Source organism: Polyangium sp. 15x6 (assembly GCF_029960785.1).
GTDB lineage: Bacteria > Myxococcota_A > Polyangia > Polyangiales > Polyangiaceae > Polyangium.
This window is the reverse complement of sequence record NZ_JASBQE010000020.1, coordinates 1-55,089: the sequence shown is the minus strand read 5'-3', so window position 1 is coordinate 55,089 and position 55,089 is coordinate 1. Positions and strand designations below refer to the sequence as shown.

56 protein-coding genes and 1 pseudogene (1 of these 57 only partly in view) are annotated in these 55,089 nt (G+C 69.3%); 27 read left to right on the top strand and 30 right to left on the bottom strand.

The genetic code is table 11. The features are described 5' to 3' along the window. The 3 genes in view from QHF83_RS17000 to QHF83_RS16990 are tightly spaced (at most 3 nt apart) and all read right to left on the bottom strand, a layout consistent with a single transcriptional unit that may run on beyond the window. Positions 1-2,244, bottom strand: partial view of a protein kinase gene (locus QHF83_RS17000; RefSeq protein ID WP_282418890.1) — the 5' portion only. Its footprint begins 1,236 nt before the window's first position; 2,244 of the gene's 3,480 nt are visible here — the first part of the coding sequence; its start codon is at positions 2,242-2,244; its stop codon lies off the left edge, out of view. Continuing rightward, entirely contained in the window at positions 2,241-2,609 is a 369-nt protein-coding gene (locus tag QHF83_RS16995; RefSeq protein WP_282418889.1) for a hypothetical protein, read from the bottom strand. The genes QHF83_RS17000 and QHF83_RS16995 overlap by 4 nt, the downstream gene beginning before the upstream one ends. Positions 2,610-2,612: 3 nt before the next feature. Continuing rightward, the gene (locus QHF83_RS16990; protein WP_282418888.1) at positions 2,613-3,086 is read right to left on the bottom strand and encodes a hypothetical protein; all 474 of its coding nucleotides are present in this window, start codon (positions 3,084-3,086) and stop codon (positions 2,613-2,615) included. A 229-nt stretch (positions 3,087-3,315) separates the two neighbouring features. Between QHF83_RS16990 and QHF83_RS16985 the strand changes: the two genes are divergently transcribed. The 3 genes from QHF83_RS16985 (at position 3,316) to QHF83_RS16975 (ending at position 5,518) form a co-directional block, all read left to right on the top strand. After that, complete coding sequence (locus QHF83_RS16985) at positions 3,316-3,687, top strand: hypothetical protein (protein WP_282418887.1); 372 nt, start codon at positions 3,316-3,318, stop codon at positions 3,685-3,687. Between the two features lie 19 nt (positions 3,688-3,706). Further along, complete coding sequence (locus QHF83_RS16980; RefSeq protein WP_282418886.1) at positions 3,707-4,201, top strand: MmcQ/YjbR family DNA-binding protein; 495 nt, start codon at positions 3,707-3,709, stop codon at positions 4,199-4,201. A 186-nt stretch (positions 4,202-4,387) separates the two neighbouring features. After that, positions 4,388-5,518, top strand: a complete 1,131-nt coding sequence (locus QHF83_RS16975; RefSeq protein WP_282418885.1) for an STAS domain-containing protein — start codon at positions 4,388-4,390, stop codon at positions 5,516-5,518. On the opposite strand, the gene QHF83_RS16970 is transcribed toward QHF83_RS16975, so the two are convergent. The 5 genes from QHF83_RS16970 to QHF83_RS16950 are packed head-to-tail and all read right to left on the bottom strand — an operon-like array spanning position 5,512 to position 10,687. After that, positions 5,512-6,531, bottom strand: coding sequence for a DUF1152 domain-containing protein (locus tag QHF83_RS16970; RefSeq protein ID WP_282418884.1), 1,020 nt, complete (start codon positions 6,529-6,531; stop codon positions 5,512-5,514). The two genes, QHF83_RS16975 and QHF83_RS16970, sit on opposite strands and share 7 nt — an antisense overlap. 53 nt (positions 6,532-6,584) lie before the next feature. Further along, positions 6,585-7,382, bottom strand: a complete 798-nt coding sequence (locus QHF83_RS16965) for a succinate dehydrogenase/fumarate reductase iron-sulfur subunit (RefSeq protein WP_282418970.1) — start codon at positions 7,380-7,382, stop codon at positions 6,585-6,587. After that, positions 7,382-9,292 (bottom strand): fumarate reductase/succinate dehydrogenase flavoprotein subunit, encoded by a 1,911-nt coding sequence (locus QHF83_RS16960; RefSeq protein WP_282418883.1) that lies wholly within the window; start codon positions 9,290-9,292, stop codon positions 7,382-7,384. The genes QHF83_RS16965 and QHF83_RS16960 overlap by 1 nt, the downstream gene beginning before the upstream one ends. Positions 9,293-9,304: 12 nt before the next feature. Next, positions 9,305-9,973, bottom strand: coding sequence for a succinate dehydrogenase cytochrome b subunit (locus QHF83_RS16955; RefSeq protein WP_282418882.1), 669 nt, complete (start codon positions 9,971-9,973; stop codon positions 9,305-9,307). 36 nt (positions 9,974-10,009) lie between these two features. After that, positions 10,010-10,687, bottom strand: coding sequence for a hypothetical protein (locus QHF83_RS16950; RefSeq protein WP_282418881.1), 678 nt, complete (start codon positions 10,685-10,687; stop codon positions 10,010-10,012). A gap of 319 nt (positions 10,688-11,006) precedes the next feature. Between QHF83_RS16950 and QHF83_RS53470 the strand changes: the two are divergent. The 4 genes and pseudogenes from QHF83_RS53470 to QHF83_RS16930 form a co-directional block, all read left to right on the top strand. After that, positions 11,007-11,387 (top strand): annotated as a pseudogene (locus tag QHF83_RS53470) (Hsp20/alpha crystallin family protein); the annotation flags it as partial. A gap of 288 nt (positions 11,388-11,675) precedes the next feature. Next, on the top strand, positions 11,676-12,578 hold the full coding sequence (locus tag QHF83_RS16940) for an undecaprenyl-diphosphate phosphatase (protein WP_282418879.1): 903 nt from the start codon (positions 11,676-11,678) through the stop codon (positions 12,576-12,578). Then, entirely contained in the window at positions 12,548-13,645 is a 1,098-nt protein-coding gene (locus QHF83_RS16935) for a mannose-1-phosphate guanylyltransferase (protein ID WP_282418878.1), read from the top strand. Before QHF83_RS16940 ends, QHF83_RS16935 begins: the two co-directional genes overlap by 31 nt. 86 nt (positions 13,646-13,731) lie before the next feature. After that, positions 13,732-14,136 (top strand): CBS domain-containing protein, encoded by a 405-nt coding sequence (locus QHF83_RS16930; protein ID WP_136931279.1) that lies wholly within the window; start codon positions 13,732-13,734, stop codon positions 14,134-14,136. Between the two features lie 3 nt (positions 14,137-14,139). Here the strand turns inward: QHF83_RS16930 and QHF83_RS16925 are convergent, their stop codons facing one another. Genes QHF83_RS16925 through gshB form a run of 4 tightly spaced genes read right to left on the bottom strand, consistent with a single transcriptional unit; the run spans position 14,140 to position 16,662 of the window. Then, complete coding sequence (locus QHF83_RS16925; protein ID WP_282418877.1) at positions 14,140-14,775, bottom strand: hypothetical protein; 636 nt, start codon at positions 14,773-14,775, stop codon at positions 14,140-14,142. Positions 14,776-14,831: 56 nt separating this feature from the next. Next, positions 14,832-15,320 (bottom strand): 2-amino-4-hydroxy-6-hydroxymethyldihydropteridine diphosphokinase, encoded by a 489-nt coding sequence (gene folK, locus QHF83_RS16920; protein WP_282418876.1) that lies wholly within the window; start codon positions 15,318-15,320, stop codon positions 14,832-14,834. Positions 15,321-15,342: 22 nt separating this feature from the next. After that, a complete protein-coding gene (locus QHF83_RS16915; RefSeq protein ID WP_282418875.1) occupies positions 15,343-15,657 on the bottom strand; it encodes a hypothetical protein in 315 nt (104 codons plus the stop codon). 54 nt (positions 15,658-15,711) lie between these two features. Beyond that, entirely contained in the window at positions 15,712-16,662 is a 951-nt protein-coding gene (gshB, locus tag QHF83_RS16910; RefSeq protein WP_282418874.1) for a glutathione synthase, read from the bottom strand. 113 nt (positions 16,663-16,775) lie between these two features. Between gshB and ggt the strand changes: the two genes are divergently transcribed. Next, entirely contained in the window at positions 16,776-18,560 is a 1,785-nt protein-coding gene (ggt, locus tag QHF83_RS16905; protein WP_282418873.1) for a gamma-glutamyltransferase, read from the top strand. 117 nt (positions 18,561-18,677) lie between these two features. Here ggt and QHF83_RS16900 read toward each other — a convergent pair whose 3' ends face one another. The 3 genes from QHF83_RS16900 to QHF83_RS16890 are packed head-to-tail and all read right to left on the bottom strand — an operon-like array spanning position 18,678 to position 20,983. Further along, entirely contained in the window at positions 18,678-19,544 is an 867-nt protein-coding gene (locus QHF83_RS16900) for a zf-HC2 domain-containing protein (RefSeq protein WP_282418872.1), read from the bottom strand. After that, positions 19,541-20,245 carry a sigma-70 family RNA polymerase sigma factor gene (locus QHF83_RS16895; protein ID WP_282418871.1) on the bottom strand — a complete coding sequence of 235 codons (705 nt, stop codon included), beginning with the start codon at positions 20,243-20,245 and terminating at the stop codon, positions 19,541-19,543. Before QHF83_RS16895 ends, QHF83_RS16900 begins: the two co-directional genes overlap by 4 nt. A 30-nt stretch (positions 20,246-20,275) precedes the next feature. Beyond that, complete coding sequence (locus tag QHF83_RS16890) at positions 20,276-20,983, bottom strand: polyhydroxyalkanoate synthesis regulator DNA-binding domain-containing protein (protein WP_282418870.1); 708 nt, start codon at positions 20,981-20,983, stop codon at positions 20,276-20,278. Between the two features lie 102 nt (positions 20,984-21,085). Between QHF83_RS16890 and QHF83_RS16885 the strand changes: the two genes are divergently transcribed. The 4 genes from QHF83_RS16885 (at position 21,086) to QHF83_RS16870 (ending at position 26,859) form a co-directional block, all read left to right on the top strand. Beyond that, positions 21,086-21,898 carry an ABC transporter ATP-binding protein gene (locus tag QHF83_RS16885; RefSeq protein WP_282418869.1) on the top strand — a complete coding sequence of 271 codons (813 nt, stop codon included), beginning with the start codon at positions 21,086-21,088 and terminating at the stop codon, positions 21,896-21,898. Between the two features lie 9 nt (positions 21,899-21,907). Further along, complete coding sequence (locus QHF83_RS16880; protein WP_282418868.1) at positions 21,908-23,866, top strand: NADH-quinone oxidoreductase subunit H; 1,959 nt, start codon at positions 21,908-21,910, stop codon at positions 23,864-23,866. A 90-nt stretch (positions 23,867-23,956) separates the two neighbouring features. Further along, complete coding sequence (locus tag QHF83_RS16875) at positions 23,957-25,687, top strand: hypothetical protein (RefSeq protein WP_282418867.1); 1,731 nt, start codon at positions 23,957-23,959, stop codon at positions 25,685-25,687. Then, positions 25,684-26,859 (top strand): serine protease, encoded by a 1,176-nt coding sequence (locus QHF83_RS16870; RefSeq protein ID WP_282418866.1) that lies wholly within the window; start codon positions 25,684-25,686, stop codon positions 26,857-26,859. The genes QHF83_RS16875 and QHF83_RS16870 overlap by 4 nt, the downstream gene beginning before the upstream one ends. A 79-nt stretch (positions 26,860-26,938) precedes the next feature. Here QHF83_RS16870 and QHF83_RS16865 read toward each other — a convergent pair whose 3' ends face one another. Next, positions 26,939-27,829, bottom strand: coding sequence for a hypothetical protein (locus QHF83_RS16865; protein WP_282418865.1), 891 nt, complete (start codon positions 27,827-27,829; stop codon positions 26,939-26,941). 415 nt (positions 27,830-28,244) lie between these two features. Next, entirely contained in the window at positions 28,245-28,415 is a 171-nt protein-coding gene (locus QHF83_RS16860) for a hypothetical protein (protein ID WP_272418041.1), read from the bottom strand. A 74-nt stretch (positions 28,416-28,489) separates the two neighbouring features. On the opposite strand from QHF83_RS16860, the gene QHF83_RS16855 reads away from it, so the two are divergent. Beyond that, the gene (locus QHF83_RS16855; protein ID WP_282418864.1) at positions 28,490-29,365 is read left to right on the top strand and encodes an alpha/beta hydrolase; all 876 of its coding nucleotides are present in this window, start codon (positions 28,490-28,492) and stop codon (positions 29,363-29,365) included. Here QHF83_RS16855 and QHF83_RS16850 read toward each other — a convergent pair. Beyond that, on the bottom strand, positions 29,362-30,078 hold the full coding sequence (locus QHF83_RS16850; RefSeq protein WP_282418863.1) for a hypothetical protein: 717 nt from the start codon (positions 30,076-30,078) through the stop codon (positions 29,362-29,364). The two genes, QHF83_RS16855 and QHF83_RS16850, sit on opposite strands and share 4 nt — an antisense overlap. A 139-nt stretch (positions 30,079-30,217) precedes the next feature. Between QHF83_RS16850 and QHF83_RS16845 the strand changes: the two genes are divergently transcribed. The 4 genes from QHF83_RS16845 to QHF83_RS16830 all read left to right on the top strand — a co-directional run bounded on the left by QHF83_RS16845 (position 30,218) and on the right by QHF83_RS16830 (position 33,801). After that, complete coding sequence (locus QHF83_RS16845) at positions 30,218-30,760, top strand: hypothetical protein (protein WP_282418862.1); 543 nt, start codon at positions 30,218-30,220, stop codon at positions 30,758-30,760. Then, the gene (locus QHF83_RS16840) at positions 30,757-31,170 is read left to right on the top strand and encodes a hypothetical protein (RefSeq protein ID WP_282418861.1); all 414 of its coding nucleotides are present in this window, start codon (positions 30,757-30,759) and stop codon (positions 31,168-31,170) included. The genes QHF83_RS16845 and QHF83_RS16840 overlap by 4 nt, the downstream gene beginning before the upstream one ends. Before the next feature lie 133 nt (positions 31,171-31,303). Next, positions 31,304-32,965 (top strand): signal recognition particle protein, encoded by a 1,662-nt coding sequence (gene ffh, locus QHF83_RS16835; RefSeq protein WP_282418860.1) that lies wholly within the window; start codon positions 31,304-31,306, stop codon positions 32,963-32,965. Positions 32,966-32,979: 14 nt separating this feature from the next. Further along, positions 32,980-33,801 carry a carbohydrate-binding family 9-like protein gene (locus tag QHF83_RS16830; RefSeq protein WP_282418859.1) on the top strand — a complete coding sequence of 274 codons (822 nt, stop codon included), beginning with the start codon at positions 32,980-32,982 and terminating at the stop codon, positions 33,799-33,801. Between the two features lie 4 nt (positions 33,802-33,805). Here the strand turns inward: QHF83_RS16830 and QHF83_RS16825 are convergent, their stop codons facing one another. The 4 genes from QHF83_RS16825 to QHF83_RS16810 form a co-directional block, all read right to left on the bottom strand. Next, positions 33,806-35,083, bottom strand: a complete 1,278-nt coding sequence (locus QHF83_RS16825; protein ID WP_282418858.1) for an agmatine deiminase family protein — start codon at positions 35,081-35,083, stop codon at positions 33,806-33,808. Between the two features lie 3 nt (positions 35,084-35,086). Next, the gene (locus tag QHF83_RS16820) at positions 35,087-36,691 is read right to left on the bottom strand and encodes a protein kinase (RefSeq protein ID WP_282418857.1); all 1,605 of its coding nucleotides are present in this window, start codon (positions 36,689-36,691) and stop codon (positions 35,087-35,089) included. 82 nt (positions 36,692-36,773) lie between these two features. Continuing rightward, positions 36,774-37,256 (bottom strand): hypothetical protein, encoded by a 483-nt coding sequence (locus QHF83_RS16815; RefSeq protein ID WP_282418856.1) that lies wholly within the window; start codon positions 37,254-37,256, stop codon positions 36,774-36,776. Positions 37,257-37,282: 26 nt separating this feature from the next. Next, entirely contained in the window at positions 37,283-37,609 is a 327-nt protein-coding gene (locus QHF83_RS16810; protein WP_282418855.1) for a hypothetical protein, read from the bottom strand. 207 nt (positions 37,610-37,816) lie between these two features. Here QHF83_RS16810 and argC point away from each other — a divergent pair, with 207 nt between their 5' ends. The 3 genes from argC (at position 37,817) to QHF83_RS16795 (ending at position 42,306) form a co-directional block, all read left to right on the top strand. Then, positions 37,817-38,863, top strand: a complete 1,047-nt coding sequence (gene argC / locus QHF83_RS16805) for an N-acetyl-gamma-glutamyl-phosphate reductase (protein ID WP_282418854.1) — start codon at positions 37,817-37,819, stop codon at positions 38,861-38,863. A gap of 66 nt (positions 38,864-38,929) precedes the next feature. Next, positions 38,930-41,053, top strand: a complete 2,124-nt coding sequence (gene argJ / locus QHF83_RS16800) for a bifunctional glutamate N-acetyltransferase/amino-acid acetyltransferase ArgJ (RefSeq protein ID WP_282418853.1) — start codon at positions 38,930-38,932, stop codon at positions 41,051-41,053. After that, positions 41,050-42,306 (top strand): NAD(P)/FAD-dependent oxidoreductase, encoded by a 1,257-nt coding sequence (locus tag QHF83_RS16795; protein WP_282418852.1) that lies wholly within the window; start codon positions 41,050-41,052, stop codon positions 42,304-42,306. Before argJ ends, QHF83_RS16795 begins: the two co-directional genes overlap by 4 nt. Here QHF83_RS16795 and QHF83_RS16790 read toward each other — a convergent pair. Next, positions 42,272-43,000 carry a hypothetical protein gene (locus QHF83_RS16790; protein WP_282418851.1) on the bottom strand — a complete coding sequence of 243 codons (729 nt, stop codon included), beginning with the start codon at positions 42,998-43,000 and terminating at the stop codon, positions 42,272-42,274. The two genes, QHF83_RS16795 and QHF83_RS16790, sit on opposite strands and share 35 nt — an antisense overlap. Before the next feature lie 102 nt (positions 43,001-43,102). Between QHF83_RS16790 and QHF83_RS16785 the strand changes: the two genes are divergently transcribed. The 3 genes from QHF83_RS16785 to QHF83_RS16775 all read left to right on the top strand — a co-directional run bounded on the left by QHF83_RS16785 (position 43,103) and on the right by QHF83_RS16775 (position 46,675). Further along, positions 43,103-45,100: a hypothetical protein gene (locus tag QHF83_RS16785; RefSeq protein ID WP_282418850.1), complete on the top strand. Its 1,998-nt coding sequence runs from the start codon at positions 43,103-43,105 to the stop codon at positions 45,098-45,100. A 108-nt stretch (positions 45,101-45,208) separates the two neighbouring features. Then, positions 45,209-45,688 carry a TraR/DksA family transcriptional regulator gene (locus QHF83_RS16780; RefSeq protein ID WP_282418849.1) on the top strand — a complete coding sequence of 160 codons (480 nt, stop codon included), beginning with the start codon at positions 45,209-45,211 and terminating at the stop codon, positions 45,686-45,688. A 42-nt stretch (positions 45,689-45,730) separates the two neighbouring features. Continuing rightward, a complete protein-coding gene (locus QHF83_RS16775) occupies positions 45,731-46,675 on the top strand; it encodes a DUF3105 domain-containing protein (protein ID WP_282418848.1) in 945 nt (314 codons plus the stop codon). Positions 46,676-46,774: 99 nt separating this feature from the next. On the opposite strand, the gene QHF83_RS16770 is transcribed toward QHF83_RS16775, so the two are convergent. From QHF83_RS16770 to QHF83_RS16760, 3 genes are all read right to left on the bottom strand, one after another. After that, on the bottom strand, positions 46,775-47,626 hold the full coding sequence (locus tag QHF83_RS16770; protein ID WP_282418847.1) for a hypothetical protein: 852 nt from the start codon (positions 47,624-47,626) through the stop codon (positions 46,775-46,777). A gap of 230 nt (positions 47,627-47,856) precedes the next feature. Then, positions 47,857-48,570: a hypothetical protein gene (locus QHF83_RS16765; RefSeq protein ID WP_282418846.1), complete on the bottom strand. Its 714-nt coding sequence runs from the start codon at positions 48,568-48,570 to the stop codon at positions 47,857-47,859. After that, positions 48,567-49,088 carry a hypothetical protein gene (locus QHF83_RS16760; protein ID WP_282418845.1) on the bottom strand — a complete coding sequence of 174 codons (522 nt, stop codon included), beginning with the start codon at positions 49,086-49,088 and terminating at the stop codon, positions 48,567-48,569. The genes QHF83_RS16765 and QHF83_RS16760 overlap by 4 nt, the downstream gene beginning before the upstream one ends. Positions 49,089-49,293: 205 nt before the next feature. Here QHF83_RS16760 and QHF83_RS16755 point away from each other — a divergent pair, with 205 nt between their 5' ends. Together QHF83_RS16755 and QHF83_RS16750 are read left to right on the top strand one after the other, a co-directional pair. Next, a complete protein-coding gene (locus tag QHF83_RS16755) occupies positions 49,294-49,596 on the top strand; it encodes a hypothetical protein (protein ID WP_282418844.1) in 303 nt (100 codons plus the stop codon). A gap of 50 nt (positions 49,597-49,646) precedes the next feature. Continuing rightward, a complete protein-coding gene (locus QHF83_RS16750; RefSeq protein WP_282418843.1) occupies positions 49,647-50,918 on the top strand; it encodes a vWA domain-containing protein in 1,272 nt (423 codons plus the stop codon). Between the two features lie 12 nt (positions 50,919-50,930). On the opposite strand, the gene def is transcribed toward QHF83_RS16750, so the two are convergent. Beyond that, complete coding sequence (gene def, locus QHF83_RS16745) at positions 50,931-51,506, bottom strand: peptide deformylase (protein WP_282418842.1); 576 nt, start codon at positions 51,504-51,506, stop codon at positions 50,931-50,933. Between the two features lie 76 nt (positions 51,507-51,582). Here def and QHF83_RS16740 point away from each other — a divergent pair, with 76 nt between their 5' ends. Then, the gene (locus QHF83_RS16740) at positions 51,583-52,326 is read left to right on the top strand and encodes a DUF2383 domain-containing protein (protein ID WP_282418841.1); all 744 of its coding nucleotides are present in this window, start codon (positions 51,583-51,585) and stop codon (positions 52,324-52,326) included. Positions 52,327-52,362: 36 nt separating this feature from the next. Here QHF83_RS16740 and QHF83_RS16735 read toward each other — a convergent pair whose 3' ends face one another. Next, positions 52,363-52,875: a hypothetical protein gene (locus QHF83_RS16735; RefSeq protein ID WP_282418840.1), complete on the bottom strand. Its 513-nt coding sequence runs from the start codon at positions 52,873-52,875 to the stop codon at positions 52,363-52,365. Between the two features lie 279 nt (positions 52,876-53,154). Here QHF83_RS16735 and QHF83_RS16730 point away from each other — a divergent pair, with 279 nt between their 5' ends. Continuing rightward, positions 53,155-53,385 carry a hypothetical protein gene (locus QHF83_RS16730; protein ID WP_282418839.1) on the top strand — a complete coding sequence of 77 codons (231 nt, stop codon included), beginning with the start codon at positions 53,155-53,157 and terminating at the stop codon, positions 53,383-53,385. On the opposite strand, the gene QHF83_RS16725 is transcribed toward QHF83_RS16730, so the two are convergent. Continuing rightward, positions 53,378-54,439 (bottom strand): hypothetical protein, encoded by a 1,062-nt coding sequence (locus tag QHF83_RS16725; protein WP_282418838.1) that lies wholly within the window; start codon positions 54,437-54,439, stop codon positions 53,378-53,380. The genes QHF83_RS16730 and QHF83_RS16725 overlap by 8 nt on opposite strands. A 72-nt stretch (positions 54,440-54,511) precedes the next feature. Continuing rightward, positions 54,512-54,937: a hypothetical protein gene (locus QHF83_RS16720; RefSeq protein ID WP_282418837.1), complete on the bottom strand. Its 426-nt coding sequence runs from the start codon at positions 54,935-54,937 to the stop codon at positions 54,512-54,514. Positions 54,938-55,089: the final 152 nt, after the last annotated feature.

Below are 55,089 nucleotides of genomic sequence, written 5' to 3'. Positions count from 1 at the left end.
GGAGCCGGTCAACAAATGCTTGCCGTCCGGGGACAGGGCGAGCGTGTAAATCGTCCCCTCGTGCCCCTTCAGCACGCGGGCTTCCCCCGTGCGGACGTCCCAGATGCGGACGGCGCGGTCCTTGCCCGCGGAGACGAAGCGCGAGCCGTCCGGGAGAAACACGAGCCCGCGCACCATTGCGGTGTGGCCTTCGAGCCGCTTCGACTGGCCCGTCGAGACGTCCCACAATCGAACGTCTCCTTTCCGGTCGCCCGTGGCCACGAGCGCTCCATCGGGCGAGAATGCGATGGCCTCCGTCTCCTGCGCCTCGCCCTCGAAGCGGCGCTCGGACCCGGTGTCGGCGTCGTAAAGAACGAGCGAACCTGCCCCCACGAAGGCGAGGGTGTGCCCGTCCGGCGAAATGGCGAGATGTCGCTCCGTGCCGCCTGCAGACCAGGCACGCTTGCACTCCCTCGCAGCGAGGTCCCACACGCATACGGATCCATCGCGAGCCCGGGAGGCGAGGCGCTGCCCGTCCGGGAAGAATTGAATCGCGCCGAGCGGCGCCGCGTGTCCCGCGAGGACCGTGGTTTCGCTCGTCTGCATGCTCCAGAGCCGGATCGTGGTGTCCTTGCTGCGGCTGGCGAGCCAGGAGCCATCGGGAGAGAATGCCGCGTCCCAGACCTCGTCGGTGTGTCCTTCGAGTACGCGTGCCTTTGCCGTCGCCACGTCCCAGAGCCGGAGCGTCCGGTCGTCGCTCGCCGTGGCCACGAACCGGCCATCCGGCGAAAAGGCCGCGCGATTGATGCCCGCCATGTGGCCCCGGAGGAGCAGCGGGACGCCCCTCGAAATCGCGTCCGCCGCCACGAGCCGCTCGCGCCGATGCCCCCGGAACGACGCCGAGAGGGTCTTGAGCCAGGCGAGCGCCGCGAGCGGATCCCGCGAGGCCGCCGCGCGCGCCTCGACGAGGGTGAGCGTATCGGCGCGCTCCGATTCCCGCCGCTCGGCCTCCGCGGCCCTGTCGCGCTCGCGCCGCGCCTCGTCACGCGCGTCGAGGACGCGTCCGACCGCGAGCGCGCCCGTGACCGCGAGCGCGAGGGCCGCGGCGAATGTCATGAGCAACGTCGCGCGATGGCGCCGACCGAAGCGCCGGATCCGCTCGCGAGCCGAATAATGGTGTGCCTGGACAATCTGCCCCGTCTGGAAGCAGCGCAAGTCCGCGGCGAGCTCGCCGGCCGTCCGGTATCGGTCGGCCTTGGACCGTGCCATGGCCTTTTGCACGATCGTCACGAGGTCGCGCGGCACGCCCGGCTGGAGCTCTTCGATGGGCGCCGGCGGCTCGCGCAGCACGCGCCGGACGATATCCATCGGGTATTTGCCCTCGTAGGACGGTTTGCCCGCGAGCAGGTGATACAGAATCGCGCCGATCGCATACACGTCCGCGCGCTCGTCCACGCTGCGCCCCGCGGCCTGCTCGGGCGGCATGTACCCGGGCGTGCCCATGACCACGCCGAGCACGGTGAGCGCCATCGAGCCCGACGAGGATGGCGAAGACAATCTCTTCGGCGGCAGCTTCGACGAAGGCGGCGCGGGGGATTCCTCGTCGAGGTCCTTCGCGAGCCCCCAATCGATGACCACGGTCTCGCCGAACGGACCGAGCAAGATGTTTTGCGGCTTCAGGTCGCGATGAATGATGCGCTCGTTGTGCGCATACGCCATCGCCTCGGCGACCGCGAGCACGTGGGGGAGCAGGGCGAGGCGTTGATCGAGCGTCGTCGCCTCCTCGATGAAATGGTCGAGCGAGCGGCCGGAGACGAGCTTCATCGCGAAAAACGGCTCGCCCGAGGGCCAGACGCCCGCCTCGTAGAGCGGCACGATCGAGGGGTGCTGCAAGCGCGCCGTGATCCGCGCCTCGCGGATGAACCGCTCCTCGGCCTGCGGGTCGCGCGTGATGAGCTCCTTCAGCGCGACCGGGCGATCGAGGTGCGTGTCGTGCGCCCGCAGGATCCGGCCGATGCCGCCCTTCGCGACCTCCGATTCCACCGCGTACGTCTCCCGATCGACCACGCGTATCCGCCGCGCGGCCGCGCTCTCCGGGGCATTCTCGTCCTCGCCGTCGTCCCTGCCGGTGCGGGCGATGAGCGAATCCATCGGGGGCGCGGGCAGCGTCGCCTCGCCGAGCGCGCCGGGCCGAACGCCTCTCCCCTCCGCGGGATCGAGCGTCGCGGCTTCGAGCGGGGAGGGGAGCGTGCGTCCGGCGGTCACGGCCAATCGAAGAGCGCGCGGCTCGCAAAGCCCAGGGTGACGCTCGCCATGTTCGCGGCGAACGCCCACCCGAGTGTCTTTTTCTTACCGATGAACCGGAAATACCCCGCCTCGGCGGTCACCGCGAACGTCTCGGCGATGACCACCATGATCCAGTATCGCGGGACAGCCGAGATCCACAACGAGGGATGGGGCGCGAACACGGCGAGATAGAAGCGCTCCCAGAGGTTTGGAATGACGAACCAGACGATCGGGTGCGTCAGCGCGCTCGCGCCGAATGCCTCGTACACGCGGACGCGGAGCCCGTAGACGTAGATCGGGATCTCGACGACCTGCGTGAAGACGAATGCCCAGAACCAGTCCACCCCTCACCCCGCGGGCTCTACGCGGCGTTTCACTCGGTAGAGGGCGAGCGCGGCCAGGGCGACGGTGATCGCGAGCGGCGCCCCTTCGTTCGAGCTTCCGACTGCCGACACGGAGCAGCCCTTTTTCTCGGCCACGGACACGGTCGCGGCGGACGGCGTCGGGCTCGGGGTCTTTGCGTCGGCCGGCTGCGGGGTCTGGGTCTTCGTGTCGGCCGGCTGTGTGGCCGGGGCTTTGGCGCCTGCCACGCAGCGGAGCAGCTCCCGGCCCCGGAGGTCCTTCACGCCGGTGCACGTGCCGGCCGCGCCCTGGGGATCGGCGCATGCATCGCCGGACTTCTTGTCGTAACAGCTCTCTTCGAGCGGCCCGACCTCGTCCGCGGCCGCGGAGGCGGAGCCGACGAGCGCGGCGAGCGCGAGGAGGACGCCGGAAAGTCGGCGCGGGAAGGAGGGTTTGTCCTGGGAAATGGGGGCGCGCATCCAGCACAACTCGCTCCTTCGCCCGGCGAAGTCAAGGGCGACGGGGGCGCCGAGGTGCGGCGGGGCGGGGCGCCGGCGTCCGGGGCCGGATCGAGAGCACGATTCTACCCCCTCGACATCCGGCGCGAGGGGGCGGCAGAATGGGGGGCCATGTCTCGATGGGTCGCTTGCGCCGCGCTCGTCCTCGGACGCTCTTCGGGCGCGCTCGCGCGCGGGCGGGCTGGAGAACGTGTCGAAGGCGCGCGAGATCGCGCTCGCCGAGGCCCTCGCGACCTACGAGCGCCTCGCCGCCGAGCCGCTCGGCCCGACGTCGCCGCCCGCGTTTCGCAAGGCGCGCGAGGAAGGCAGCAAGCGGGAGCGGGCCCTGCTCGCGCTCGTGCCATCGCTGCTCGTCGTCGTGACGGGCGCGGCGACCGAGGACGTGAAGGCGACGGTCGACGGCAAACCGCTCGCGCTCGGGACCGGCGTGGCCACGCGCTCCGTGCGCGGCGGGAAGGAGGACGCCCGCCGTCCCGGCCTCGGTCGCGCCCGGGCCTCTGCCCGCGACCGACGCGAAGACCGCCAAACCATTGCCTTCCGTGACGACGAAAAAGACGCGTGACCTCAGGTATTGAGAGACCATGGCGAGCACGAAAGCCAGTACGACGAAATCGACGAAGACCACCAAGAAGGCGGCCGCGAAGACGGCCAAGACGACGGCAAAGAAGGCCGCTCCCCCGGCGAAAAAGGCGGTTCGTGGGGCGAGCAAGATGGAGGGGCCGGGCGGAACGCTGGAGCGGTTCCGCGTCATTTGCATGAGTTTTCCCGAGGCGACCGAGGTCGAGGCCTGGGGGCATCCGACGTTCCGGGTGCGCGATAAAATCTTTGCTGGGATCGGCGGAGAGAATGGCGTGTGGTCGTTCGGCGTGAAGACCACGTTCGAGATGCAGGCCGGGCTCGTGGCCACCGATCCGCGATTCACGATCGCGAAATACGTGGGCAAGCACGGATGGGTCGACGTGCGGATCGACGAGCAGAACGACGGCCCGATCGACTGGAACGAGGTGCGGGCCCTCGTCGCGGGCAGCTACAAAATGATCGCCCCGAAAGCCCTCGCCGCGCGCGTGGACGACTGAGCCGCTCGCCTTTCCACGTCACATCGTTGACGTGTCCGCGGGAAATTCCTTCCGAGGTGTAATCGTTTTTGCGTATTTCCCGCTCGACGCTGCGACGAGCGACATGATAGTCCCTTCGTGGTACTGCATGGGTTCGTGGAGACTGTAATGGATTCGGCTTGGTTCCAGCATTGCCCTGGTATCCTCGTGGCCACGAGTCAGGAGGGCGCGATTTCCGGCTTCAATCCCGAGGCCGAGCGTGTCCTCGGAGCCGAGCGTGTGCGAGGCGGCTCCTTGTTCGAGTCCCTTCACCCCGATCACAGGGACGCGGTCGCGTCGGCGTGGGCGAAGATGAGCGAGGGCGAAGACTGGAATGCCCTCTGCCAAATGCGTGACGCCGACGGCCTCTATCGTTCGTTTTCATTGCATGCGCGGCGCGCGGCGGGGCGCTCCGAGATCTACGTCACCATTGTCCCGACGCCGGGCGTCTCTTCGGGTCGGCTCGCGGTGCCGCCTGCGGAAGACCTCGCATTGCTGCCCCCAATCGCGCCCGAGCGTGTCCTTCGCGCGATCCTCGATAGCCTGGATCTATCGGCGTACGTGATCGATCAGGAGGGCACGTACCTGCTGCACGACGGCAAGGGGTGCAGGACCGGCGGCAACGAGCCCGGGACGCTCATCGGACAGAACCTCTTCGAGCTTTACAAGGACGTGACCGATGGAGTGGCCGCCATCCGTCGCGCGCTCGAGGGAGAGTTCATCAATTCGACGAATGATGCACTCGACATCCTGTGGGAGAGCTGGTTCGTTCCGATACGCAACAAGGAGGGCGAGACCACGCACATGCTGGGCCTGACGCTCGCCAAGCGCGACATGCGAAAAGCAATGCTCGAGCTCCGGACGAAGATGGAGCTCATCGAGCGGCAAGAGGAGGTCATCCGGAACCTGGAGACGCCCGTGATCCAGGTCTGGGAGAAGGTGCTGACGCTCCCGATGATGGGCGTCGTCGACAGCCGGCGCGTGGCGCGCGTGATGGATGACCTGCTCTCGGCCGTGGTGCGCACGTCGGCGCGGTTCGCGATCCTCGATCTGACCGGCGTCGATATGGTCGACACGATGACGGCGAGCCATCTCTTCAGCCTCATTCGCGCGATCCGGCTGCTCGGCGCGGAGGGCATCGTCACGGGGATCCGGCCGACGGTGGCGCAGACGATGGTGACGCTCGGGCTGGATCTGTCGAGCCTGACGACGTGCGCGAACTTGCGCGAGGGGCTCCGGCTCTGCATTCGCCGGATGGTAGACGAGACGCGTGTTCGTCGGGACGAACAGCCTCAATAACCGACCATATCCTCCTGCCGCGGCAGGTTCTCCACCTCGCGCGGGCCCTCGGCGAGCAAGGCGCGGCCGCGGCGGAGCGCGAGGTGGCAATCCCGCACCGTGGTGCAATCGCGGATCCAGCCGACGATCTTCGAGCGGCGCGCCACGACCTCGACGTCGAACGCCCAGATCATGGCCATGAGCGGCCAGACGAAGAAGCGGCCGGGGCTCACCCGGCTGCAGAGGGCCGGCGGGACTCGTTCGCCGCCGAAATGGCCCTCGGCCGCGGAAAGAATGAATCCGGTGAGCGCCGAGCGGAACGTCTGGTTCGCATAGACGTGCTCGATGCAGCGCTTGTAGAAGCCATACCCGGGGCTCGTCGGTTCGAGGCTCACGGCGCCGAGGAAGCCGCCCGCCTCGGTGAGCTCGGCGATGGCGCGCAGGCTGGCGGCGTCCGAGACGCCATTGAAGCGGTCGGCGCCGAGGCCGATCGAGCAGAGCAGCTTGAGCTTCAAGCCGGAGAGCGAAGCCACCGCGCCGACGGAGACCGCGTCCTCGATCGGATCGCCGAGCCCCTCCTCGTCGCCGCGCATCAGCGAATCCGAGCCGCCGTCGACGAGGATCACGGCGTCGACGGCGTGCCGGCGGACGAGCTCGGCATAAAAATCGCGGAGAGCGGGCACGGTGAAGGCCCGCGCATAATAGGCGTAGACGAAATGCGGCGCGCCTTCGGGGCGCTCCTGGTCGAGGAAGCTCGCGAGGTGCACCTCGGGGCCGTAATCGGGCGGGGGGCTCGAATGTCCGAGGACCCGCTTGACGACGGCGCCGGTCTCGGCCGTATACACGACGGGCGCGTCGTCGATCCGCTCGGGCTCCCCGAACGAATAACTGCCGAGGATCACGCGCTTGCCGAGGCGTTCGAGCTCGGGCAGGAGCGTCGCGCCTTGCAAGAAATCGAAGCCTCCGCCGCAGCCGCAGAGCAGGACGGTCTCGATGGCGGGGTCGGCGAGGCGCGCGAGGAAGGTCGGGAGCATGGCGCGGCGCCAAGGATACCACGGCGCCGGCCGAGGCGCGTAGAACGAGCGCGTCAGCGGCGTCGTTTCGGCGTGCCGGGCTCGATGTGCCGCGTCGGCGCGCGGCCCTCGCCGCGGAGCCGGGCCGCGAGGTAGTCGCGGTTCATTTGCGTGATGACCTGGAGGGGAATGCTCTTCGGGCACGCGGTCTCGCATTCCCCCGCGAACGTGCAATGGCCGAATCCCTCGGCCGCCGCGGCCCGGACCATGCGCAGCGCGCGCCGCCCGCGCTCGGGCTGGCCCTGCGGGAGTTTTCCGAGGTGCGTGATCTTCGCGCCCGTGAAGAGCGCGGCCGAGGCATTCGGGCAAGCCGCGATGCAGGCGCCGCACGCGATGCACGCCGCGGCGTCCATGGCTTCTTCGGCAAAGTCCTTGGGGATCGTCGATGTGTTCGCCTCCGGCGCATTGCCCGTGTTGACGGAGACGTAGCCGCCCGCGGCGATGATCCGATCGAGCGCGCTGCGGTTGATGACGAGATCCTTGATGAGAGGAAATGCCTTCGCCCGGAAGGGCTCGAGGAAGAGCGTCTCACCGTCGCGGAAGTTCCGGAGATAGACCTGGCACGCGGCCGCGCCCTTTAGCGGGCCGTGCGCGAGGCCGTTGACCATGAATCCGCACGTGCCGCAGATACCCTCGCGGCAATCGCTATCGAATGCGATCGGCTCCTCGCCTTTTCGTACGAGGTCCTCGTTGACGACGTCGAGCAGCTCGAGCAGCGACATGTCGGGCGAGGCCTCCGCGGTCTCGTACCGGACGAACCGGCCCGGCTCCTCGGGGCTCCGTTGACGCCAGACCTCGAGCGCGATCCGCATCACTTGTAGCTCCTTTGCATGGGCGGGGCCGCCTCGAAGACGAGCGGCTCCTTGTGCAGGACGGGCGGTTCGCCCTCGCGCCATTCCCACGCGGCGACGTAGGCGAAATGCTCGTCGTCGCGCAGGGCCTCGCCGTCCGGCGTCTGGTACTCCTCGCGGAAATGGCCGCCGCAGGACTCCTCGCGGCGGAGGGCGTCGCGGCAGATGAGCTCGGCGAGCTCGAAATAATCGGCGACGCGGCCGGCGGTCTCGAGCTCCCGGTTCAAGGATTCGCCGTGGCCGGGGACGAGGATTTCCCGGTAAAACTTCTCGCGCAGCTCGGGGATCCGGGCGAGCGCGCTTTCGAGGCCCGCGCGGCTCCGCGACATGCCGCATTGGTCCCAGAGCAGCTTGCCGAGCTCGCGGTGGAACGAGGCGGCGGTGCGCTTGCCGTGCACCGAGAGCAGCCGCTCGATGCGGGCGGCCGTGGCCTTGCGCGCCTCCTCGAACGCGGGGTGAGAATCGTCGATCGCCGGTGGCTTCGCGCGCGCGAGGTAGCTGCCGACGGCGAGCGGCGCGATGAAATAGCCGTCGGCGAGGCCCTGCATGAGCGCGCTCGCGCCGAGCCGGTTCGCCCCGTGATCGGAGAAGTTCGCCTCGCCGATGACGAAGAGGCCGTCGATCGTGCTCATGAGATCGTAATCGACCCAGAGGCCGCCCATCGTGTAATGAATGGCCGGGTAGATGCGCATCGGGGTGCGGTAGGGGTCGTCGCCGGTGATCTCGGCGTACATGGCGAAGAGGTTTCCATACCGCTCGCCGATGACGTCCGCGCCGAGGCGGCGGATCGCGTCCGCGAAATCGAGGTAGACGCCGAGGCCGCTCTTGCCGACGCCGCGGCCCTCGTCGCAGACGGCCTTGGCCGCGCGAGAGGCGACGTCGCGCGGGGTGAGGTTTCCATAACTCGGGTAGCGGCGCTCGAGGTAATAATCGCGCTGATCCTCGGGGATCTGCTCGGGCGAGCGTTCGTCCCCGGCGCGGAGCGGGACCCAGATGCGGCCGTCGTTGCGGAGCGATTCGCTCATGAGCGTGAGCTTCGATTGGTGCTCGCCGCTGACGGGTATGCACGTGGGGTGGATCTGCGTGAAGCAGGGGTTCGCGAAGTACGCGCCGCGGCGATGGGCGCGCCAGATCGCAGTCGCGTTCGAATTGCGCGCGTACGTGGAGAGGAAATACGCATTGCCATAGCCGCCCGTGGCGAGGACGACGGCGTCGGCGACGAACGTGCGGATCTCGCCGGTCACGAGGTCACGCGCGACGATGCCGCGGGCTTTGCCGTTGGCGACGACGAGGTCGAGCATCTCCGTGCGCGGCGAGATGCGCACCGTGCCTGCCTGGACCTGGCGAAGCAAGGCCTGGTAGGCGCCGAGGAGGAGCTGCTGGCCCGTCTGGCCGCGCGCATAAAACGTGCGAGAGACCTGGGCGCCGCCGAAGGAGCGATTCGCGAGTTTTCCGCCGTATTCGCGGGCGAACGGGACGCCCTGCGCGACGCATTGATCGATGATGCGCAGGCTCACCTCGGCGAGGCGGTAGACGTTGCCCTCGCGGGCCCGGTAGTCGCCGCCCTTGATCGTGTCCTGGAAGAGGCGCTGCACGCTGTCGCCGTCGTTCTGGTAGTTCTTGGCGGCGTTGATGCCGCCCTGGGCCGCGATGCTGTGCGCGCGGCGCGGGCTGTCGTGGAAGAAGACGCATTCGACGCGGTAGCCGAGCTCGCCGAGCGTGGCCGCCGCGGAGGCGCCCGCGAGGCCCGTGCCGACGACGAGCACCCGGTATTTGCGGCGGTTCGCCGGGCTCACGAGCGCGTATTCGAGCTTGCGGCGCTCCCATTTCTGCGGAAGAGGGCCGCCGGGGATCTTGCCGTCGAGGTGCATGAAAGCCTTCCCCTACCGCCCCCTCGTGAGAGAGAGCGCGAGCGCGGTGATCGGAATGGCGGCGAGGCCCAGGGCGACGATCAGCGCGAGGATGACGGACAGTCGCTGGAGCCCGCGCAGCCGGTCACGCCGCAGGGTGAGCCCGAGCGATTGCGTCATCGCGAGCACGCCGTGCGAGACGTGCAAGCCGAGCGCGATCATGCTGACCACGTAAATCACCGTGGGCACGACCGAGGCGAACGCGACCGAGACATTCGAATACACGCGCCCCGGGACGTACGCGGGGTGCGCGAAGCCCAGGGTCAAATGGAGGACGTGATAGACGACGAACCCGAGGAGGACGAGGCCGGTCCAGATCATCGTGCGCGCGCCGAGGCTGCTCGCGGCGCGCTCGTAGCGGCCATACGAGATCGGACGCGCGACCTGCTTGCGCATGTAGAGGTCGAGCGCGACGACCACGTGAACGCAGAACGACGCGAAGAGGACGGCGCGGGCCGACCAGAGCAGGGCGGCGTTCCGGTGGAGGAGCGCGGCATACGCGTCGAGCGCCTCGGGGCCGGCGAAATATAGCAGGTTGCCCGCGAAGTGCAGGACGACGTATACCGTGAGCACGATCCCGCTCACCGCCATGAGCGCCTTTTTGGTGACGCTCGTCGCCCCGATTTCCACGCTCGTCGCCATTCCGGGCCCTCCTCCCTGCATGACGATCCGGAGTCCTCAGCGGGGATATCCGTAATAATAGACGCGCGGCTGGGCGGGGCCTTGCTGGATGACCACCGAGCGCGGATAAAAGAACGGGTCGTACCACCAGTACGGATACGCCCCGCCGCCCCAGCCATAGCCAAACCCGTACGTCACCGTGGACGGGGGAGGCTCGATGGTGCGCCGCTCGAACGGGGTCCGCTGCGTGACGACACGATCGTCGGTGTGCACCCGCCAGACGATGTCGAATTGCGGCAGGTCACGGGCGCCTCGGAGCGACTCCGGGAGCGGAAAGTAGGCGTCGATCGTCGTCGATTCGCCGCGCGGGATCACGACGACGGGCATGCCCTCGTGGGTCGCATTCACGAACGCAGGCGTGGTCTCGCCCGCCATGTCGGCGAACTGTACGCGGAGCTCTCGTGTATCGACGGTCCACGGCTCGGTGCCGTCCTCGTTCGCCACGACGAAGCGGAGGTGCAGCGCGCGGACCGGCTTCTCGTCCTCGGAGAGACGCACGTCCGTCACGCCGAACGAGCTCACCCGCACGTCCCCTTTGCCAGAGCCCGGCGGGATGTCGTACCGCGCCGCGGGATACCCCGATACCGATGCGTTGGCTTGCTCGGCGGGCTGGTAATAATACGAGCTGCCGCATCCGGTCACGGCGAGCGCGAGGGCGAGGAGCAAACGGCGCATGTCCTTCGATCCGTGCAACCTTCATGCAAAACGGGAACGAGGCCCTTCGAGGCTGCCCGTTCGCGACCCCTCGCGGCGAGCTCCTCCGTGAAGTGTGCAATCGTGACAACGCCCCGCGCACGAATCGTGCAAAGACGCGCGCATCCAACCATTGGAGGGGGTCATCATGGCCGGATTCATGCGCAGACGAGAAGGCCGGGAAGGGCAGGGGCAATCGCGCGAGATGGCGCAGGCAGGCGCCCGGGAGCCGGGTCGAGAGCAGCGGCTCGCGACCGTGGATCCGTTCCGCGCGCTCGGCTACGGGGACCCATTCCGGCGCATGCGCGAGATGCTCGCCTGGGATCCGTTCGCCGAAATGGAATCCTTCCTGCCGCAAGGCCGAGCCTTCATGCCCGACATGGAGGTGCGCGAGACGAAGGATGGATACGTGATCCGCGCGGATCTGCCGGGCCTGAAGGAGGACGACGTCTCGATCGACGTCTCCGGCCGGCGGCTCACGATCAGCGGCAGGCGCGAGGAGGAGCAGCGCGACGAGGGCGACCGATACTGGGCCTACGAGCGCTCGTACGGGAGTTTTACCCGGTCGTTCACGCTGCCCGAGGGGATCGAGCCGGAGCGGATCGAAGCAAACCTGAACAGCGGCGTGCTGGAGGTGCACATCCCGAAATCGAAGGCAGAGGAGCCGAAGCGCATCAGCGTGAAGCGGGGTGAAGGCCGCGCCGAGGAGCAAGCCGCGCAATCGGGCGTGCGTCCGCAAACCTCGGCGAGCGGCGCGTCGGGCACGGGCGCGAGCACGACCGCGGGGCCATCGCCCGCGACAGGCGCGACGAGCGCGACAGGCGGGACATCGGGCGCGACGCACGGGGCCTCGCAGGCCACGACGGGCGCGGGAAGCAGTGAACAGGGCATGACGCAGGGGGGCTCACGAGAAAAAGCTGCCTAGCAGCCCGATTTACAAGGGCGCCGCCGCGCTGCTATCACTGCCCGCGTGCTGCCGCTCGCGGAGGTCGTGCTGCTCGCCGGGATTCAGGGCCTCGCCGAGGCGCTGCCGATCTCGCGTTCGGGGCACGACGTGGTCGCCCGCCTCTGGCTCGATCCGGGGCGGAGCGCCGCGGCGCTCGAGTCGATCTTGCACGTCGCGACGGCCTCGGCGCTCCTCGTCGGCGCCCGGCGGCGCCTCGTCGCCGCGGTCTCCGAGGGCCTCAGGGCCGTCGCGCGTCCTTCGCTCGTGCGCTCGTCGCCGGGCGCGCACGACGCGGCCGTGCTCGTGGTCGCCGCGGGCACGAGCCTGCTCGCGCGTGCTGTCGCCGCGCCGTACGTCGAGCTCTGGAGCGGCGCGCCGATCGCGGTGGGCTTCGGCCTCGTCTGGACGGGGCTCGTCGTGGCCACGATGAGCCTCGCCCCGGCCGGGCGCGAGGAGGCGCCGCCGCTCTCGCTCGCCGCGCTGCTCGGCCTCGTGCACGGGACGGGCGCGCTGCCCGGCGGCTCGGACGTGGGCGCGGCGCTCGTGATCGCGATGTGGATGGGCACGAAGCCCGATCGCGCGCTCGATCTTTCGTTCGCGCTCACGGGCATCACGCTGCTCGCGTCGTTCGTTTCGGGCCTCTTCGGGACGCCGGAGGCCCTTCCGATCGGCGCGCCGGCCATCGTCTTCGGCCTTTTGACGGCTTTCCTCGGCGCGACGGTCGCGATCGGCCTCGCGCGCAGCTTGCTCGAAAAACACGCCCTCGCGCGGCTCGCGTTCTGGATCCTCCCCTTGGGCTTCGCCACGGTCTCGTACGGCCGTTCGTTCGGCGAGGCTTCGGCCCGGGAGGCGCCGGCGTCGCCCGTGATGGCCGCTATGTACATGGATGACAAACCATGCAATCCGCTCCTTCCGTCTACGCCCTGATCCTCGCCGGCGGCGCCGGCACGCGTTTCTGGCCGGCCTCGCGCGCCGCGCGGCCGAAGCAGCTCTTGCCGCTCGTCGGGAAAACCCCGCTCATCCGGCAGACGGCGGAGCGGATCACGCCGCTCGTCGACTGGGAGCGGCTCTTCGTGGCGACGGGCAAGCACCTCGTGGAGCAGACGGCCGAGGCATTGCCGGAGCTCTACGCCGAGAACACGCTCGTCGAGCCCGCCGCGCGGAACACGGCGCCTTGCATTGGTTGGGCGGCCTTCCATATTGCCCGGACGAACCCCGACGCGGTGCTGATGGTCCTGCCGAGTGATCACCACGTGCGCGACGTCCCGGGCTTCCGGCGCGCGCTCGAGCGCGCGGTGGCCTCGGCCGCGAGCGGGACGATCACGACGATCGGAATCAAGCCCACGCACGCGGAGACGGGCTACGGGTACATCGAGCTCGAAGGCGAGGCGCGGGGCGCGGACGCGCTGCCGGCGAAACGATTCGTGGAGAAGCCGGACGCGGCGCGCGCGGAAAGCTTCGTGGCCGGCGGCAAGCACCTCTGGAATGCGGGGATGTTCTTTTTCCGGGTTTGCGACATGGTGGAGGCGATCCGCGCGCACATGCCCGCCCTCGCCGAGGGGCTCGACGCGATCGACCGCGCCGCCGAGGAGGGCGAGGAGCAGGCCGCGCTCGAACGAATCTTCCCGACATTGCCGTCGATCAGCATCGATCACGGCGTGATGGACCACGTCGACCATTTCGCCGTCGTCCCCGGCGATTTCGGCTGGAGCGACGTGGGGAGTTTTCAGACGGCATTCGATCTCGCCGAGAAGGACGCGCAGCAGAATGCGGCGCCGCCGAGCGCGCTGTTCGTCGACGCGCGGCGGAACCTCGTGCTCGATCTGCGCACGGGGGCGGAGGAGGGCAAACGCGTGATTGCGCTCGTCGGCGTGGACGACCTCGTGGTGGTGGAGACCGACGACGCCTTGCTCGTGGTGCCGCGGGCGCGGGCGCAGGACGTGAAAGAGGTCGTCGCGGCGCTCAAGGCGCGCGGACGAACCCGCCTCGTTTGATACGGGAATCAGGGGCCGCTCATGCAGGGACGGACGCTCGCGAGGGGTGGACAGGCCGGTCGCGAGGCTCCATTCTTCCCCCGGCCATGAAGGGACACGCGCGCCACATCATGACGCATCACGCCGACGCCGTCTCGCTCGGGACGCCGCTCGAGGAGATCGCACGGCTGCTCGTGGACGCGCGGATCGGCGGCGTCCCGGTCGTCGACGAGCACGAGCGCGTGGTCGGGTTCGTGAGCGAGACGGATCTGATGGCGACGCTCTTGCAAGGGCAGACGCCCGGCGCCGCGGCGCGCGACGTGATGAGCCACCCGCCGATCGTCGTGGACGAGTTCGCCACGACGGACGAGGTGATGGCCATTCTCCGCACCGGCCAGATTCACCATTTGCCGGTGGTGCGGAGCGGGCGGCTCGTCGGGATCATCACCCCGCTCGACGTGCTCAGGTATTTCGTGGAAAAAGTGATGCCGCCCGAGCCCGAAGTGGGCTGACGTTCACAGATTGAAGTATTGCGCGCAGCAGCTCGTGTCGACGCCGCAGCCCTCGGCGTCGGTGTTCGTGCAGGTGCCGACGACCATGTCGCCCTGCGTGCACGTACACGTCGTCATTCCGCCGCCGGCGGGGGTATCGCAGACCGTCGAATAAGCAACGCCCTTGCAGGTGGTGTCGCAGCCGCAGCTCGACGCGCCATCCGGCCCGCCGCTGTCGAAGCATCCGCTGTCGACGCAGCCGTTCGCCTCCTGGCAGGCTTGCACGGCCTCCTTCTCGTCGTTGCACTCGGGCGGCGGGTCGTCCGGACAGTCCTTCGCGGCGGGGATGTAACACGCGAAGAGCGTGCCCACTTCGTCCTCGCACTCGGGGCCGGCGTCGGCGAAGGCCTTATCGCAGAACTCGTTGCAATCGTCGATCTGCATGCCGCAGTTGTTGACCTCGCCGATGTGGCAGAAATCCATGCACGCCTGCTTGGCGTCGCCCGGCGATGCGCCGCCGCTGCCGCCCGCGCCGCCGCTGCCGCCCGTGCCGCCCGCGCCGCCCGGTCCGTTATTCGTGACGTCGCCGCCACACGCCGCGAGGGTTTGCGCGGCACCCAAAAGAAAAAGCCCAACCAAGGAAAGTCGAAGCATTCGCATGCCGCGACGATACCCGGTCCGCGAGGCTATGTCGAGGACGCTTCCGTGCGCGTGCTTTATGCGCGCGTGATCGGGAGGTGCGCCGCAGGTAACTCATCGTAACGTTTGCCCGTGCGCGGATGCGCCGCGTCCGGGGCGACGTCGAGCAGCGGGCGGAGCGCAAAGACGCGACCTTCGAGGCGCGGATGCGGGACTTCGAGGCCGGGCTCGTCGATGCATTCACCCTCGATCCACAGGATGTCGATGTCGATCGTGCGAGGCCCCCAGCGGACGGGATCCGGCCGGACACGGCCGAGCGCGCGCTCGATGGCCTGCGTTCGGGCGAGGACGTCACGCGCGGGCAAAGCCGTGGAGACGAGGACGGCGCCATTCAAATAATCGCCCTGGGGCGGCCCGCCCGCCGGCGGCGTGACGTAGAGCGGAGAGCAGTCGACCACGACAAACCCCGGCGTGGCGCCGAGCTCGGCGATGGCGCGTTCGATCGTGGCGGTACGGTCGCCGAGGTTCGAACCGAGGGCGAAGGCAATGCGCCGGGCTTGCTGCATGCGTGTCGTGTAGGGCGCGGGCTCAGTCGTGAGGATCGGTGGCGCGGCGGCCGTTCGAAGCGCGGCGGCCCTCGGGGCGCGGCGGGAACGCGCGCCGATCCTCGCCCCAGCGGCGCGGGATGGGCGACCTGCGTTCGATGCCGTTGCCCGTGCGTACGGTGACGCCGACGAAGAGCGCGCGGAGCTCTTCGAAGGTCTCCGGGCGCGCGGCGACGACGGTGGCCGCGTGGTTGCGGCAGAGGTGGAGTGTGCGTCCCTCGACGTAAACGCGGACGAGCGAGGTCGTTGCCGAGGCCTCGGCGGCGCAGACGGCGCAGGCGTGGGCGTGCGGGGCCATGCGCGAACCCTCGTCGAGAGGGGCCGCGCGGGCCAAGTTTTCACGGGTCGAAAATCAACGCGCGCGGGCGGTCTTCTCGACCCACTCGATGACGCTGGCCGCCTGGTCCTTGCCAGTGAAGCGGCTGAGCTCCTGGATGCCGGTCGGGCTCGTGACGTTCACCTCGGTGAGGTGCTCGCCGATGACGTCGAGGCCGACGAAGTAGAGGCCGTCGGCCTTGAGGCGCGCGCCGACGGAGCGGACGAGCTCGCGCTCGCGCGGCGTGAGATCGGTCGGGACGACGCTGCCGCCGACGTGGATGTTCGAGCGGATCTCGTCGCCGCGCGGCACGCGCAGGATCGCGCCGAGGGGTTCGCCGTCGAGCAGGAGGATGCGTTTGTCGCCCTTGGACACAGCCGGGAGGAACTCCTGCACCATCGCGAGCCGTTGTCCCTCGCCCGTGAGCATGTCGGCGATGGCGCGGGCGTTCTTGTCGTCCGAGCGGAGCATCATGACGCCCCAGCCGCCGGCGCCGTCGAGCGGCTTGATGACGGCGCTGCCGCCGACGTCGCGGACGAAGTCGTGGATCATGTCGCGATCGGCCGTGACGAGGGTCTTCGGCGTCCAGTCGGAGAAGCCGAGCGCGTAGAGCTTTTCGTTCGCGTCGCGCAGGCCGCGCGGGTCGTTGACGATGAGCGTCTTGCCGCGCGCGGGCTCGAGCATGAGCGTCGCGTAGAGATAGGCCTGGTCGAAGGGCGGGTCCTTGCGGATGAAGACGGCCTCGACGTCGTGCAGCGGCAGCCGCTGCGCGCCTTCGTCCCGACGGAGCGTGATGTAAGGCGGATCGGGGAGGATCTCGACACGGTGCGCCGTGGCGAAGGGGAAACCCTGCGAGACGTAGAGGTCCTGCGGCAAGCAGTGAAAGCTCTGATGACCCCGCGCCTGCGCCGCGCGGATGAACGCGAAGGTGGTGTCCTTGTCGTGCGTCACGCGGGTCAGGGGGTCCATCACGAACACGAAGCGCATGGTTTGGCTCTCCCGTCGGGGATCGAATGCTCTCTCCGGCCACGGTTGATCCCCGCGGCACGGCCGGGGCATCCTAGCGCACGCGCGGGGCGCCCGCGCAGAGGAGCTACTTCATGCGAACTCTCCGTGCCCTCTCGACGGCATCGTTTGCCGCCGCCCTCGCGCTGCTCATCGCTCTGCCCGGTTCGGGCTGCAGCGCGCCGGCCGCACGCTCGCCGGACGAGGCCACGGCGAAGGCCCCGCCGCCCGCGCCCACGCCCGTCGCGCCTCCCGCGAACCTGATCCCGCAAGGCACCGCGCAAGCGCCCACGCCGGCCGCGCCGACGAAGCACAAGTACGCCGTGGCGACGGAGAACGCGACGGCGTCGGCGATCGCGATGGACGTGCTCGCCCGCGGCGGGAGCGCGGTCGACGCGGCGATCGCGGGGGCCTTCGCGATCGGCGTGGTGCACCCGGTGTCGAGCGGGATCGGGGGCGGCGGGTTCGCGACGGTGTACGACGCGAAGACGAAGGAGATCCGGATCCTCGATTTCCGGGAGACCGCGCCGCAGGACCTCGTGCCGACGGAGCTCGCGAAGCGGCCGGTGCCCGAGGACAAACGCGGCGTGATGACGGGCGTGCCGGGTGAAGTCGCGGGCATCGCGGAGCTGCACGCGCGCTGGGGCAAGCTCGCGATGACGGATCTCGTGCGCGGCGCGGCGGACGCGGCCGAGAAGGGTTTTCCCGTGAGCGCGCACATGGTGCGGGCGCTCAAGTGGAACGAGAAGTGGCTTCTCTCGACGCCGCGGTACGGGCTCTTCGCGAAGGCCGGCGCGATCGTGCCGGTGGGCGAGACGGTGAAGAACCCGGCGCTCGCCGCGACGCTGCGCAAGATCGCCGCCGAGGGGAAGAAGGCGTTTTACGAAGGGTCGATCGCGGCCGACATCCTGGCGACGGCGCGCGCCGGCAAGTGCCGCATGACGAAGAAGGATCTCGAGGACTACAAGGTGCTCGAGCGAGAGCCGATGCGCACGCAGTGGGAAGGCTACGAGGTCGTCACGATGCCGCCGCCCTCGGCGGGCGGGGTGATGATGCTCGAGACGCTCCACATGCACTCGAAGGCGGATCTCGCGGCGCTCGGGCACAACACGGGCGCGTACACGCACCTGCTCGCCGAGACGATGCGCGGCGCGGTCGCGGATCGCGTGCGGCTGCTCGGCGATCCCAGGTTCGTGAAGATGGACCTGGCGAAGCTCGTGAGCCCTGAGCGGATGAAGGCGCGGCGCGCGAAGATCTCGATGACGTCGACGACGAAGGCCGAGAACTTCCCCGTGAACGACGCGGGCACGACGCACATCGTGACGGTGGACGCAGAGGGGAACGTCGCGTCGCTCACGACGACGGTGAACAACATGTTCGGCGCGCAGCTCGCGACGGAAGCCGGGTTCTTGCTGAATGACGAGCTCGCCGACTTCACGGCCGAGCGCGTGGAGAAGCTGTTCGGCATGTCGAACGGGCCGAACTATCCCAAGGCCGGGGCGCGGCCGACGTCGAGCATGACGCCGACGATCGTGCTCAAGGATGGAAAGCCCGTGCTCGCGCTCGGCGGGTCGGGCGGGACGCGCATCGCGACGGGGACGACGCAGGTGCTCCTGTCGCACCTCGTGTTCGGGATGCCGGTGGACAAGGCCGTGGCCGCGCCGCGCTTCGAGACGCCGCCGACGGGCGGGCTGTTCATCGACGCGGCGATCGGGACCGAGGTGCTGCAGGACCTGGAGAAGCGCGGCGAGGTCGTGGACACGAGCAAGCCGAACTTCTCCGCGGTGCAGGCCGTGTCGATCACGGAGGGCCCGGACGGAGCGCGGGTGCTCCTGGTCGGCGCGGATCCGCGCAAGGGCGGCGCCGGGCTCGTGCAGTAGGGAAGGTTTGTCGGGGAGGGGGGTCGCCGGGTTCGTCCCCGCGAACCCCCCAAGTGTCGGTGGGGGTTTGGGGGCGTAGCTCGGTTTGTCCGAGCGTAGCCCCCAAGCGTTGAACAATTACTGCTGCGTGGCGGCGAGGACGAGCTGCGCGCTGCGTTCGTCGTCGAAGTCCGTCGCGAGCGCGTACCCGACGCCGCTCTTCTCGACCGCAGCGACCGAATAACCGCGGAGTTTGCCCACGTAGACGGGACGCTCGCGCACGACGCGCGGCTCGAGCCGCGTCACGCGCATCATCGGCACGGCGCGCGGATCGAAGACGTACACCGTGACGCGGTGTTTGCCCTCGACGGTGTATTGCAGGAGCGCCGCGCGTTGATCTCGCATCGCGTGCACGCGCGCGCCGTTGAAGCTCGCCACGAACGGCTGGAACGCAGGCCGACGAACGGGCACGCCGACGAGCGGATCAAAACGGACGAGCTCCTCGGGGTTCGTCGTCTCGGGCGGCAAGGGGTGCGCGTGGAGCGCGACGAGATCGTCGAGCAGCGAGTCCATGCCAGCCGCAGCCATCTCCGTCGTCGCGCCGCTCCGCGCGAGCTCCGGCGTGACCACCACGTCCTTCTGGTTCTTCGCAGCCGCCACCGTGAGCGCGACGCCGGCCGCAGCCGCGAGCGTCGCCGCGTATTTCCAGCTCACGAGCTTCGCGGAATGGACCTCGCGATCGGCGTCCTTCACGCGGCGCTTCTCGGCGAGCATCGCGGCGTGGATGCGCGTGCGCATCGCGTTGGGGACACGCTTCTCGGCCGTGCGCTTCATGCTCGCGCGCATCGCGCGGAGGAACGTGACGCGCTCGGAGCACGTGCCGCAATGAAGGACGTGCGCCTCCATGTCGACCGCGTGTCCTGGATCGAGCTCCCCGTCCACGTACGCCGACATGCAGCGCGAGAACAACGAGCACTCGTCGGTCATCACCTTGAGCCCATTCATACCGCAGCACTCCGCTTCCGCTTCCGGTACGCCGCGAGGTCCGTCGGAGCCTGGTCGGCCTTGTTCGAGGACCCCTCGCTCACGATGCCCATGGCGACCGCATGGTCGCGCAACGTCTTCTGCAAGAGCTTCCGGCCGCGATGCAGCCGCGACATCACCGTCCCGATCGGCGTGCCCATCGCTTCGGCGATCTCCTTGTAGGAGAGCTCCTCGATGTCGGAGAGCACGACGGCGACGCGGAACTCCGGCGGCAGATCGTCGAGCGCGCGCTGGACCTCGGCCTCGACGAGCGGCGCGAGGGCCGCCGTCTCGGGATCCCGCATGCCGCGCATCGTCGTCGCGCCGATCCATCCGTCGGTCAGCGACTCGACGTCCGGACCTTCGAGGATGTCGCGCTCGAGTCCGCCGCGGCGGTAGCGGTTGATGAAGGTGTTCGTGAGGATGCGAAGGAGCCAGGCCTTGAGGTTCGTGCCCGGCTCGAACTGGTCGCGGGCACGCATGGCCTTCACGACCGTGTCCTGGACGAGATCCTCGGCCTCGGTCGTGCTCCGTGTCATGCGGCAGCTCACCGCATAAAGCGTGTCGAGGTGGCCGAGCAGCTCCACCTCGAACGTGTCGAGCCCCGGCGCGCCGTCCCCAGCGCCGGAGATGCTCAGGTCCTGGGCGACCGAAGCTGGCTTTTTACTGAAGAAAAACGCCATCGCGGTCTCCCAACAGGAGCCCCCCTCCGACTATTCCTCGGCCGATGTTTCAGGCTGCGCGGGTGTCTCGGGCGTGTTGCCTGGATCACCGCCGAGCTTGCGAACGAGGGCTTCGAGCTCCTCGACGCGCTGCGAGAGGCGCTGGACGTCGGCCTGGAGGTCGCGGAAGAGGCCGACGCCGGGCAGGATGTGACGGATCCGATCGTCCACGGCGTGTTGCCACTGGTCGAGGGTCTGCTTCGAGCTCTCGACGATCTCGGACAAACGCGCCTTCGCGCCCTGGGCGGAGGCGGCGGGTTTGTCCGCCTCGGTCGGAGCCGCGGCCGGCGCGGGCGGCGGCTGCGTGGGCGGTTTTTCCGCGGGGGCCGGCGCCGCTTCCGCGGGGGCGTCTTCTTGTCCGCCGCCCGGGATGAGTCGACCGATCGGGCCTTCGCGGAGCGTGTTGAGCAGGCGCTCGCCGCGCTCCTGGATCAGATCACGCAGCGTCCCGAGAGGCACGCTGCGCGGCTGGGACTTGAGGTCCTCCGAGATGATGAGCGCCAGCGTGACCTCGGTTTTGTCCTCCTTGGTCGCGTTGTCGATGATCTGGACCTCTTCGCCGGCACGGACCATCTCCCCGATCTGCTGGAGGGTCACGTAGCGGCTGTCCTTCGTATCGTACAACTTACGGTTGGAGTACCGCTTGATGACGCGTCGCGGCGTCGCACTGGCCCCCGAGGTCTCCTTCACCGTATCCATGATCTCCCCTTCGCGCTGCGATCGAATTGGACCACCTGTAACGCATATGTGCAAGGTGATGACAGCGTGAATCGTCCGAGGGCCTGAAATGTCGCGGTTGCCATGAATGCCATCGAACTATCCGGGGTCTCGGTTCGCTACGCGGCAGGAGGCGTGGCGCTCGAGAACGTCGACCTTTCCGTGCGGAAAGGCGAGATTTGCGCGGTCCTCGGGCCGAACGGGGCCGGAAAGTCGACGCTCGTGAAAGTGATCTCGGGCGCGCTCCAGCCCCAGCGTGGCGAGGTACAGGTCCTCGGCGAGCCGCTCGCGCGGATGGAGCGTCGGGAGATCGCGAAGAGGATCGCGCTCGTGCCGCAGTCGTCGGAGCCTGCGGTGGGCTTTTCAGTGCGTGAGATCGTGATGATGGGGCGCGCGCCGTACCAGGGCGCGTGGATGCGCGCGTCGAAGCACGATGAAGAGGCGGTGGAGAGGGCGATCGCCGTGTGCGAGCTCGAAGCGCTCGCGGATCGGCGCGTTTCGGAGCTGTCGGGCGGCGAGCAGCAGAGGGTCGCGATCGCGCGGGCGCTCGCGCAGGAGGCGCCGGTGCTCTTGCTCGACGAGGCGACGGCGCACCTCGACGTGCGGCACTTCCTCGCGCTGTCGGAGCTCGTGTGGCGCGAGGTGCGCGATCGAGGGCTCGCATGCCTGATGGTGCTGCACGATCTGAACGCGGCGGCGCAGTACGCGGATCGGATCGCGCTCTTGAAGGCGGGGAGGCTCGTGGCGCACGGGACGATCGAGGAGGTGATGACGTACCGGCGGCTCAAGGAGGTGTTCGAGGTGGAGCTCTTCGTGGGGGTGAACGAGCTCGACAACGCCCGGTATTTCCTGCCGGTTCGCCCTCAACTTGGCCCTTTGCCGCGGCGCGATGGATAAGCCCGGGTCATGCCCGGACATCGAAGGATCACGCTCGCCCTCGCCTGCCTCCTGGCGAGCGGCTGTAACGTGAACGACAGCGCGCCCGATCTCCTGCGGGTGGTCGACGTAGCGCCGCGCGAGCTCGAGTCGGGCGATCGGCTGGAGGTGCTCGGGACGAACCTGCCGACAGGAGAGGCGCGCGAGGCGACGATCACGTTCCGCGGGACGCTGAAGCGGCCCGGAGAAGCGCCGATCGAAGGGCAGACGATCGTCGTCGACAAGGCGAGGATCTCGACCGACAAGGTGAGCGCCGCAGTGAGCGAGGCGCTCGTGGCGCGGTTCTGCGGGCAGGGCGATGAGTCGGCGCACACGACGTTCCACGGTGACGTGACGGTCACGCTGGAGACGAAGGCCGAGGGCGCGTTGCCGGTGACGGGCTCGGTCAAGGAGGTGACGATCGACGTGCGGCCGAAGGCGCCGCGGCGCGCGATCGCGCTGGCGCGGGAGCGCGACGGGCAGCGGGCGCTCGATTTCCTGGGGATCACGGTTTCTCCGGACGCACCCACGTCGAACGGGCTCGTGGTGGCGGCGGTTCGTCCGGACAGCCCCGCGGCCGCGGCGCGGATCGAGGGCGGCGACGTGATCACGAGCTTCGAGGGCGTGAAGGTGACGAGCGTGGCCGACGTGATCCCGAGCGGCGAGGAGCGCGCGCCGCTCGTCGCGGTGCGGCGCGGCGCGGCGGAGCCGCGGATCGTTCCAATCTCGATCGAGGGGTTCCACGCGAGCGCGCCTTCGGATCTGCTCGGCGCGGCGATCGTGCTGGGTTTGTCCGCGGCGACGCTGCTCGTGTTCGCGACGCCGCTCGGGGCGCTCGTGGCGTGGCTCGTGCGGCGCGTGGCGTCGCGGCTCGCAGGGCAGCGGAGCGGGAAGAAGGCGCTCGCGCGCTCGCCGGTCGCGCGGCTCGCGGCGGAGGTGCATCGCGAGGTGGCCTCGGCGATCGCGCCGCCGGACGCGGATCCGATCCTGTCGAAGCTCGCGCCGGTGCTCGCGTTCGCCGCGATCTCTGCGACGTTCGTGGTGATGCCGTTCTCGCAGAGGCTCGTGGGCGCGGACCTCGATGTCGGGATGCTGTTTCTGCTCGCGCTCGTGGCGCTGCTCGGGCTCGGGTTCGTGACGGGTGGGTCGCTCGCGGCGGAGCGCTGGTCCGTGCTGCGAGGTCTGCGCGGCGCAGGACGGGTGCTGCTGCAGGAGCTGCCCGCCGTGGTGGCGATCGTGTGCGTCGTGTCGAGCACGGGGTCGCTCCGGCTCGAGGACATCGTGGCGGCGCAGGGCGGGCAGGGTGGATCGCCGCTCGACGCGGGCGGGTGGCCCTGGCACTGGTTCGTGTTCCGGAACCCGGCGACGTTCGTGCTGTTCCTCGCGTACGTGACGTCGATGATCACGGCCGACGGGCGCGCGTCGGGCGCGCTGCGGGAGGCGGAGGCGAGCGGGGAGGAGCTCGCGCCACCCGCGAAGGTCGGCGCGCGGCAGCTTCTGTTCTACTTCGGGGAGTGGGCGCACGTGTTCGTGGCCTGCGGGATCGCGAGCGCGATCTTCCTCGGCGGCTGGCAGCTGCCGGGCGTGGCAGGCGCGACGCAGGAGAGCGCGGGCGCGCTGAAGATCGTGGGCGCGCTGCTTTTCTTGATGAAGAGCTGGGGACTCGTGCTGACGGTGGTGTGGCTGCGCTGGGCGCTGCCGCGGCTCTGCGCGGAGGAGCGGTCGCGGATCGCGCTTCGTTGGTTCTTGCCGCTCGCGATCGTGGCCTCGGCGTTCGTTCTGCTCGGCGCCCTCGCGACGACGGTGATCAGCTTCGGCCGGAACGCGGGGCTCGTGAGCGGGGTGGTCACGTTCGTGACCTGGGCCGCCTTCGCTGCGCATTTCGTGCGCCGGATTCAGGTGGACCTGCGAGAAACGCGGACCCCGCTGCACCTGAACCCCCTGATCTGATCGGGGCGAACGCGCCGGAAAAAGCGGCGCGGATCACGGCGCACGCACATTGTGCCCGCGGCGGGCCGCGTTCGCTTTATCCTCTGCGCGGTGGGAGCCGCGAGCCGAACGGCCCGGGAGTTCTGCACGGTGTGCGGATGGCCCGTCCACGGGCCACGCTGCGACGCCTGCGGGGAGTACCGCGCGCCGCTGGCGCTCGAAGACTCGATGCGAAGGTTCGTGCCGCGCGGGCACGCGTCGCTCGATCCTTTCGGGCTGGAGCGGGCGACGGAGGCGTTCCGGCGTGGTGAGTACGCGCGCGCGCTCGGCATCGTCGCCTCCGCCGAGTCGAACCTGACGGCGCGCGCGGTGAACCTGCCCGAGGGGCCAGGCTGGGCGCTCATCGGCAAGGAGTCGAGCGTGTTCCTGTCGCTCGACATGCAGTCGATGCATCTCATCGTGGAGTCGCCCGTGGCGCGTCTGCCGCGCAGCCAGCGTGTCCCCGCGATGCGGCTCTCGCTCGAGCTCTGCGACGAGGAGGCGATCACGTCACGCGTGTGCCTCAGGGACGATCTGCTCCTTCTGCGCTTCGTCACGCAGCTCGGCGCCGCGTCACCGCCGCTCGTGCGGCACGTGATCCGCGAGATGATGGCGACGTCGGAGCGGTACGCGGAGATCTTCGTGGCGTCGTTCGACGCGCGCACCGCGGCGCATGGAGATGCGCGCGGAGGCGGCGGGTGGGAGTCGCTCGGGAGGAAGCGGACGCTCTCGACGCTGCAGCCGGCGCCGCAGCGACGATCGGTCGTGCCGCCGCCGCCCTCGACGCTCCGGCCCGCGGACAACGCGACGCCGCCGGACGACGATCTGCCGCCGATCCTCGCGCCCGCCTTTGCGAACGATGGGGCGCGGGGGCCCGCCGCGGAGGAGGAGCTGCCGCCGGTGCTCGCGCCGTTCCGCCTCTCCGATACGTGGCGCGGCGAGGACGGCGTGCCGCCGGTGCTCGCGCCTCCCGAGAACGTGCCGCAGACGGCGCGGCTCGGCGTTCCGCAGACGTCCGCGTTCGCCGCGCCGTCTCCGCCCGACCGCGAGCCGCCGCCGGAGACCGCGCGCCTCGGTGCGATCCCGTCGCTCACGACGCCGATGCCGTTCGCGGCGCCCGCCGCGCGTCGGCGCACGGTGCCCGGGATGCCCGCGGTCGAAGGTCCGGCGCGCCCCGGCTCGCCGGATCTCGACGACGCTGCGGCGCGTCGCGCGCTGACGCCCGCGGACAAACTCTGCGAGCTCTTGCATCAGGCGCAGGCGCTCGCGACGGCGCTGAGCTACGAGGAGCGGCCCGCGACGATGCTCCTGCTCGTGCGCGCCGCGGTGTATCGCGCGATCTACGAGTTCGGCGAGCACGTGCCCGACGCGGTCTCGTACCTCTACCGGAACGCGTCGGGCGTGACGCGGGCGATATGGCCGAGCGCGTCGCCGGGTGGCAAGCGCCCGTCGTCGCCGATCCCGATGGCCGAGCCGGCGCTGCTCGCGATGGAGCGGATCGTCGCGGCGCGCGCGCTTCTCCCGAAGGAGCGGGCGTTCATCGTCGAGCCGCTCGCGACGGCGGCGCAGGCGCGCGAGCACCTGGCGAAGTACGTCGAGGAGATCGAGCTCGCGCCGCAGGACGCGACGCTCCGCCACTTCCTCGCGCTCGGCGCGCTGACGGAGCTGCTCACACGGACGCGCTTGCCGGCGCAGACGTCGCAACGCTTGAAGGAAATCGTGGCGCACGCGCTTCGCGACGTGCCCAAGCAGGCGGCGCTCGATCTGATGATGACGGCGCTGAAGAGGATCGCGTCCGGATGAGCTCGCGTATCGCCTCGTCGCTCCTGGATTCCATGCAGCACGGCGGCCCGGGGGAGAGCGTGCTCGGCGTCGCGCGGCGATCGGTCGTGACGGTGACGTCGGGGACGTCGAGCGGCACGGGCTGGGTCGCGCTCGGCAACGGCGTGGTCGTGACGAGCTGGCGCACCGTGGGCTTCCAGGCCGAGGTGACGCTCTCGACCGAGGAAGGCAGGCGCATGGCGGGGCGCGTCGTCGCCGTGGACGCGGAGCGGGACCTCGCGTTCGTGCTCCCGCTCGAAGCGATCGGCGCGGCGCCGCTGCCGCTGCGCGCCGATCCGTTGCCGCGGCTCGGCGAGCCCGTCACCACGCTGATCGCGGCTCCCGGCGACACGCTCGTGACGGCGATGGCCGTGGTGTGCGCCGAGGGGCGCGGCGGCGAGTTCGCGGCGCTCGATCCGGATCTCGGCGCGCGCGCCGGGCGCGGCGGCTCTCCCGTGATCGACACGGCCGGGCGCGTGATCGGCGTGATCACGACGGCGCGGCGCATCGGCAGGGATCCGCTCGATCGTGGTCGATGCATCCTCCCCGTCGGTCTCCTCTCGCGGGACCTCCGCGCGCTCGACGTGCCTGCGTCGGAGCTCGGCGAGCGCACCCTCATCCATCGCTGCCCCGCCTGCACGGAGGCGTTCTCTGCAGACAACGATCGCTGCGAGTCGTGCGGGATCCTCCTGCCGCATGCGTTCGAGAGCGAATCGGCCGGGGCCGAGCGCGTGGTGCGCGATGCGCTCACCGCGCTCGGGATCGTCGCGAACAAGGCGCGCACCGGGCCGCGGTCGTGGCGCATTCATCATCGCGCGCTCGGCGGAGACGCGACGCCTTCCGAGGTGACGATCCGCCTCGACAGCGCGGGCTTGCAGGTGATCTTGCGCGTGCCACTCGTGCGTGTGCCTTCCGCGAACCACGAGCCGTTCTACCGGCTCTTGCTCACGGCGAACGATCAGACCTCGGGCGTGTGTCGCCTCTCGCTCGCGGGGGACGTCGTCGTGCTCTCCTTCTCCGAGCCCGTCTCCGCGTTCGCGAGCGAGCACGACATCGCCGCGGTCTTCCACGACCTCGTGCGGCTCGCCGATCAGTACCGCAAGGTGCTCGCCGAGCTCTTCGGCGCCGAGCCGCTCCGCGACGGCTCGTGGTGATCACGGGTTCGAAAAGAAAAACCCGATCCCGGGTGAACCGAAACCCGGGATCGGGAGGAGGAGCCGACGACGGTGACGCTCAGTCGAACTTGCTGATGTCGCCCTTGCCGCCGCTGTACTGCGCGTCGCCCTTGCTCGGGATGTACTGACTGTCGTCGCCGCCGTACTGGACGTCGCCCTTGCTGGGGCCGTACTGGACGTCGCCCTTGCCGGGGCCGTACTGAACGTCGCCCTTGCCGGGGCCGTACTGAACGTCGCCCTTGCCCGGGCCGTACTGGACGTCGCCGCCGTACTGCGCGTCGCCCGGGCCGACGTCGAATTGATCGCCGCCGGGGCCGTACTGGCCGTCGCCCTTGCCGGGGCCGTACTGGCCGTCGTCGCCGTAGTACGCGTCGCCCTTGCCGGGCCCGTACTGGAGGTCGCCCTTGCCCGGGCCGTACCCGTACTGCGCGTCGTCGTAGCCGTAGTCGCCGCGCGCGTCGCACGTGATGCGCTCGCGCGAGTACGGCAGGTTGTTCGTCTCGTCGAGCAGGCGCACGTTCACGATCGTGACCCGCATGAGCACCGGCTGCTGGTAGCTGCCACGGCAAGCGCCCGCGCCGCGGAACCGATCTCGCGGCATGAGGAACTCACCGTAGACGTGGCCCTGCCGGGTGGCCTGGAAGCTCTTCGCGTCGTTCCAGGAGTCGCGGAGGACGATCGGCCCGCCCGCGAAGTTTCCGCGCCGATCCTGGCAACGGTACGTCGCCTGGAGGTCGGCGTCGATCGAGTACCGGGCGGACTGCCGGCGGATGTTCATCTGCTCGAACCCGAACCGCAGGTCGCCGTTGTCGAGGAAGCGCGCGTCGACCTGACCGAAGCGCGGGTTGTAGTCGTAGTAGTTGCCGTCCGCCGACGCGTCGCCGATGCTCAGGAAGGGTGCGCTCGTGGCGATCGCCGTCGCCATGAGGAGCTTGATCGACTTCTTCATCGAGATACCTCTCCTTGTTTCGCGTGATGCCCTGCGCGTGGCATGCGCCGCGCGCGGGGGACGACGCCTCGCGACCAGCAGCGAGGTGCTCGTCGTCGAGGCGCGCGCTCACCTCGCAATGCAAGGCAGCGGCCGTCGATGGCTCCGGCTCCGCGCATCCAGCCTGCGTGAACGCGCGGCGGCGCATGCGGGGAATTCGCGGACCACGCGGCGCTCGTTCTCCACGGATCGCCGCGCTTTTTCGGCCGCGTCCGCCCCAAGGCGATCGGCGCCGTCTCCGGCGGTTCGTAGCGCGTTCGTCCGGCGCGTTCGGGCGTGCGTCGATTTTGCCCCCGTCTATTCGCCCACGACCCGAGCGTGCGCACCACGCGCCGGACACGCGCGAGAGCGTCGATCGGGACGTACACGTCCGTCGTCAGTCCTTCTGCGACTTCTTCGAAACGACGGCCGCGAAGACGAGGCCAATCGGGCCGAGCACCGCGCACGTAAGGAACCAGAAGCAGCCGCCGCGGCCCTTCGTCGTCGCGATCCAGGCGCCGAGGATGCCGCAGAGGAGCCAGACCGGAATCCCGAGCTCGAGCTTCATCACCGCTGACGCTAGCACGCCGATGCGCGTCGCGCGGTTCGCCGGCTCCCGCGCGCCTCGTGTAGCCTCTCGGCATGGCTGAGACGAAGACGCTCGAGACGAAGACGCTCGACCTCGGCGATGTCGAGCTCTCGTGCACCGTGCACGGCGACGGCCCGCTCGTCCTCTGCGCGCACGGCTTCCCCGACGACGCGCGCTCGTTCCGCGCCCAGATCGATCCCCTCGTCGCGCGAGGCTTCCGCGTCGCGTGCCCGACGATGCGCGGCTACGCGCCGAGCGGCGTCCCGAAGAGCCGTCGTTACGACGCCGAAGCCCTCGGCCGCGACCTCGTCGCGCTCGCGGATCGACTCTCGCCCGGCTCGCCCGTGCGCCTCGTCGGTCACGACTGGGGCGCCATCGCGGCCTATGCGGCGACCGCGCTCGCGCCCGCGCGTTTCTCCCACCTCGTCACGATCGCCGTGCCGCACCTGCGCGCCACGCTCCCGAAGTTCGCGCTCCCCGCGCAGCTCCGCCGCTCCTGGTACACCGCGTACTTCCAGCTCCGCGGCATCGCCGAGCGTGGCCTCGCGAAGAACGACTTCGCGCTCATCGATCGCCTCTGGCGCGACTGGTCTCCTGGCTACGCCGCGTCCCGCGAGGACCTCGATCGCGTCAAGGCAGGCATCGCCCCGCGCGTGACCGAGGTCCTCGCCTACTACCGCGCGTTCTTCACGCCGAGCACGCTCTTCGGTGAGGCGCGGCGTCTGCTCCTCGAGAAGACGACCGTCCCTGCGAGCCACATCCACGGCGAGGACGACGGCTGCGTCGGCGTCGAGCTCACGCGCGACATCGAGCGACACTTCCTCGCGGGCATCCACGTGCACATCGTCCCGCGCGCGGGACACTTCGTGCACCTCGAGCGGCCCGAGATCGTGAACCCGATCTTGCTCGATTTCCTCGGCGCGCCCTAGCGCGCTTCGCCGTCTCGCACGCGCGCGAGCACGCGCACGATGCCCGCGAGGTTCCACGCAGCGAAGCCGAGGAAGAGCGCCACCAGCGCGACGGCCCATCGCGACGCGCGCGGCGAGCTCCCGTCGATGAGCACCCACGCGTCCTCGGGCACGACCTTGCTCGTCTGCGCGTGCACCGCTTCGGGCAGACGCGTGTGGCGCAGGCCTGCTTTGCGGAACGGGACGAGCCGGCCGGCGAAGCTCGTCGGCGGCACGAAGCGTGGACCCTCGAAGCCCTCGGGCACGCGGATCTCCACCCAGATCTTCTCGTTGCCCGCGACCGGCGCGAGCCGGAACGAATCTCCCTCCGCCGCGCGTCCGTACCGGATCGCCCCCGTCGTGCCGAGCAGCCCCGACGTGCGCACGTAGCGGTTCTCCATGTCCGCGCCGGGCGTGAGCGTCGCGAGGTCCGGCACCTCCACGAGCTGGCCCGGCGTGAGCGCGTAGCGCGCTTCTCCGGAGAGCACGAACGCCATCCAGGCGGCTGCGAGCGCCGTGATCCCCATCAGCACCACCGTCGCCGTGCGCTCGCGTTTCGGCGGCGCGGGCAGCGCGACGAGCTCGGGATCGGACCCCGCGGCGTCGAGGGACGGCGGACGGGGCGCGGTCAGGGTGGGCGACGGATCGCGGGACACGAGCAGGGCGGTGGGGGTGGCGTAGCGGTTTCCGGTCACGAGTATAACCGACGGACATCGCCGGGCGGGCCCGGTTCCGCAGACCTCGCGTCGGATTTCCGCCGCCTGCCCGTCCGGTTCCTCGGGGTCGGGCGGGGGATCTCTTGCCCTCGTGCCCTCGCTTTTCTAGCCTACGCGCGTGGCAACGTCCGCGAAGAAGGTTTCCTCCGTCGTCTGCCCCTCCTGCGGCGTGACGAACTCGCCCGTCCCGCCGAGCGGCCGGTGCGTCTCGTGCGGCGCGTCGATGGAGCTCGGCCGGAGCCGCGACGACGGCGAAGGGCGGCGCGGTGAGGGCGGCTTCAGCGTCGCCTGGGCCGGCATCGCGCTGCTCGTGCAGGCCGTGCTCACGGCGGCGATCGTCGTCGGCTTGCCGATGGTCGTCAGCGCCTTCGACTTCGAGGGCCGCTACGGGATGATGATCGCGGTGCCCGTGTGGTTCGTCGGGGGCATCCTGCTCGGCATGATCTCGCCTGGAAAGACGGTGGCCGAGCCCGTCGTCGCCACGATGCTCGTCGCGATCCCCACGGTCTTTCAGCTCATGAAGTCGCAGACCGTGCGGACGCTGCCGCTCTTCATGTACGTCATCCTCGCGGTGATCGGCGTGCTCTTCACGATGGTCGGCTCCTACATCGGCGAGCGCATCCAGATGGGCCCGGCGCCGAAGCGCGTGGGCGCGGATTGACCTTCCGAACCACGCTCCTCTTCGCGCTCGGCCTCGTCTCTGCCCTCGGCTGCGCGTCGGCCGAGGCCGAGGAGGAGCGCGCGCTCCTCGCGGCGATCGAGGCGCTCCGCGACGCGCCCGCGGAGGACCTCGGGGGACGGAAGAACCTCCTATCGGTGCTCGAAAAGAAGCCGGCCCGAAGCCCCGAGGCCTTGCGCGCCCGGGACGGTTGCGTCGAGGCGTACCGCCTCCTCCTCGAGGGCAAGGAGGGCACCGAGGGCGTCAAGCGCGCGCTCGGCGGCCCGGGTCCGGTGCCGACGACCCTGCTCGCCGACCTCGCCGCGGCCGAGGAGAAAATCAAGAAGAGCAGCGAGGAGGCCATGCCGGCCTGCGAGAAGGCGGCGGCCGAGCTGCGCCTTCGCCGCCGCTGACGGACCTGGGGGTTTGGGGGCGTAGCTCGGCTTGTCCGAGCGTAGCCCCAAGCATCGGACGGAAACCAGGCAAGGGAAAACGCGCCCTGGGGGGTACGGGATGCGCGCGCCTCGTGCTAAAGAGCGCCCCCGTATGTTCGACACGCTCGCCCGAGGTTTTCGTCAGGCCCGCAACCGCCTCGCGGGGCTCACGGAGCTCACCGAGTCCAATATCGAGCCCGCGCTCCGCGAGGTGAGGCTCAGCTTGCTCGAAGCCGACGTCGAGATCGGCGTCGTGAAGGCCTTCCTGAGCCGCGTGAAGGTGAAGGCCGTCGGCCGCACGCTCGACGCGAAGGTCAAGCACGAGGGCGAGACGCTGCAGGTCTCGGCGAGTGATCACTTCGTCAAGATCTGCCACGACGAGCTCGAGGCCATGATGTCGCACGAGGGCGAGCCCATCGTGTGGGCGTCGGGCCGCCCGACCGGGCTCATGATGGTCGGCCTCCAGGGCTCCGGTAAGACCACGACCTGCGCCAAGCTCGCTCGGTACATCTCGAAGCAGGGCAAGAAGCCCATGCTCGTCGCGGCCGACATGCAGCGCCCGGCGGCCGTCGAGCAGCTCAAGGTGCTCGGCAACCAGATCAAGATCCCGGTCTTCAACATCGCGGGCAAGTCGCCCGTCGAGATCTGCGCGGCCGCCGAGGCCGAGGCGAAGAAGCTCGGCCGCGACGTCATCATCTACGACACCGCGGGCCGCCTCGCGATCGACGAGAAGCTCATGCAGGAGCTCGCGGAGATCAAATCGCGCGTCGCGCCGGACAACATCTTCCTCGTGGTCGACGCGATGATCGGCCAGGACTCGGTGAAGACCGCGCGCGCCTTCCACGAGCGGCTCGGCATCAGCGGCGTCGTGCTCACGAAGCTCGACGGCGACGCGCGCGGCGGCGCGGCGATCAGCATCAAGGAGGTCACGGGCGCGCCCGTCCTCTTCAGCGGCATCGGCGAGACGACGGACAAGTTCGAGGAGTTCCGCGCCGACGGCATGGCGAGCCGCATCCTCGGCATGGGCGACGTCGTCGGCCTCATGCAGGACTTCGAGCAGGTCGTCGATCAGAAGAAGGCGGAGAAGGACGCCGAGCGCTTGCTCCAGGGCGACTTCTCGCTCGACGACTTCCTCGAGCAGGTCCGCATGATCCAGAAGATGGGGTCGCTCAAGGACCTCGTCGACAAGCTCCCGCTCGGCGGCATGTTCCCCGGCGGTTTGCCGAAGGACGTGAACCTCGACGACCGCGAGCTCGTGCGGATCGAGTCGATCATCCAGTCGATGACGAGGTTCGAGAAGCGCGATCCTTACGCGCTGATCCGCGAGCCGAGGCGGGCCGAGCGCATCGCGAAGGGCTCGGGCACGAACCCCGAGGCCGTCGCGGAGCTCGTGCAGAAGTTCCTGTTCATGAAGCAGATGATGTCGGGGCTCGGCCAGAACCTCGGCATGATGGGCAAGATCCCCGGCTTGAAGCAGATGGCCCAGATGCGGAACATGCAGAAGGCCATGGCCGGCGGCGGCATGCCGGGCGGCTTCCCGGGCATGCCGGGCATGGGCGGCATGCCGGGCTTCCCTGGGATGGGGATGCCGGGCTTCCCGGGCATGGGCATGCCGGGCTTCCCTGGGATGGGGATGCCGGGCATGGGCATGCCGGGCGGTGGCGCCGAGGGGCCGAGCATGACGAAGATGCGCACGCTCAGTCAGGCCGAGAAGAACGCGAAGAAGGCGCAACGCAAGCGCGAGCGCGACGCGCGGAAGAAGGGCCGGAAGTAGGAGGCGCGGGGCGCATGCGTCGAACTCTCTTCGTCGCGTGCGCGCTCGTGGCCGCGGCCTGCTCGCGGGATTCGATCGCCCCGCCGGAAAAACAGGTTGGCGGGGCGAACACGCAAAACGCGCCGGCCGAGGATCCGCGGCGCGTGATCAAAGAGATCGCCGTGAAGGCGCTCGCGCCCGGCGTCGTGATCACGATCGACGGCAAGCTCGACGAGCCTGCGTGGGCGAAGGCGGCGGACACGGGGCCGTTCGTCGACGTCTCGTCTGGCGCGCCAAACCCGCGGATCCCGGTGCAGGGCAGCGCGCGGCTGCTCTGGGACGACCAGTTCCTCTACGTCGGCTTCGACGTCAAAGACAGCACGATCCGCGGCGGTTTTCCCACGGACGCGCCGGATCCGCACCTCTGGGAGCGCGACACCGTCGAGGTGATGATCGATCCCGACGGCGACGGCGACAACAAGGATTATTACGAGATCCAGGTGAACCCGCAGAACCTCGTCTTCGACTCGCAGTTCGACGATTACAATCGTCCGCGAGGCGGGAACGCCGGGCCGTTCGGGCATCAGGACTGGAGCGCCGGACTCGAAAGCGCCGTCGTCCTGCGCGGCACGATCGACGCGGACGGGGACAAGGACGAGGGATATACCGTCGAGGCGAAGATCCCCTGGAAATCGTTCGCGAAAGCAAAAGCCTCGCCGCCCGCGCCCGGGGATACCTGGCGGATGAATTTTTATGCGATGCAGAACAACGGCGGCGTCGCCTGGTCCCCGATCCTCGGGATGGGGAATTTTCACAAGGCGGCGCGGTTCGGCCGGGTGAAATGGGTGCGCGAATAGCCGCTCAGAGCGGCTCTTGCTGCGTGATGCAATGAACGCCGCCGCCGCCTAGGTTCACGGCCTCGGCGTCGATCGGGACGATCTTCCTCCCGGGAAAAACCTCCCCGAGGATCCGCAGCGCGGCCTCGTCCTTTTCTTTCACGCGCGTTGGCCGCCCTTCCTTGAAATAGACCTGGGCGAGGACCACGCCGTTCGTGACCAGGAAATTCAGGTAACTCGTCGACACGATGATCCGCACCGGCGAGCCCTTCGGAAAGGGCACGCCGCTCGTGTATCGCATCTTCTTCATCGACTCGTAGACGCCGTCTCCGGGGCCGAGCGTGTCATAGAGCGGCTCGGGCATCGGGACACGCACGATCCGGAAAGGACGGCCGTCCTGATCGCCCGTCGCTTCGATCGCCGCGCGCGCCTTTTCGAGCCGCTCGCGCGTCATGGCGCGGATTGGATCCTCCCGCGCCTCGTCCTCGGTCACCTCGCCGAGCAGGATCGTGTGGGCGTCGGCGAACCGCACATACTCGTCGACGTGCCCTCCGGGCGTGAGCGGCGTGTAGATGCCGCCGGGGAGCGGCCCTTCCCAGGTCGCATCGTCCTCCGCGATTCCTTGCGGCAGCCACACGAAATGCGTCGCGCCGAGCGTCCGCCGGAACTCCGCCTCGATCTGCTCGCGCGACAGCCCCGGGTTTCGTTGCCGCTCCACCCGCTCGGTGAGCATCAACGTCCCCGCGCCGTTGAACTCCCGATCGCCCCCTTCGCTCGATAGGCTCGATCGCACGACCGAGAGGCCCCGCAACGCGGCCACGTTTCGATCGACGGCATCCTCGATCAAGCCCGTCCGGCTCGATCGATCGAAGCCGGGATAACCCCAGGCATTGAACGCGTAATCGACGACCGCGCGCCCGCCGCCGCTCGTCTTCACGAAGATCGGCCCCATGTCGCGCAGCCAGATGTCCGCATGCGGCATGGCGTGGATTCGTACGTGATCGGACGGCACGGCATCCCGGGCGAGCCGCTCCCGGATTTCGCGCGCCTCCGCGTCGTCCTGGGCGAGCAGGTCGACCGACACGTGGCCGTGGAGCGCGCGGAGGATGTTCTCCACGACGGGCTCGGTCGGGTGGCCCGCCTTGTTCTCGTACGTCGGCCAGGCGAGCCATATCGACGCGTGCGGCTCGAACTCGGCCGGGAACGAATACGTCTCCTTGCCCTCGGCCTGCGGGGCGGCGGCCTCCGGGGCCTTCGTACACGCGGCGAGGAGAAGGCCGAGGCAGGCGAGGGCAATACGCATAGGTCAGGCGTCGCTTTGCAATGCAGCCCGCGCCGCCCGCTCGATCAAATCGATCGCCGACTTCTCCAGCGGATCGACCCGCTCCGCGCCCACGCGCAGCCGCAGCGTGAGCCGCCGCGTCTCCTTGCGCTTGCCGAACTCCTCGCGGAGCTTCTCGCTGAGCGCCTTCGCGAGCGCGCGCGAGAACTTGCTGCCCGCGTCCGGCACGATGAGCACGAGGCTCGAGGGGCCATACCGGCCGAGGAAGTTCTTTCGCCCGTAGAGCGCGTGCAGCGTGGTCACGAGCTCCCGCAGATCGCCCTCGATCGTCGCCTTGTCCCGCGTCGGATCGAGGCCCCGGAGCGGCAGCTCGAAGACGACGATCGAGAACTTCGTGCCCCTCATCTTCGCCTTCGCGATCGCCTCGTCGAGCGTCAGGCGCAGGTAGCGCTCGCTGTAGGCGCCCGTCGTCGGATCCCGGAACAGCGGGACGTTGTCCTCCCACGACTCGTCGACCGGCTTCGCCTTGCTCTTCGGCGGCTTCGACGGCACCGAGACGGGAGCCTGCGCGTCGGCGTAGAGGAGAGGTTTGTCCGCATGGAGGAGCGGTTTTTCAGGGGCCGGCGCCGGACGCGCGGGCATGGGCGGCGTGAAGCGCGGGGTCGACGGCGGGGGCAGAGCGACGGCGATCGTGGCGTTCGAGGTCACGACGCCGAGGGCCTCGCAGAGCTCGGCGATCGCCTGCGTCGCGCGCTCGGGGCGCCTCTGCGGTTCGAGGTTCGTGGCGCGCGAGAACCAGGCGTCGAACGGGGGCGTGATCCGCACGCCGCGCCGCGCCGCGCGGGTCGTCGCCGGCTCGGGCGGGCCCGCCATGATCCGCTTGAAGAGCACGAACAAGGAGAGCGAACTCTTCGCCTCGCTCATCCAGTACGCCTCGCCGGAGAGCAGCGTGTAGGCGAGGTGGCCGAGCGCGTAGACGTCGGCGCGTGGGCCGATCGCGCCGTCGCCCTGCACCTGCTCGGGCGCCATGTAGAGCGGCGTGCCGACGATCGCGGTGCGCCTCTGGAACGTCGTCTCCACCATCACCTTGGCGACGCCGTAATCCAGGATCTTCACGCACGGGCTTCCGTCGTCGCGCGTCGTGATGAACAGGTTCTCGGGCTTGAGATCCCTGTGCACGATGTTCGCCGCGTGCGTCTTGTCGAGCGCGATCGCCGCCTGTCCCAGATAGAGCACGACCTCGGCCGGCGGCAGGGCGCCTCTCCGCGCGAGCATGCTGCCGAGCTCTTCGCCCGAGAGCAGGTCCATCACGAGGAACGGCATGCTCGTGCTCTCGTCGATGCCCGCGTCGGAGACCTGGACGATGTGGTCGCTCTCGATGCCGCCCGTGATCGTGGCCTCCTGCGCGAAACGCTCGCGCAGGATCGGGTCCTCGATGGTGCCCGGCAGCATCACCTTGAGCGCGCGCCTTCGCCGCGTCGCCTCGTCGAAGGCCTCGTACACGGCGCCCATGCCGCCCGCCTTGATGCAGCGGATGACGCGGTATCGGCCGTGAAAAAGCGCGTCGGGTACGAGCACGTGGGCGCGGCGCCGCCTTGCCGGGACGAAGGAGGCGAGCGCGGAGAGCATGGATGAAGATGGGGACGCAGATCAAGGCCGACGCTTCGGCCTCCGTACGCGTCTCGCGTCCCCCGGCTGTGCGTCCCTTGGATCAGGGAGCTTCTTCGTCGACGTCCTCGCTCGCGGCGACCGCGTCCACGGAGAGCACCGTCAGCATCGACGACGTCGGGAAGTCGGTGTCGACGGGCGTGGTGGTGTCCGCGATGATGCGGAACGGCAGCAGCTCGAGCGTGGTGCTCACCTCCGAGCCGTCGCGCGCGATGAGCGTCGCGTCGCCCTTGTACATCCCTTCGGGCAGCCTCACGCTCATCTGCATCTCCTCGCAGGGCTGATACGCGCGCGCCACGGTGCGGTCGGACATGTCGCGGATGACGAGCTCCATGCGATCGGCGCCGTAGGTCCGGCAGAGGCTCCGGTCGAAGCGGCCTCCGATGGACCAGCGTTGCGTCACCCTCCCCGACTCGTTGCCGAACACCACGTACACGTCGTCGCCGACCGGGCATCCCGCCGTGCTCGCCGCGAGCGTGAGCATGAAGGCCGCCGAGCCTGCCGATTTCAGGATCGAATTGCGCATGAAAAACCTCCCCTGTTTGTCATCGGTCAACGAGGCCGATACTCGCGATGGATCTCGCGCGGTTTCGTGGGACGAACCGGCGGGTAGCCGTACTCGACCGCGGGCGGCGGCACGGCGCGCGGCGCGGTCTGGACATTCGTGCGGTAATTCGCGAGCTCAGGTGGCTCTTCGAGGAACACGACCCAGCCATTGTCCGTCGGCCAGTACCAGCGTCCCTCGACGAGGTAAGCGAGCCGGTCCCGATACGGGACGGCCGGGTACGTATCCACATCGACGGGAACCGCGTTCGCATACGCTACGTCGTAGCCGCCCACGTTCGGGGGCCCGGCCGACAGCGTCGCGGTACAGCCCACGGCCAGCATCGACAATGCGATGACGGTCGCAAAGAGCCACGCGCCGCGATTCGTTCTCCTATATCGTCCGTCCCGGGCGCCAACGTTGCTTCGGATCCGCACAGGTCACCTCGCTTTCGACTCGGACGAGCAACCGAGGTGCCATCACGCGGCGAGCATGCACAACCGTTTGACAAGGGCGTCGTCGCTCAGTAGGGAAGCGCGCCCGTGAGCGCGTCCAAAGTCCCCGTCTCGATCCTCGGCGTCAGCGGCTTCGCCGGCAGCGAGCTCGCGCGGCTCGTCGCCGAACACGCGTCCCTCTCGCTCGCGGGCGTCGCCGCGGATCGATGGCAGGGATCGAAGCTCGGCGAGCGCGTCCGCGTGCCCGCGAGCGTCGGGAAGCTCCCTGTCGCGCCGATGAGCGACGCCGTCGCCGTGGCCCGGCAGAGCGAGGTCGCGCTGCTCGCGACGCCCGCCGAGGTCTCGGCCAAGCTCGCGCCGGAGCTCCTTTCGCACGGCGTGCGCGTCGTCGATCTCTCGGGCGCGTTTCGCCTCGAAGATCCGGCCGCGTATCCGCGCTGGTACGGCTTCGAGCATCCCGCGCCCGAGCTCCTCGCCGAGGCGCACTACGGTTTGCCCGAGGTCGCCTCCGCCTCGACGCGCACGGGCGGCGCGAAGGACGCGCGCCTCATCGCGAACCCCGGCTGTTACGCGACGGCCGCGATCCTCGCGCTCGCGCCGCTCGTCGAGGCGGGCGCGATCGACCCGGCTTCGATGTACGTCGACGGCAAGAGCGGCGTCTCGGGCGCGGGCCGCAAGGTCGAGGAGCGCCTCCTGTTCATGGAGGTCGACGAGAACCTCTCGGCGTACCGCGTGGGCAACCACCAGCACACGCCCGAGATCGAGCAAGCGCTCTCCCGCGCGGGCCGCGTGCGCGCCTCCGTGACGTTCGTCCCGCACCTCTTGCCCGTGCGTCGAGGCCTGCTCGTCACGGCCTTCGCGCGCCTCTCCGGCGCGATCCCGCACGACCAGATCGAGGCGCTCTTCCGCCGCGCGTACGCCCCCGCCGACCTCGTCGAGGTCCGCGCGCCGGAGGACGTCACGCTCGCCCAGGTCGCGTACACCCCGTATGCGCGCCTCGGCGTCCGTGCCGACGCCGAGCGAGGCTCGGTCGTCGTCACGTCTGCGCTCGACAATCTGCTGAAGGGTGCCGCCTCCCAGGCGCTCCAGAACCTCTGCGCCATGATCGGCGCGCCGCCGCTTTCGACGCATTGACAGACCCAAGAAGGGCTCCCCCGCGTCGCGATGCGCGCCGCGGCTCCCCCTATCCCGAGGTGGCCCGTGAAAATACCGCTTGGTTTCTCGTTCGCCGGGGCCTCTGCCGGCATCAAGGTCAAACGCCCCGATCTCGCGCTCGTGCTGTCGGAGGTCCCCGCCGTCGCGGCTGGATGCTTCACGCGCTCGAAGTCGCGCGCGGCGTGCGTCGACTGGAACGTCGCGCGGCTGCCTCGCAAGGACGCGCGCGCGATCGTGGCGAACAGCGGCAACGCGAACTGCCTCGCGGGTGAGGAAGGCGTCCAGGCGAACCAGCGCATGGCGGCGTCCGTCGCCGACGCGCTCGGCGTCCCCGTCGACGCGGTCCTCACGTGCTCGACCGGCGTCATCGGCGTGCCTCTGCCGCATGGAAAAGTCTCCGCCGCGGTCCCTGGCCTCATCGCCAAGCTCGGCCAGGATCCCACGCCCGCGGCCGAGGCGATCCTCACGACGGACACGTGCACGAAGCTCGCCTCGCGCGAGATCTTCCTCGGCGGTGATCGCGTGCGCATCGCGGGCATCGCCAAGGGCTCGGGCATGATCCACCCGAACATGGCCACGATGCTCGCGTTCCTCGTGACCGACGTGGCCATCGACGTCTCCGTGCTCGACTCGATCCTGCACGCGGCCGTCGACGAGACCTTCAACATGGTCAGCGTCGATCGCGACACGTCGACGAACGATCAGGTCCTCGTGCTCGCGAACGGCATGGCGGAGAACGACCCGATCACGCGCCGCGACTCGCCCGAAGCGCAGAGCTTCGCCGCCGCGCTCATCGACATCTGCCGCGAGCTCGCGCGCACCATCGCCGGTGACGGCGAGGGCGCGCAGCACCTCATCACGGTCACCGTGCGCGGCGCCGAGGACCTCACCTCCGCGCGCGCGCTCGCTCGCGCCGTCACCGAATCGAACCTCGCGAAGGCCGCGTTTTTCGGGACGGACCCGAACTGGGGCCGCGTCCTCGCGGCGGTCGGCTCGCGCGCGGCCGAGCAGCACATTCGCTTCGATCCGACCGTGGCGAGCGTGCGCCTGCAGAACATCCTCGTCTACGCGCAGGGCAAGCCGCAGCCCTTCGACGCCGACGCGCTCCGCGCGCTCCTCCGCGGCGAAGAGGTCTTCGTCGACATCGTGGTCGGCGAGGGGCTCGGTGAGGCCACGGCCTGGGGCTGCGACCTTTCCTACGATTACGTACGAATCAACGCCGACTACGCGGCCGTGCTCGTCGACCCCGAGGGCCCGGTGCGCCGCGATCCGAGCCTCGACCACAAGACGCCCGAGCTCAAGGCCGACACGCTCGTGCAGGCGCTCCGCTACATCGAGCGCTTCGCCGGCACGCGCGCGGTCATCAAGTACGGCGGCGCCGCGATGGTGCGCGCCGACCTCAAGGATCGCTTCGCCGAGGACGTGCGCCTGCTCCAGGCCGTGGGTCTGCGGCCGATCATCGTGCATGGCGGCGGCCCGGAGATCTCGCGCACGCTCGAGCAGATGGGGCAGGTGACCGAGTTCGTCGACGGCTTGCGCGTCACCGACGCCGCGAGCTTGCGTGTCGTCGAGATGGTCCTCACGGGCCAGATCAACAAGGAGGTCGTCGCCTCGCTCGCGCGCGCGGGCACGAAGGCCGTGGGTTTGTCCGGCAAGGACGGCGGCCTGATCGAGGCGCGCAAGATGAACATGCCGCCCGGCAAGGATCTCGGCTACGTCGGCGAAGTCGCGCGGGTCGATCCCGACGTGCTCGAGCTCTTGCTCGGCAAGGGCTACATCCCCGTCATCTCGCCGATCGGCCTCGGCAAGGACGGGAACACGTACAACATCAACGCCGACACCGTCGCCGCGGAGGTCGCGGTCGCGTGCGGCGCGCGCAAGCTCATCTACCTGACCGACGTCGCGGGCATCCTCTCGAAGGGCCTGCTCGTGTCGGAGATGAGCGCGGAGGAGCTCGACGCGCGCATGCGTGACGGCACGGTCACGGGCGGCATGCTCCCGAAGGCGGCGTCGATCCTGCGCGCGCTCGAGGGCGGCGTGGAGACGGTGCACATCATCGACGGCCGCGTCCCGCACAACGTGGTGGCGGAGCTCTTCACCTCGCGCGGCGTCGGCACGATGATCCGCGCGGGCGCGCCCAAAGAGGGCGAAGAGTTCCCCATGGGTTGAGCCCGCTCGGCGCCATGCTCGACGCGGAGATCGTGATCGTCGGCGGAGGCCCCGCCGGCATCTCGACGGCGCTTTTTCTCGCGCGCGCCGCGCCCCGGCTCGCCGAGCGGATCGTCGTGCTCGAACGAGCGACGTATCCGCGCGAGAAGATCTGCGCGGGTGCGATCGGCGCGCGCGCGGATCGGCTGCTCGCGTCCATCGGCGTGCGTGTCGACGTCCCGTCGGTCTCGATCCACGGTTTGTCCGTGGACGCTTCGGGCCGAAGGCTCGCCGCGCGCGCCGACGGAGGGCCGATCGGCCGTGTCGTCCGCCGCTTCGAGTTCGATCACGCCTTCGCGCGCGAGGCCATGGCGCGCGGCATACGCGTGCGCGACGGCGTGAAGGTCACGGGCCTCGTGATCGGCGAGCACGACGCGCGGATCGAGACCTCGATCGGCGAGATCCGCGCCCGCGCCGTCATCGGCGCCGACGGCGTCGGTAGCGTCGTGCGGCGCGCGCTCGGCTTGCCGCGCGGCGCGTTCATGGCCCAGGCCGTCGAGGTCGACACCCCCGACGCTCGCGGCGACGGCCCGCGCGACATCCTCCATTTCGACATGGCCGCGCGGGGTTTGCCCGGGTACGCGTGGGATTTTCCGACGCTCGTCCACGGACGGCCCATGGTTTGTCGTGGCATCTACGAGCTCCGCGCCGAGGGCGTGCCCGAGCGCGCCGCGACCGAGCCTGCGCCGGCCGAGCGGCTCCTCGCTCGCGCGAGCGACCAGGGCGCGGCCGTGCCCGCGTCCTCGCTGCGACGCTTCGCCGAACGAGGCCTCTCCTTGCACGAGCCCTTCGCGCGGCCGCGTGTGCTCCTCGTCGGCGAGGCGGCGGGCATCGATCCGGCGCTCGGCGAGGGCATCGCGCAGGCGATCCAATATGGCTCCGTCGCGGGCCCGTACCTCGCGCGCGCGCTCGAAGCGGGCGACCTCTCGTTCGCCTCGTTCCCCGCGGTGCTCCGCGAGAGCCGCCTCGGTTTGGATCTACGCCTGCGCGCGCGCGCGGCGCCTTTCGTGTACGGCGGCGCGCGCCCCGTGATCGAGCGATGGGTCACGCGCTCGCACGCGCTCGCGCGGGCAGGGATGGATTATTTCGCGGGTGAACGAGTCGATCGGCGCGCGCTCGGCAGGAGCGCGCTCGATCTCGGGGTGGCTTTGTTCGGCTGGGCGCTCGATCAGGCGCGTTTCACTTGGGCGCCTCGGTCGGGGGCTTCGCCGTGACGTGCATGAAGTAATTGCCGATCGCCTTGATCTTGAAGAACGCCGTCCCCGTCGCGTCGTCGATCTTCTCGGGCGCGTAGACCGTCCACGTGATCTTCTCGCGGCCCTTGTCGTCGACCTTCACTTCGCCGATCGCGAGGTTCGCGTCCTTCTTGTTGCCCGCGGGGAAGCTGAACTCGAAGGGTTTGTCCAGGGTCTCGAGCGTGGGCAGATCCGGCGAGTTCTCGATCTGCACGAGTAGCCGGTAGATCTTCCCGATCGGCACGCCGGTCGACTTGCCCTTCGGATCGATCTTGAACGTGATGATGTGCGGCGAGCCGAGCGAGCCTTCGCGAAGGCGGAAGACGGCGCGGCCCGAATCGTCGCCGAGCTCGAGCTTCGCGCCCGGGCTCGTGGTGAAGATCGATTGCAGCTCCTTGTCGGAGCTCATCAGCACCGGCGGCCGCTCCTCCACGGACTTCGGCGGGGGCGGCGCTTCGGCGGACGCCGTCGCCGTGGGCTGCGGAGGCGTCTCGGGCGCGGCCGTCGGGGTCTCCGTCGGCGCGGGCGTGGGCGTCGCCGCGGGCGGCGGCTCGGGATTGGCCGGGGGCGGGGTCGGCTCGCCGCCGCACGCCGCGGCAAAGGCAAGGGCGAGCGCCGGCAATCCGAGGATCGAGGTGCGGAGCAGCTTGTCGAAGCGGGTCCGTAGACGCATGAAGCTCGGCGTAGGACGAGGCCGCGCGGAACGCAAGCCCGAGCCTGCGCGTGAATCTGGCTCTCCTCGACGCCCGCTCCGGCACGCCGTATAAGGCGGCGCATGCGTACGTCGCTTCTCCCGGCCTTTGCCCTCCTCGCCCTCGCGTGTGGCCCGTCGCCCGCGACCGTCGAACCCACGAAGACGCCGGCCGATGCCTCGAAGGAAAAGGGCGCAGCGCAAGTCGCCGCCCCCACGCCGGCCGAGACGGCTTACGACCTCGCGCCGGTGCCGGAGCCCGAGGACGTCGTCGCATTCTTCGGCTGGAAGAGCCCCGCGGCTACGCTGAACAGCTTCGGGACCTGCGCGGCCATTCCGGCCGAGCCGCTCATGGGCGGCGTCGAAGGCCAGCTCCGCGCGCTCCTGCGCGACGTCGTGTCGAGCAACGTCGACGTGCGTGGCCTCGCGGCCACCGTCTCGCTCGACGCGCCGGTCTTCGCCGTGGCCTCGCTCGAGACGCAATCGAAGCGAGCCGGCGCGTTCGTCGCGTTCTCGCTCGGCCTCACGTCCCTCGAAAAGGCGAAGATGGCCGTCGAGGGCGCGGGGCCCGTCACGGAGCTCGGCCCGGGTATGTTCCGCATCGGCGGCAGGTCGGGCTCGACGTGCGTGATCGCGGCGTCCGCGGGCGCGACGCCCGCGCGGCTCGTGTGCGGGCCGAAGGAGAAGGACGTCACCACGCTCGCGCCGTACCTCACGCGCACCTTGCCGACGAAGGCCGGCGCGGCGTCGGACATGCACCTCGAAGTGCGCTTCGCCCCGGCCGAGGCCCGGTATGGCTCGCTTTTGCGCACGCAGGTGCAGGGTTTGCCCGTGATCGCGCAGGCCGAGCTCGCCATCGGTGAGCCCAAGTTCGACCGCGCGATCGTCGACGCGGCCACGGGCCTCGCGGACGAGGTCGTCGCCTTCGCGCAGGACGCGGACAAACTCACGCTCGACGTCTCCATGGATCCGGCCACGTGCCTGCGCGCGAGCGCCTCGCTCGCGATGCGCGGGAAAAACTCCTGGGTGAGCGGCCTCATGGGCGAGCGCCCCGAGCGCGCGGGTCCGCCGCCCGCGATCTTCTGGCGCGCGCCCAAGGACAGCGCGACCGTCTTGTACGGCCGCGGCTCCGATCCGAAGCGCTTTCAGCCGATCCTGCGCACGGCGCGCCTCCTCGTCGAAGGTCTCCTCGCGAAGGTGAACGTCGGCTCCGAGGCCGATCATCGCGCGGTCGGGGAGCTCTTCGACTGGCCCATGGGCAAAGACGTCGAGACGGTCTCGGCGAGCGGCCGCGTCGAGGTCGCGGAGGTCAAGGGCAAGCGCACCCCGCAGCAAGAGGCCGAGGCCCTCGTGAACGACTGGATCGGCTGGGGCCTCGGCGGCTACGAGGAGGGCTCGGCGAACCTCGCAAAGCAGCTCCGCAAGGTCGCGGACGTCTACAACCGCAAGGGTTTTCAGGATCCGCTGCGCAAGGAGCTCGGGCCGGAGCTCTCGAAGGCGCTCCCCAAGGTGAAGGTCAGCCCGGGCCCCGCGGCCCTCGGGGCCGACTCGCTGGATCTGTCCATCCGGATCGAGAACGTCCCGGCGGCATTGCTCGAGATCAAGGGCGCCACGCAGAAGGATCTCGTCGCCTTCGAGGTGCACGTCCTGCTCATGTCCGACGGCAAGTCGCGCACGTGGCTCGCCGTCGGGGGCGGGAAGCCCGACGGGCTCGTCAAGCGCCTGCTCGCGGTGAAGACTGGCGCGCCCGACACGGGGACGATCGCGTCGCGTACGGATCTCGAGCCGCTCCGCCGCGGCACCTACATGGGCGCGGGTTTCCTCTCGATGGGCCCGCTGGTCAAGAGCCTGGAGCGCATGAAGGACGTGTTCGGCCCGCGCGAGGATGCTCGCATCCAGCAGCTCATGCGCGCCGTCTCGACGATGCCGCACCAGGGCGAGACGCCCATCTTCATCACGTCGAGCTCGACGGGCACCGCGGACGCACCGCGCGGCGAGGTCGCCGTCACGGCTTCGAAGGCGGCCTTCGAGGACATCGGCTGGCTCATCAAGACGCTCGGAGTGAGCGGCGCGCGCCGCTGAGCCTGCTAGGCTCCTCGTCTTCGGCGGGACGTGCGATTCGTGCGCAGGGCGAGGGGCATGTCCCTTGCCGTTCGTCCGGAAAACATTCGCCGAACGGCAAAGGGAACCATGGACGCTCGAAAGGGAGTAGGGATCGGGAGCATCGCGCCGCGGGGGCCCGGTGCGAGGCCGGCGACGCGCGCCGGCGCGTTGAACCCCGAGGCGATCGACGAAGAGCCCGAGCTCACGCTCGAACAGCGCGAGGAGCTGCGCACCTTGCTGGAGACGCGGCGCGCGGAGATCCTGGCGAGCATCGAGACACGCCAGGAGCAAGAGCGCGACACCGGGCGCGAGGTCGGCGACGAGATGGACGAGGCGAACATCGAGGGCGCGACGGCGATGGCCTCACGCCTGCTCGAACGGGACGTGCAGCTCCTCTCGGAGATCGACCGCGCGCTCGCGAAGTTCAGCGACGGCACGTACGGCCTCTGCGAGGGTACGGGCGAGCCGATCGGCTTCCCGCGCCTGCGCTCGCGGCCGTGGGCGCGCTTCAGCGTGGAGTACCAGGAGCAGCTCGAGCGCGAGGCACGCACGCGCGGCGGCGTCTGAAAAGCGGCCCGACGGGGGCGCCTGCCTGATAGAGTCTCGGGGGTGATTCGCCGCCGAGATCGCTCGTTTTTGCGGAGCGCGGGGGTGCTCTCCGCGCTCGCGCTCCCCGCCCTTGTGTTCGCGTGCTCGCCGGTCGAGACGGTGTCGCCTGCGCCGGTGGATGCGGGCGCTGACGGGTCGTTTGTCTCGTCGTCGTCGTCGTCGTCCTCGTCCTCTGCCTCGTCGAGCGGCGCAGGAGGGCAGGGGGGCGTCGGCGGAAGTGGTGGCGCCGGTGGCGTGGGCGGAAGCGGCGGCGTCGGCGGCGCCGGAGGCGGAAGCGGCGGCGCTGGCGGAAGCGGTGGCATCGGCGGCACCGGAGGCGCCGGCGGAAGCGGTGGCGGAAGCGGCGGCGCCGGCGGAAACGGTGGCGCAGGTGGCGCAGGTGGCAACGAGCCCGACGCCGGGCCGAGTGACGCCGGCGCCTGCCCCGTCACCACGATGGCCGTCCCGATCGCGCCTGCTCCGCACGTCCCTGTGTGCTCCCCCGTCGTGTACGCGACGAACCCTCCGACCTCGGGCCCGCATTACCCCTCGTGGGCCGCATTCAAGTGGTACGACGCGCCCGTCCCGCGTGGGTTCCTCGTCCATTCGATGGAGCACGGCGCGGTCGTCATCTCGTACCATTGCGAGGGCGGCTGCGAATCCGAGCTCGCGACCCTCGCGGCATTCCTCGACGCGCGCCCGGCCGATCCGCTTTGCGTCGCGCCCTTGAAGGCGCGCATCATCGTCGTGCCCGATCCCGAGCTCGACGTCCGCTTCGCCGCGGCCGCGTGGGGCGGGCTCCTCCGCGCCGATTGCCTCGACACCGCCGCGCTCGGCGCGTTCCTCGACACGTATTACGCGAAGGGGCCGGAAAACTTCTGCTACGACGGCGTCGACGTCCTCGCCCCGGGCAGCGGCATTCCTGCCGATTGCGGCACCCAGCCGAGGGACGCGGGCGCGGATTGACGCGAATTCAGCGGTATCGATCGGAGCAGACGCCGAGCGCCATTCCTGTCGTCTGCAGGCACTTGCCGAGCTCGGCGCACGAGGCCAGGGGTTCTCTCGCTAGCTGCATTGTCGCGCCACGTCGATGCAGCGCGCGCAGGCCGTCTTCGTGAAGTACTCGGCGGGGAGCTTGCGCTCGTAGACCACGAAATCCGCGGTGCCTCGCCCGGGTTCGAACTTGGGCGGGTTTTTCAGCGCGCGGCCATCGAAGGTCGTGAACGACAGCTCTGCGGGCTGGGCCCGATAGACGGGGCAGGCGATCTCGCCGGCGCCCGTGCGTGACCAAAGCCCGTCGAGGATGTGCTGCGAGCGAAGCACGCTCGTATCCCCGTCGCGTCGCTCCCGGAAGCTGCCGGCTCCGGCGTTGATGTGCGGTACGCCGGGGAATATCTCCGGATTGGGGACCTTGTACGTGAAATTGATCGAGGTGACCTTCCCGTGCTGGCGCTCGACGGGGCCGGGGTGGAAGGCGATCGCCATCATGTAACAATGGCCGCGCTTGAGCTGGATGGTCTCGGGCGCCCGGTCGGGGAGCTCTTTGAGCTTCGCGGTGAACCGTTTGACCTCGTGGTAGCCGTCCTTGGCCAGCGAAAGCCGCCCGAGGAGCGTCTCGACGTCGGGGTATTTGGGCGGGTCGGCAGAGAGGGAGACGGCGTAATAGACGCGCGTCCGCTCGGGCATTCGGGCGAAGCGATCGGTCGAACTGGAAATCAAGTAGAGGGCATTCGCGCCGTGGCGCGCCGCCTCCGCGGCGAGCAGTTTTTCGCGGCGCGCGCGCAAGGCTTCGTTGTTCCACGCGGCCGTGAGCTTCTCTTCGTACGACGTCGAGACGTCAATGCGCTCCTTCAAGACGATCTTGCCGAGGACACGATGGGGCCGCTCCTCGCTCGGATACCCCGGCGCGACCGTCATTCGCTTCTCTGGCAGGGCATGCTCGTCGTAATGGAAGGCGTCCGGCAGCTCGGCGAGAGGCTTGTAGTCGACGTCGTGCTGGTGCTCGAAGTTGAACCCGTCAGCCCCGTGCCTGCGGCAACCCGAGGCCGAGGCGATGGACAGGACGAGCGCGAGCGAGAAGGAGAGAGGTGCGCTTCACGGATGAGCTCGCTCGTGGGAGAGGCGGCCCGCATACCTCCCTAAAGCCTTCAGGTCGCGAGCCAGAAATCCTTGCCGAGCAAGCTCTTCGCCGTCTCGATCGTGCCGAACGCGCGCTTCAGGTCCGTCTTCGCCTGATGCTCGGAGAGCTGCACGATGTACGGGATCCACAGCGGCCGGCACACGAGCAGCGCCGCGTAGTACCCCTCGACCTCCTCGTTCCAGCCCTGCGCCGCGGCGATCCGGGCGAGCAGGTAGTTCACCGGCACGGGCGATCCGACCTGTCCGATCTCGGATGCGCGCGCCATCACGTCGCGGGCGAGCTCGGCGCGCGCGGCCTCGTCCGTCACGTTCTTCGCGCCGCGGAACTTCTGGAAGGCGATCTCCAGCCGCTGCTCGTTGTCGACCTGCTCCTGCAGCCGATCGCGAACGATCACGCTCCAGGCTTCCACGAACGGCCGCCCGTCGAGGTTCGGCGACGCCTCGCAGTGCGCGAGGAGCAGCTCCGCTTCCTTCCAGTCGCCCGCGTCGCGCGCGAGCTCGAGGCCCGACACCACGCGCTCTTCCTCGCAGCGGCCCGGGTCCTTCTCGAGCAGCCAGCGCTCCCAGTAGAGCGCGCCGCGCGACAGCGTCCGGAAGACCATCGCCGGCTGCGTGAGCCGCGCGTACATCGCCTGCTGGATCAGGAGGCTCTTGTGGCGCTCGACGTCCGGCACCGTGAGGCTCTTCGGCCAGGCCTCGGCCCCGAAGGCGAAGGTGATCATGACAGGACCCGGATCGCGGCCTTTCCTCCGCCGAAGGCCACGGCGCCGGCGATCTTCCGCCCACCCGACGCGCCGTGCACGTGCTTCACCACGCCCGCGAGCACCGAGTCCGGATCCGCGCCCTGGGTTCCGAACGCGACGAGCACGCCGTCGTCGCGGCCGTCGGTCCTCTGGAGATGCAGATCCAGCCACGGACCCCGCTTCGACACGCGCACCACGCGCAGCTCGTCGCGCGCACGCAGGATCGCCGTGATCACGCCGGCCGCGGCCACGTGCAGCACGTCCTCGCGCCCGGCCGAGCGTAGCGCCTCGACGTCGGCCGCCGAGACGTCGGTCGCGTGCACCAGCGAGAAACGTTCGATCGTCGGATCCTCCGCGCCCGGCTTGAAGTAGGCGACCTCGAAGGGGCTCGTCGTCCCGGGCGCGGCCTCGCAGGCGAGCAGACACGCAGGCAGCACGAGCGGCGGCCACAAATTCGGCTGATCCGCCCTCAGTTTCGCGAGGTTATAAGTCTGCATCGACGAGATCCGCGAGCAGGGTACCACGCCACGAACGGGCTCAAAAGACCCATGGCGCGCCTTCGCCCCGGATCGTCACGGCCGCGCCGCGGTGGGCTGCTCCACGCGGGAAAGGACAAACACAGGCGCTCGAACAGAGCCGTCCGCCGTCACCGTCATCACCAGTCCCCGCGTTTTTCGATGTAGCATGGGCGGGCATCCGCCCATGCGCCCCGAACCGGCATCGATCGAACCATGCCCGCTCTGTGAGCGGCCGAATCTGAACCCGTCGGATCATCACCTCGTGCCGCGGAGCCGCGGGGGCAAAGAGACGCTCGCGATTTGCCGCGATTGCCACCACGCCGTCCACGCGGTGCTCACGAACAAGGAACTCGAAGCCCGGTATCACACCGTCGCCGAGCTCCTCGCGCATCCCGAGCTCGCGAAGATGATCACGTTCATCGCGCGTCAAGATCCCGGCGGGCGCGTGCGCGTACGAAGGACGAACACCCGCCCGAAGCGGCCTTGAACAGCGTGCCGCGCTACACTCCGGGAAGCTAGAAAAACAGGAGCTTACGCATGCACTTCGCCCGTTCCCCACATTCTCGAAAGCCCTCGTGGTTTCGCCGCCTCTTCGCGCCCGCGCTCGCGATCGGGCTCGCGTCCATGGTCACCGCGCTCGCTTCGAGCTGCGGCTCGACGAGCACCGGCACGCCTCCGTGCGACTCGGTCTACGCCGGCAAGTGCGGCGGCGACTGCGCCAACGACTTCGCGTGCCCGGACGGCCTGTACTGCGGCATCAGCGCCAAGTGCACGGCGGACTGCGCCCCCGGCGCGGCCGGATGCCCCGCGGGGCAGACGTGCAACGTCAAGGGTCGGTGTATCCCCACGGGCGGCGAGGGCGGGTCCGGCGGCATGGGCGGCATCGATTTCGTGACGTCGAACAGCAGCACAGGCTCCGGCGCCGACGCCTGCGCCGACGTCAACGTCAATTTCGAAAAACAGATCCCCACCGTGATGCTGCTCATCGATCAATCGGGCAGCATGACCACGGGCTTCGGAAATGGGGACCGCTGGAGCGTCCTTTACGACACGCTCATGGATCCCAATGACGGGATCGTGAAGAAGCTCGAAAAGGACGTGCGGTTCGGGCTCGCGCTCTACACGAGCAACAACGGCAACGCGGGCGGCACGTGCCCGGTCCTGACGAAGGTGCCGATCGCGCTGAACAACCACGCGGCCATCGACGCCGTGTACGCCCCGCAGAGCCCCGAGGGCGAGACGCCGACGGGCGAGAGCATCACCGCCGTCACCACGGACCTTCTGGCCTTCCAGGAGCCGGGGCCGAAGATCATCGTGCTCGCGACCGACGGCGAGCCCGACACCTGCGCCGAGCCGAATCCGCAAAATGGCCAGGACGAATCGATCGCCGCCGCGCAGGGCTCGTTCGGCAAGGGCGTCCGCACGTTCGTGATCAGCGTCGGCGCCGAGGTGAGCCTCGGCCATTTGCAAGACCTGGCGAACGCGGGCGCGGGCCTGCCCATCGCCGGCGCCGAGAAGGCCACGTATTACCAGGCGCTCAATCCGCAGACGTTGATCGACGCCTTCGACACCATCATCAACGGCGTCCGCTCCTGCGTGCTCAAATTGAACGGCATCGTCGACGAGACCGCGGCCGCCGAGGGCCAGGTCTACCTCGACGGCAAGGCGCTGCCCTACAACGACATGAACGGCTGGCGGCTCAACGGACCCGACGAGATCGAGCTGCTCGGCACCGCGTGCGACACGATCAAGCAGGGCGACCATTCCATTTCGGTCCAGTTCCCCTGCGGGATCGTCATCCCGAAGTGATCCGCTGAAAAACTAGCCCCCCATTCGCTTCACGAACGGCACGATCCGCTCCACGAACGCCTGCTTGTGGAACCGATCGAACTCGGCCCACGTGCAGAGCGTCGAGGGATCGGTCACCCGATCCACGAAGAGCTTGCCGTCGAGGTGGTCCACCTCGTGCTGGAACGTCCCCGCCGTCAAACCCCGCGCGACGCGCTCGAACGGCGCGCCGTGCCGATCCAGGCCGGTCACGCGCACCTCGGCGAACCGCGACACCACGCCGCGCAGATTCGGCACCGAGAGGCAGCCCTCGTAATTGTCGAATCGCTCCTCCGTGAGCGGCTCGATCACGGGGTTGACCACGATCGTGAGCGGGATGTTCGGCTTGTACGGATAACGGGGGTTGTCCTTGACCTCGATCGCCACGATCCGCTTCGGCACGTGCACCTGCGTCGCGGCGAGCCCGGCGCCGTTCGCGTCGCGCATGGTCTCGACGAGGTCGTCGATGAACGTCTGCACCTCGGCCGTGGCGAGCTCGTCCCGCTCGACCTCGCGCGCTCGGTTTCGGAGCACCGGGTGTCCAATGTGGGCAATTTTCAGGAGCGTCACGGGGGCGAGCCTACCACGAGACGTCGGGGACGACGCGCGCTCGACGAACGTGCACGGGCGCCCCAGGGATCGGCGCATGAACCAGGACAAGCGCCAGCCCGACTTTTCCACGAACGTCCCCCAAGGCAGCGACACCGAGTCGAGCGGACGAACGGACGTCGAGCACGAGGTGCAGGGCGAGGAGAACGCCCCGATCGAGCGCAGCAGCGTCGATCAGCGCGAGAGCGGCTCGATCGAGCGCGCCAAGGCCCACCTCGAGCACGCGGGCCGAGACCTCGCCGCCGCGGCGAGCGAGGTGGCCACCGTCGCGCGCGCCGCGGCCGAGTCCGCCAAGGAAGCGTTCAAAGACGAAGTGCCCTCGACCCGGCGTACGGGCGAGCCCTCGAAGGAGAGCACGCTCGACCGGCTGAACGACCTCCTGCGCGGCGAGCTCGCCAGCGTCGAGACGTACGAGCTCGCGCTGCGCAGCGTGCGCGACGCCGATCTCACGAGCTCGCTGCGCCAGCTCTTGGAGAGCCACCAGCGGCGCGTCGACAAGCTCCGCGACAAGGTCCACGAGTTCGGCGGCGAGCCCGCGCCGAGCTCGGGCGTGTGGGGCGCGTTCGCGCGCATCGTGCAGCGCGGCGCGGACCTGCTCGGCCACCGCGCCGCGCTCGCCGCATTGGAAGAGGGCGAGGATCAAGGCAAGAAGCGGTACGCCCGGGACCTCGACGAGCTCGAGCCGCCCGTGCGTGATTTCGTCCTTCAGGAGCTCTCGCCCGAGCAACAACGCACGCACGACCTCGCACAATCGCTGCAGAAGTTCGTGAAGGCGGCTTGACGCGGAGAGGCGAGCTCGGACGTCACGAAGCGGTCGTCATGTGGAGCCGTCGCTCGCCTTTTCGGTGGCGGCGGCTTCCGCGGCGGCCTTGGCGTTCTTGCGCCTCGTCGCGGCGGCTTTCTCGCCGATCTGGGAGTAATATTTCAGCGTCTTCTCGAAGGGCGCGGCCACGCTGGGATCGATGTGTTTGGCGGCCGTCTGCACGGTCTTCGCGATGATCGCGATATCGCCCTCGCGCAGGTGCTCCTCGTGCGCCTCGGTCTCGTCGAGGACCTCGTACATCTTCTTCGCGATGCCCTTCTTCTCGCGGACGACCTTGAGCCTGCCCGTGCGGCCCTCGATCCGCGTGACGACATCGATTGCGATACCGGCCTTCATGAGCGCGCCGCTCTTGGCCTTGAGGAGCTCGTCGAGCACCTCTTCGAACCCGTCCTTCTCGAACTTGAGATGTTGCTTCTCGCCGTCCGGCAGGTCGATGATGTCGTCCTTGATGTCCGTGATGTCGCACACGCTCGGGCCGTTGTAGATCGCTTTGGGTCCGTTGCTCATTCCGTCATCCCCTTCGTCATTTGTCTTGCTTCTCTAAAGTTTCAAGAAGGGGAGATTTTGTCAACGACGTACGGGTGCGCAGTGGTTTGGGCAGCAAAATTTCGGCGCTCGTGGCCGGAAGCACCACGGTGAGGGCGGCAGGGTGTGCGATGTCGCATCATCAGGCGACGTCGACGTGGTCCGTGCCGACGATGACGTGGTTCGAGCCGACGATGACGTGGTCGCTGGAGACTCGACGTCGTTGAAGGCGACGTCGACGTGGTCTGTGCCGACGATGACGTGGCCTCGGGCGACGATGACGTGGCCTCGGGCGACGATGACGTGGTTCGAGCCGACGATGACGCGGTTCGAGCCGACGTCGACGTGGACGCAGGCAACTCGACGTCGTTGAAGGCGACGTCGACGTGGTGTCGGGCGACGATAACGTGGCCGCAGGCGACGATGACGTGGTTCGAGGTGACGATGACGTGGCCTCAGACGACGATGACGTGGTCGCGGGTGACTACGTAGGCGCGCCGCTGCGTCCTCGAGTCGACGGCTCGCCGCCGCTTCGCATGGCCATGAGCTTGTCCCGGAGCTCGTGGAGCTCTTTGAGCTGGCGGTTGAGCTCCACGCTGGTTTCCCCCGGGGGCCGCAAGGGTTCCTTGCACGCTTGGAGCTGAGCCTCGATCTCGGCGATCCACGGCTCGACCACGGCGAGCCCCGCCTCGGGCTCGTTGTTCCTCAGACAAGCCTTCACGAACATTTCTGGATACATCCAGCTCTCGTCTTGGCCCACGCGGACGAACTCGTCCCAGGCGTCTCGGCAGGCCTGGAAGGGAGCGCGGAGGGAACAAGCTGCCATCAAGATCGCCTCGGCGGTCCTTGCCTTGATGGCGCCGACGCAATCCTCGAACGCCTCGCCTTCGCCTGCGCGTGCCACGAATTCCGCCTCGATCCGTCGGTAGTCGGCCGCGACGTCGGCGAAGCTCCGATCGAACGATTTCCCGTAGGTCTTGAAGACGACAAGCTTCGCTTTCGAGAACTCGTCGTAGAGCGCGTCGGCCTGCTCTTCTTCCGCGGTGATCGGGGGGGCTGCCTCGTCCTCGCGGCGGGTCTCCAGCCACGGGACGACCTCGCCGCGTTTCTGGGCAAGGAGCGCGTCCCGGAGGTTCCCCAGGCGCTCCAGCTCGTTTTCGTAAAAGCGCGCGGGGTACTCCGTTCCCGTCCCCCTCGTGTCCTCGAGCAAGCGCTCGAGCTTTGCGAGGAGCGGGTCGAGCACCGCGAGCCCCTCGTCTGGCCGCTCGTCGTACGCGCAGCAATCCGCATAAAAGTACGACATCGTGCACTCGAGTTCGATGCCCGAGAAGCCGAGGCGAACCAGATCGTTCCACGCATCGCGGCAGGCGTCGAAGGGGGGACGCTTGTCACGGGCAAGGGACAGGATGGTTTCAGCGATGCGCCGTCTCGTCTCGCGCACATCGAATTCGTCGTCGCCTGCGCGCTCCACGAACTCGGCCTCGAGCTTGCGGAAGTCTTCCACGGCCTCGGCGAAGCTCCGGGTTCTGTCTAGCGACTTGACCAAGAGACGCCCGCTCGCTTGAGCGAACGCAAGCTCGTCCCCTACCATTTCTCGGTTGTGACCCTGATTCATTGTTCAATAATCCGCTTCCGGGCCATACCAGCAGGACACCTGTCCCCTGCTCGCCTGTTCGACCTGTGTAGGCCAATGACCGTTCTCGCACCGCATCCAGCAATCGTGGCATAGCGAATGGTCAGGTCCAGTCCCCGGCTGGTCCGCCAAAGGGGACATGAGGCAGTTGCCGAGGTGATCCGAACAGCTCAACTTTTTCGGTTTCTTCCTCTTCGCAAACGCCTCCGCCGCCCCCGCCGCGACCGTCGCGGTGACCGTCACGCCGACGGCGATCGCGAAGGCTTCGATGATGACCTCGGTGAAGACGATCGTGACGACCACGACGGTCACGACCTCCGCGATCTGCCCCCGATCCGGCATCGGCTGCCCGTTCGCCGACGCGGACGTTCGTAACATGCTCCGCTCGAGGACATCCTCGGGGAGAGTCATGCCTCGCAGGGCGATCCGCATGCAACCCCAACGTCCGGATTGGGCTGGCCCGTCGTCTCCACCTCCACGACACGACCTTCCTGGTCGACCTTCACCGAGGCGTCGAGCGTGTAGTATCCGGGCTCGATGGTGCCGCTGAGCTCATCCACACA

Excerpts from the sequence above, each read along its gene's own strand:
- QHF83_RS16990 (WP_282418888.1), bottom strand. The coding sequence starts at position 3,086 with ATGCGCGCCCCCATTTCCCAGGACAAACCCTCCTTCCCGCGCCGACTT.
- QHF83_RS16980 (WP_282418886.1), top strand. The coding sequence starts at position 3,707 with ATGGCGAGCACGAAAGCCAGTACGACGAAATCGACGAAGACCACCAAG.
- QHF83_RS16970 (WP_282418884.1), bottom strand. The coding sequence starts at position 6,531 with ATGCTCCCGACCTTCCTCGCGCGCCTCGCCGACCCCGCCATCGAGACC.
- QHF83_RS16965 (WP_282418970.1), bottom strand. The coding sequence starts at position 7,382 with ATGCGGATCGCGCTCGAGGTCTGGCGTCAACGGAGCCCCGAGGAGCCG.
- QHF83_RS16960 (WP_282418883.1), bottom strand. The coding sequence starts at position 9,292 with ATGCACCTCGACGGCAAGATCCCCGGCGGCCCTCTTCCGCAGAAATGG.
- QHF83_RS16955 (WP_282418882.1), bottom strand. The coding sequence starts at position 9,973 with ATGGCGACGAGCGTGGAAATCGGGGCGACGAGCGTCACCAAAAAGGCG.
- QHF83_RS16950 (WP_282418881.1), bottom strand. The coding sequence starts at position 10,687 with ATGCGCCGTTTGCTCCTCGCCCTCGCGCTCGCCGTGACCGGATGCGGC.
- QHF83_RS16935 (WP_282418878.1), top strand. The coding sequence starts at position 12,548 with ATGCAATCCGCTCCTTCCGTCTACGCCCTGATCCTCGCCGGCGGCGCC.
- QHF83_RS16930 (WP_136931279.1), top strand. The coding sequence starts at position 13,732 with ATGAAGGGACACGCGCGCCACATCATGACGCATCACGCCGACGCCGTC.
- QHF83_RS16925 (WP_282418877.1), bottom strand. The coding sequence starts at position 14,775 with ATGCGAATGCTTCGACTTTCCTTGGTTGGGCTTTTTCTTTTGGGTGCC.
- folK (WP_282418876.1), bottom strand. The coding sequence starts at position 15,320 with ATGCAGCAAGCCCGGCGCATTGCCTTCGCCCTCGGTTCGAACCTCGGC.
- QHF83_RS16915 (WP_282418875.1), bottom strand. The coding sequence starts at position 15,657 with ATGGCCCCGCACGCCCACGCCTGCGCCGTCTGCGCCGCCGAGGCCTCG.
- gshB (WP_282418874.1), bottom strand. The coding sequence starts at position 16,662 with ATGCGCTTCGTGTTCGTGATGGACCCCCTGACCCGCGTGACGCACGAC.
- ggt (WP_282418873.1), top strand. The coding sequence starts at position 16,776 with ATGCGAACTCTCCGTGCCCTCTCGACGGCATCGTTTGCCGCCGCCCTC.
- QHF83_RS16900 (WP_282418872.1), bottom strand. The coding sequence starts at position 19,544 with ATGAATGGGCTCAAGGTGATGACCGACGAGTGCTCGTTGTTCTCGCGC.
- QHF83_RS16895 (WP_282418871.1), bottom strand. The coding sequence starts at position 20,245 with ATGGCGTTTTTCTTCAGTAAAAAGCCAGCTTCGGTCGCCCAGGACCTG.
- QHF83_RS16890 (WP_282418870.1), bottom strand. The coding sequence starts at position 20,983 with ATGGATACGGTGAAGGAGACCTCGGGGGCCAGTGCGACGCCGCGACGC.
- QHF83_RS16885 (WP_282418869.1), top strand. The coding sequence starts at position 21,086 with ATGAATGCCATCGAACTATCCGGGGTCTCGGTTCGCTACGCGGCAGGA.
- QHF83_RS16880 (WP_282418868.1), top strand. The coding sequence starts at position 21,908 with ATGCCCGGACATCGAAGGATCACGCTCGCCCTCGCCTGCCTCCTGGCG.
- QHF83_RS16870 (WP_282418866.1), top strand. The coding sequence starts at position 25,684 with ATGAGCTCGCGTATCGCCTCGTCGCTCCTGGATTCCATGCAGCACGGC.
- QHF83_RS16865 (WP_282418865.1), bottom strand. The coding sequence starts at position 27,829 with ATGAAGAAGTCGATCAAGCTCCTCATGGCGACGGCGATCGCCACGAGC.
- QHF83_RS16860 (WP_272418041.1), bottom strand. The coding sequence starts at position 28,415 with ATGAAGCTCGAGCTCGGGATTCCGGTCTGGCTCCTCTGCGGCATCCTC.
- QHF83_RS16855 (WP_282418864.1), top strand. The coding sequence starts at position 28,490 with ATGGCTGAGACGAAGACGCTCGAGACGAAGACGCTCGACCTCGGCGAT.
- ffh (WP_282418860.1), top strand. The coding sequence starts at position 31,304 with ATGTTCGACACGCTCGCCCGAGGTTTTCGTCAGGCCCGCAACCGCCTC.
- QHF83_RS16830 (WP_282418859.1), top strand. The coding sequence starts at position 32,980 with ATGCGTCGAACTCTCTTCGTCGCGTGCGCGCTCGTGGCCGCGGCCTGC.
- QHF83_RS16825 (WP_282418858.1), bottom strand. The coding sequence starts at position 35,083 with ATGCGTATTGCCCTCGCCTGCCTCGGCCTTCTCCTCGCCGCGTGTACG.
- QHF83_RS16820 (WP_282418857.1), bottom strand. The coding sequence starts at position 36,691 with ATGCTCTCCGCGCTCGCCTCCTTCGTCCCGGCAAGGCGGCGCCGCGCC.
- QHF83_RS16815 (WP_282418856.1), bottom strand. The coding sequence starts at position 37,256 with ATGCGCAATTCGATCCTGAAATCGGCAGGCTCGGCGGCCTTCATGCTC.
- QHF83_RS16790 (WP_282418851.1), bottom strand. The coding sequence starts at position 43,000 with ATGCGTCTACGGACCCGCTTCGACAAGCTGCTCCGCACCTCGATCCTC.
- QHF83_RS16785 (WP_282418850.1), top strand. The coding sequence starts at position 43,103 with ATGCGTACGTCGCTTCTCCCGGCCTTTGCCCTCCTCGCCCTCGCGTGT.
- QHF83_RS16780 (WP_282418849.1), top strand. The coding sequence starts at position 45,209 with ATGGACGCTCGAAAGGGAGTAGGGATCGGGAGCATCGCGCCGCGGGGG.
- QHF83_RS16770 (WP_282418847.1), bottom strand. The coding sequence starts at position 47,626 with ATGACGGTCGCGCCGGGGTATCCGAGCGAGGAGCGGCCCCATCGTGTC.
- QHF83_RS16765 (WP_282418846.1), bottom strand. The coding sequence starts at position 48,570 with ATGATCACCTTCGCCTTCGGGGCCGAGGCCTGGCCGAAGAGCCTCACG.
- QHF83_RS16760 (WP_282418845.1), bottom strand. The coding sequence starts at position 49,088 with ATGCAGACTTATAACCTCGCGAAACTGAGGGCGGATCAGCCGAATTTG.
- QHF83_RS16755 (WP_282418844.1), top strand. The coding sequence starts at position 49,294 with ATGCGCCCCGAACCGGCATCGATCGAACCATGCCCGCTCTGTGAGCGG.
- QHF83_RS16750 (WP_282418843.1), top strand. The coding sequence starts at position 49,647 with ATGCACTTCGCCCGTTCCCCACATTCTCGAAAGCCCTCGTGGTTTCGC.
- QHF83_RS16740 (WP_282418841.1), top strand. The coding sequence starts at position 51,583 with ATGAACCAGGACAAGCGCCAGCCCGACTTTTCCACGAACGTCCCCCAA.
- QHF83_RS16735 (WP_282418840.1), bottom strand. The coding sequence starts at position 52,875 with ATGAGCAACGGACCCAAAGCGATCTACAACGGCCCGAGCGTGTGCGAC.
- QHF83_RS16720 (WP_282418837.1), bottom strand. The coding sequence starts at position 54,937 with ATGACTCTCCCCGAGGATGTCCTCGAGCGGAGCATGTTACGAACGTCC.